The organism is Enterobacter cloacae complex sp. I1M, from assembly GCF_014982425.1.
In the GTDB taxonomy this organism is placed as follows: Bacteria; Pseudomonadota; Gammaproteobacteria; order Enterobacterales; family Enterobacteriaceae; genus Enterobacter; species Enterobacter intestinihominis.
In genome coordinates this window covers 56,589-114,259 of the sequence record NZ_JADCLG010000023.1, presented here as the reverse complement: position 1 = coordinate 114,259, position 57,671 = coordinate 56,589, and the positions used below count along the sequence as shown (strand labels likewise).

Sequence of the window (57,671 nt, the reverse complement as noted above, 5' to 3'; positions counted from 1 at the left end):
CGTTAACAATAATAACCAGCGAGCCAATCACCATCACTCCGGCGGAGATCGCAGCGTAATCCTGCTGGCGAATGGCGTTGATCATCCAGCGTCCAAGGCCCGGCCAGCTGAAAACCATCTCGGTGATCATCGCCAGCGTCAGCATGGTTGAGAATTGCAGCCCAAGCCGTGGGATTACCGGCGGCAACGCATTGTGCAGCACATGGCGACGTAGAATCGTCAGGCGAGACAGTCCGCGTGTGGCGGCGGCTTTCACATAGTTTTGATCGAAGACTTCGATAGTGCTGATGCGCATCAGGCGGATCACTTCGGTCGTCGGTGCGACGGCCAGCGTGAGCACTGGCAGCACCATATGGCGCAGGGCGCTCACGATCATTTCGTCGCGCCAGACTGAATCGGAAAGCCAGGCGTCAACGATGGCGAAGCCGCTCACCGTTTGCACGTTATATAGCAGGTCGAAACGGCCAGACACCGGAAGCCAGCCTAACGTCAGTGAGAAGAAGAGGGTAAGCAGCAGCGCCAGCCAGAAAACAGGGATGGAAAAGCCAATTAAGGCAAGCGCGCTGATGAATTTATCCTGCCATTTATTGCGATAAATTCCCGCCAGCATCCCCACCGGGATCCCCACCATGAGGGCAAAGCCAAAGGCGAGTATACACAGCTCCATGGTGGCCGGGAAAACCATCTTCAGCTGCTCAGAGATGAGCTGTCCGTTGATGCTGGACACGCCAAAATCCCAGTGCAACAGGCCGTTAAACCAGAACAGCCAGGCGTCCCAGAGGGATGAGCCCTGAAGCGGGGCGTGCGGCGTAAAGTAGCTAAGGCTAAAGCCGACAAAGGTCAGGAAGAACAGGGTGACCAGCAGTAATAGCAGCCGCCGCAAGGTAAATATAATCATGGTTTTTTCACCTCTTGTTCTTTCTCACGAGTCACGCCCGCGAAGGAGGCGTTACCAAACGGGCTGAGTACCAGCCCTTTTATATCGTAACGGTAGGCCTGAAGGCGCAGGGAAGAGGCAAGCGGCAACACGGGAAGCTCTCTGGCCAGAATATTTTGCGCTTCATCGTAGGCCTCAATGCGTGAAGCAAGCTGTTGAGATGAGAGGGCTTTTTGCAGCACAGCATCAAATTCCCGGTTACACCAGTGCGCGTAGTTGGTCTGGGAGTTGATCGCTGCACAGCTCAGCAGCGGACGGAAGAAGCTGTCCGGGTCGTTACTGTCGGTAGACCAGCCAGCCAGCGTTAAGTCGTGATTCATGTCCATCAGACGCGCCTCCTGGAAACGGCCTTCGACAGGAACGATGATCACCTTAACGCCCACCTGGGCCATATCTGCCTGCAACAGTTCGGCGGTTTTCAGCGGGCTGGGGTTCCACGCCTGAGAGCTGGTGGGTACCCACAGCTGAAGCGTCAGGTTTTCTGCCCCCAGTGCTTTAAGCTGTTCGCGCGCTTTCGCCGGATTATATTCCGTGATCTTCGCCTCGCCGTCATAGGCCCAGGAGGCGCGGGGCAGAATAGAGGCGGCGGTTTCCGCGGTGCCGTAATAAATCGACTGCATCAGACGCTGATTGTTGATCGCTAACGCCAGCGCATGGCGCACGGCCGGATTATTCAGCGGTGGCTTATCGGTGTTAAACGCCAGATAGGCGATGTTCATTCCCGGGCGCAGGGTCAGGCGCAGGCGGGGGTCGTCGCGCAAAATAGTCAACTGGCTGGCCGCAGGCCACGCAAGGACGTCGCACTCACCGGTCAGCAGTTTGGAGAGGCGGCCTGTTCCACCTGAACCCAGATCAACAATAACCTGCGGCATCAGCGGTTTGCCGCGCCAGAAATGATCGTGTCGTTGCAGGCGAATGTATTGTCCGGCGCGGTACTCAGCTAACTGGAAGGGTCCTGTGCCCACAGGCTCACGATCGAGACGTTCCTGACGATCCTTTTTCGTCAGCTGATCCGCGTATTCGGCTGACATGACGGACGCGTAGTGCGTCGCCAGGTGCCAGAGGAAGGAGGCGTCCGGGCGCGTCAGGCGAAACTCAACCGTGCGGTTATCCAGCTTACGAACGCTTTTGACCGTGTCCGCGAATTGCAGACTGTCGAAGTAGGGGAAGTTTCCGCCGTTGACGTTATGCCACGGATGGTTGCGGTTAAAGATGCGCTGGAAGGTGAAAACCACGTCATCCGCGTTGAGCTTGCGGGTTGGGGTAAACCACGGGGTGTGCTGAAAAGCCACATCATCGCGTAGACGGAAGCGGTACGTGGCGCCGTTATCAAGCACTTCCCAACTTTCAGCAAGCTCCGGAACCAGCCGATAGGTATAAGGATCGACGTCGAGCAGGCGATCGTAAATCTGTGCGGCCAGCGTATCAACAATCACGCCGCTCCCCGCTTTTTGCGGGTTAAAGGTATCAACTTGCCCGCTGACGCAATAGACGAAACCACTATCACGAATATCAGGAGGCGCAGTACGATCGGGCGCAGCAAAGGCCAGATTGCTGAACAGACCGAGTGCAAACAGGGATGATAAAACCAGGCGCATAGTTTTTAAGGTTTTTAGATTCGATCTGCAAAGTGTATCGCACTTACGCCTGCTTCGTAAAAATGTCTGGGGGTAAGTGCTGATAATGTCAGCGCATTTGATGTTTTTTGAGCAATGCCCTTAACTGATGGTAGGTCAGACCCAGCAGTTCAGCTGCCCGTTTCTGGTTATATTTCGCCTCTTTCAGGCTCCGTTCCAGCAGTTGCTGCTCCTGCTGATGCTGGAACTGGCGTAAATCGAGCGGCAACGCCGGATCATGCTGGCGCACCGCCGGAGCAAGGGGCTGTTTAACCTCGCGCCGAAACGGATCGAGAATAATGTTGTCCAGTTCGGTCTCGCTGCTGCCATGACGGTAAACAGACCGTTCCACCACGTTTTTCAGTTCACGGATATTCCCCGGCCAGTGGTAACCGAGCAGGGTCTCGGTGGCCTGTTCGCTGAAGCCCGGAAAGAGCAGCAGGCCCAGTTCCCGGCACATCTGAATGGCAAATTGATCGGCCAGCAGCATGATATCGCTGCGTCGCTCACGCAGCGGCGGCAACTGGACGACATCGAAAGCCAGCCGGTCCAGCAGGTCGGCGCGGAATTTATCTTCTGCAACCATCGCGGGCAGATCGGCGTTAGTGGCGCACACCAGGCGAACGTTTACCTGAAGCGGCTGACTTCCGCCAACGCGTTCCAGTTCGCCATACTCAATGACGCGCAGCAGCTTTTCCTGCACCAGCATTGGCGCGGTCGCCAGCTCGTCGAGAAAGAGCGTTCCGCCGTCGGCACGTTCAAAACGACCGGGGTGCCGTTTTTGTGCGCCAGTAAACGCGCCGGCTTCATGACCGAAAAGCTCCGTGTCGAGCAGATTTTCATTCAGCGCCGCGCAGTTAAGCGAAATAAAAGGCCCGTCCCAGCGGCCAGACAGAAAGTGCAGACGGTTAGCGATAAGTTCTTTACCCGTTCCGCGCTCACCGATAATGAGCACCGGTTTATTCAGCGGCGCCAGGCGCGATACCTGCTCAAGCACTTCCAGGAAGCTGTTTGCCTCGCCAAGCAAATTGTCTTTATATTCAGCCATGATGAAATTAACCACTCCTTAGTGATATTCACCAGGTGAGAATAGCCGCTGGATGGATAAATATCAATGACACCCAGTAAAATCAATAAGATAAAAAGTTGGCATGGGATTTGTATTAACTACTCAGCAGGGCATCGCCCGATAACAGAACTATGAGGATTGAATTATGGGTATTTTTTCTCGTTTTGCCGACATCGTGAACGCCAACATCAACTCGCTGCTGGAGAAAGCAGAAGATCCGCAGAAGCTGGTGCGCCTGATGATTCAGGAGATGGAAGACACGCTGGTTGAAGTACGCTCCACCTCCGCCCGCGCGCTGGCAGAGAAGAAGCAGTTAACGCGTCGTATCGAGCAGGCGACTGCCCAGCTTAACGAGTGGCAGGAAAAAGCTGAACTGGCGCTGCGCAAAGATAAAGAAGATCTGGCCCGCGCTGCGCTGATTGAGAAGCAGAAGCTGACCGACATGGTGGCCACGCTGGAACATGAAGTGACGCTGGTGGATGATACTCTGACGCGTATGAAGAAAGAGATTGGTGAGCTTGAAAATAAACTCAGCGAAACCCGTGCACGTCAACAGGCGCTGGCGCTGCGCCACCAGGCTGCAAGTTCGTCCCGCGACGTGCGTCGCCAGCTGGACAGCGGCAAACTGGATGAAGCGATGGCGCGTTTCGAATCGTTCGAACGTCGTATCGACCACATGGAAGCGGAAGCCGAAAGCCACAGCATCGGTAAGCAGAAAACCCTGGATCAGCAGTTTGCTGACCTGAAAGCCGATGATGAAATTAGCGAGCAGCTGGCGGCGCTGAAAGCCAAAATGAAGCAAGACCACCAATAATAAATCCTGCGGCACCTGAGCGTGCCGCATCGCAAGACAAGGAGTACACATGAGCGCGCTTTTTCTGGCAATACCCCTGACAATTTTCGTGCTGTTTGTTCTGCCCATCTGGTTATGGCTGCACTACAGCAACCGCTCTTCTCGCGGGGAGCTGTCGCAAAGCGAGCAACAGCGGCTGGCGCAGCTCTCTTCTGAGGCAAACAAAATGCGCGAACGTATTCAGGCGCTGGAAGCCATCCTGGATGCGGAACACCCGAACTGGAGGGAGCGTTAATGGCTGGACTAAATCTGAATAAAAAACTGTGGCGCATCCCGCAGCAGGGCATGGTTCGGGGCGTTTGCGCCGGGCTGGCACACTATCTGGATGTCCCGGTAAAACTGGTACGTGTGGTCACTGTATTGTCGATTTTCTTTGGCCTGGCCTTTATTACACTGGTGGCTTACATCATTCTGTCGTTTGTACTTGATCCGATGCCGGAGGGTGAGCTGGATGCGGAAAACACGCCAACCAGCAGCGATCTTCTTAACGCGGTGGATGAACAGCTGAGCGCAGGGGAGAAGCGATTGCGCGAGATGGAACGTTATGTCACCTCCGATACCTTTACGCTGAGAAGTCGTTTCCGTCAGCTTTAAGAGAGAACTTACATGAAACAAAACTGGCAACAGGCCGGTCAGAAGGTAAAACCCGGCCTGAAAATCGCAGGTAAACTGGTTCTGATGACGGCGTTACGTTATGGTCCGGCTGGTGTGGCGGGCTGGGCGATCAAGTCTGTTGCCCGTAAGCCGGTCAGAATGTTGCTGGCGGTCGCCCTGGAGCCGCTGTTACAAAAACTGGCAAAACGCGTTTCACGTCGCTACTTTTCACGCTAATCCCGCTCATATAAGCCCTTTCTCGCGCTGAGAGAGGGCATGAATTCCCCCTCTGCTTTTTCTCTTTCTTTGCGGCAGCTCACATTACTGCGTTGCGCTGCTTTGAGAATGCCTTTTTCAGCCCCCAGGTCCGTTGACAGATATTTTTCATGGGAGTAGATTGCCACTCCGTGGGACCGCTACCATGGAAAATAATGTGAACGCAAAAATTAAATACCTTATCAATCATATTTACGGTGAATCATTTTCAGATGCACACCTTGACGTGTTATTAACTAAGCTTCAACAGGCGGCGGTTAATATTACGGAGAAGCGTAAGTCAGGCTGGGATGAAAAAGATGTTGTTCTGATTACCTATGCCGATCAGATCTCCACGAAAGGGGAGAAAGCATTGCCGGTATTTACCCGGTTCTATAATGAGTGGCTTTCTCGTACTTTTTCTCATGTCCATCTTTTACCTTTCTATCCGTGGTCATCAGATGATGGTTTTTCCGTTATTGATTATCATACCGTTGCACCTGAAACGGGAAACTGGCGCGATGTCGCGGAATTAAAACAGTCAGCCAGCTTAATGTTTGATTTCGTTTGCAATCATATGTCAGCGAAAAGCGAATGGTTTGCTAATTATCTGGCGCAGAAGCCTGGTTATGAAGATTTCTTTATTTCTGTCGACCCGGAAACCGATTTATCCGCGGTGACGCGCCCACGCGCTTTACCGCTGTTGACGCCGTTTACGCTTAATGATGGCAGCGTTCGTCATTTATGGACTACATTCAGCGATGACCAGATCGATCTCAATTTCGCCTCGCCGCAGGTGCTGATTGCAATGGTTGACGTTCTGCTCCATTACCTCATGGAAGGGGCGCGTTATATTCGTCTGGATGCGGTCGGGTTTATGTGGAAAATCCCGGGAACAACCTGCATCCATCTGGAACAAACCCATTGCCTTATTCAGCTGTTCCGCGCCATTACGGACGCCGTGGCACCTGGAACTGTGATCATTACTGAGACAAATGTTCCGCACAAAGACAACATCTCTTACTTCGGTGATGGTGAAAACGAAGCCCAGATGGTCTATCAGTTTTCCTTACCTCCGCTGGTGCTGCATGCCGTTCATCGTCAGGATGTGAAAGCACTTTGCCAATGGGCGGGGTCGCTGGCACTGCCTTCTTCACACACTACATGGTTTAATTTCCTGGCCTCGCATGATGGTATCGGTTTGAATCCGCTGCGCGGCATTCTTCCGGAATCAGAGATCCTCTCGTTGGTCGAAAATCTTCAGCAGGAAGGCGCGCTGGTCAACTGGAAAAATAATCCTGACGGAACGCGAAGCCCTTATGAAATTAATGTCACCTATCTTGATGCGTTAAGTTTACAAGACAGTTCAGATGAGGAACGTATTGCACGGTTCCTCCTCGCGCATGCTGTGTTGTTAAGTTTCCCAGGCGTCCCGGCTGTTTATATTCAGAGCATTCTTGGTTCGCGGAACGATTATGAAGGCGTCGAACGCCTCGGATATAACCGCGCGATTAACCGGAAAAAATACACGGCGGGGCAGCTTGATAGCGAACTGAATAATAAGAAGAGTATTCGTTATCAAATTTATTCTCGTTTGAGTGAGTTTATCGCTATTCGTCGCGGCGAGAGGGCGTTCCATCCGGATAGTCAGGCTGCTTTCGACGCAGTGGGTAAACAAATTCTTAAAATTATTCGTGTTGCTGAAAATGGCGAGCGAATTACAGCATTATTTAATTTTAGCAATAAAATGCAGACCGTTTATGAACAAACGCTTTCTGGTAAGGAATTATTATCAGGACAGGATATTAGCGGTACGGAGCTGATCCTCAATCCATGGCAGGTAATGTGGATTAAAGAAAACTAAAAAGGACCCTAAAATGAAAATGCCAAAAATTGTGCTGTTATCAGCACTGGTTTCGTGCGCCCTGTTATCAGGCTGTAAGGACGATAAAGCATCTCAGGTCACCATTGAGTTTATGCACTCGTCGGTAGAACAGGAGCGTCAGGCCGTTATCACGAAATTGATTGAAAAATTCGAAAAAGAGAACCCGACTATAACGGTGAAACAGGTACCCGTTGAGGAAGATGCCTATAACACCAAGGTTATTACTCTGGCCCGTACCGGTGCGCTACCGGAGGTGATAGAGATCAGTCATGACTACGCTAAAGTCATGGATAAAGAGCAGTTGCTGGATCGTGACGCCATCGGCCGTGCCGTCAAGGCGGTGGGCGAGGAGACATTTTACGACGGTATTTTACGCGTTGTTCGCACGGAAGATGGCAGCGCATGGACCGGGGTGCCGGTTAGCGCCTGGCTGTCCGGCGTCTGGTATCACAAAGATGCGCTCGCGGCAGCGGGGATCGAGGAACCGCACAACTGGGAACAACTGCTGAAAGCCAGTCAGGCGCTCAACGATCCGGCGAAAAAACATTACGGTATCGCGCTTCCAACCGCAGAAAGCGTTATGACGGAGCAGGCTTTCTCGCAATTTGCTTTGTCAGGAGGGGCCAACGTCTTTGATGCAAACGGCAGCGTGAAAATCGATACCCCTGAGATGTCGAAAGCGCTGGAGTTTTATAGGGCACTGGCCGCGAACACCATGCCGGGCTCGAATGATGTCATGGAGATCAAAGACGCCTTCATGAACGGTTCTGCGCCTATGGCCGTTTACTCTACCTATATCCTGCCCGCGGTCTTCAAAGATGGCAATCCGGCCAACCTGGGGTTCGTGGTCCCGACGGAAAAATCATCAGCCGTGTACGGCATGATCACTTCGTTGACGATCACTACCGGCCAGACCGAAGAGGAAACGCAGGCCGCCGAGAAATTTGTCACCTGGATGGAGCAGGCTCAGAACGCCTCTGATTGGGTCATGATGTCTCCGGGCGCCGCGCTACCGGTCAATAAACTCGTAGTGGGCACAGATTCCTGGAAAAACAACGACGTTATCAAGGCCTTTGGTCAACTGCCTTACGAGCTGATTGCGCAGTTCCCGAACGTCCAGGTGTTTGGTGCCGTGGGCGACAAGAACTTTACCCGCATGGGAGATGTTACCGGGTCCGGCATTATTAGTTCCATGGTGCATAACGTGACGGTGGGACAAAAAGATCTCAGTGCGACGTTAAGCAACAGCCAGAAGAAGCTGACTGACCTGATATCACAACGATAGGAGCGCTTTGCGAAGGGAATTATGAAGACGTTGTTTTCTGGTCGTTCAGATATGCCTTTCGCCATGCTGCTGTTGGCCCCCAGCCTGATTTTGCTGGGGGGCCTGGTGGCCTGGCCAATGATTTCTAACATTGAAATCAGTTTTTTACGTTTACCGCTGAATCCGCGTATTGATGCGGTGTTCGTCGGTCTGGATAACTACATTCGCATCCTGGGCGATGCTGCGTTCTGGCACTCCCTGTGGATGACGTTCTGGTATACGGCGCTGGTGGTGATCGGCAGCACCGGACTGGGGCTGGCCGTAGCGATCTTCTTTAACCGTGAATTCCGCATGCGGAAAACGGCACGTTCACTGGTGATACTGTCCTATGTGACGCCGTCTATTTCACTGGTATTTGCCTGGAAATACATGTTCAACAACGGCTACGGAATTGTGAACTATCTTGGCGTTGATCTGCTGCATCTCTACGATCAGGCGCCGCTGTGGTTCGATAACCCTGGCAGCAGTTTTGTCCTGGTCGTGCTGTTCGCCATCTGGCGTTACTTCCCGTATGCCTTTATCTCGTTCCTCGCGATTCTACAGACCATTGATAAATCCTTGTACGAAGCGGCAGAGATGGACGGGGCGAATGCCTGGCAGCGTTTTCGTATCGTGACGTTGCCCGCCATCATGCCGGTGCTGGCCACGGTGGTCACGCTGCGCACCATCTGGATGTTCTACATGTTTGCGGATGTTTATCTGCTCACCACCAAGGTCGACATTCTGGGCGTATATCTCTACAAAACCGCCTTTGCGTTCAATGACCTGGGTAAAGCAGCCGCCATTTCCGTTGTGCTGTTTGTGATCATCTTCGCTGTCATTCTGCTGACCAGAAAAAGGGTAAACCTCAATGGCAACAAATAAACGCGTTCTGGGCCGTATCGGTTTTTATCTGGGACTGGCGGTATTCCTGATTATCACGCTGTTTCCGTTTTTTGTGATGCTGATGACATCGTTCAAAAGCGCGAAAGAGGCGATCTCACTGCACCCGACTATCCTGCCGCAGGAGTGGACGTTACAGCACTACATCGACATCTTTAACCCGCTGATTTTCCCGTTTGTGGATTATTTCCGTAACAGCATGGTGGTGTCACTGACCTCCTCTGTCATTGCGGTGTTTCTCGGTACGCTGGGCGCTTATGCATTATCCAAACTGCGCTTTAAAGGGCGCACGACGATCAATGCGAGCTTCTACACCGTCTATATGTTCTCCGGGATCCTGCTGGTAGTGCCGCTGTTCAAAATCATCACCGCGCTCGGCATTTATGACACCGAGCTGGCGCTGATCATCACCATGGTGACGCAGACGTTGCCGACTGCGGTCTTTATGCTGCGCAGCTATTTCGACACTATCCCGGACGAAATCGAAGAAGCCGCGATGATGGACGGCCTGAACCGCCTGCAAATCATCTTCCGCATCACCGTGCCGCTGGCGATCTCGGGTCTGGTGTCAGTCTTCGTTTACTGCTTCATGGTGGCGTGGAATGACTACCTGTTCGCCTCCATTTTCCTGTCCAGCGCCAGCAACTTCACGTTGCCGGTGGGGCTGAACACGCTCTTCAGTACGCCAGATTACATCTGGGGTCGCATGATGGCGGCATCGCTGGTGACGGCACTGCCCGTTGTCATTATGTATGCCCTGTCTGAACGTTTTATTAAAAGTGGTTTGACCGCCGGCGGCGTAAAGGGCTGAGGCGGCCGATTTTAACAAGGAGTGAGTCATGAAAAAATTAGTTGCGACAGCGCCTCGTGTAGCGGCGCTGGTGGAATACGAAGATCGTCCTGTTGCAGCACATGAAGTGAAGATTCGTGCCCGTTATGGCGCCCCGAAACACGGCACCGAAGTTGTGGATTTCCGCGCGGCAAGCCCGTTCATTGATGAAGAGTTTAACGCCGAGTGGCAGATGTTTACCCCACGTGAAGAGGGGGCAGCACGCGGCATCGAATTTGGTAAATTCCAGCTGGGAAACATGATCGTCGGCGACATCATCGAATGTGGTGCGGACGTAACGGAATACCAGATCGGCGACAGCGTTTGCTGCTACGGCCCATTGCAGGAAACGGTCATCGTCAACGCGGTGAACAACTATAAGCTGCGCAAAATGCCGCAGGGCGCATCCTGGAAAAACGCTGTTTGTTACGATCCGGCTCAGTTCGCCATGAGCGGCGTGCGTGATGCTAACGTCCGCGTAGGGGATTTCGTTGTAGTTGTCGGGCTGGGCGCTATTGGCCAGATTGCGATTCAGCTGGCGAAAAAAGCTGGCGCGTCAGTGGTTATTGGTGTCGATCCTATTGAACATCGCTGTGAGATCGCCCGCCGTCACGGTGCAGACCACTGCCTGAACCCAATCGGTACCGATGTCGGTCTTGAAATTAAGAAACTGACCGGCAAGCAGGGCGCGGATGTGATCATCGAAACCAGCGGCTTTGCAGATGCGCTGCAATCTGCGCTGCGCGGACTCGCCTACGGCGGCACGATCTCTTACGTGGCTTTCGCCAAACCTTTTGCGGCAGGCTTCAACCTGGGCCGCGAAGCACACTTCAACAACGCGAAGATTGTCTTCTCCCGCGCATGCAGTGAACCCAACCCGGATTATCCACGCTGGAGTCGCAAGCGTATTGAAGAGACCTGCTGGGAATTGCTGATGAACGGTTATCTCAATTGTGAAGATCTGATCGACCCGGTCGTCACCTTCACCACCAGCCCGGAAAGCTACATGAAGTATGTCGATCAGCACCCGGAACTCAGTATCAAAATGGGTGTTACTTTTTAAGCTAAGGACAGCAAATCATGAAAATCGCAACACAAAACCAGGCCTTTTTCCCGACCGCTATCATGGAAAAATTCAAATATATCAAAGCGATGGGATTTGATGGCTATGAAATTGATGGCCGGCTGCTGGTTGAACATCTCGACGAAGTGAAAGCCGCTATCAAAGCCACCGGTCTGCCGGTTACGACGGCGTGTGGCGGATACGATGGCTGGATCGGGGATTTCATCGAAGAACGCCGCCTGAACGGTCTCCAGCAGATTGAACGCATTCTGGAAGCGCTGGCAGAAGTGGGCGGCAAAGGGATTATCGTCCCGGCTGCCTGGGGGATGTTTACCTTCCGTCTGCCGCCAATGACTTCGCCACGTAGCCTGGATGGCGATCGCAAAGCGGTCAGCGCTTCCCTGCGCTGGCTGGATGAGGTAGCAGCGCACACCGGTACTACCGTCTACCTGGAGCCGCTGAACCGCTATCAGGATCATATGATCAACACCCTGGCCGACGCGCGTCGTTATATCGAAGAGAACGGCCTGAAGCACGTGCAGATCATCGGTGATTTCTACCACATGAACATTGAAGAAGACTCACTGACGGAAGCGCTGCATCACAACCGCGATCTGCTGGGTCATGTGCATATTGCTGATAACCACCGCTATCAGCCGGGCAGCGGCAGCCTTGATTTCGCCAGCCTGTTCGGTCAGCTGCGTGCTGATAACTATCAGGGTTATGTGGTGTACGAGTGCCGGGTTCGTGCCGACGATCCGGCTCAAGCCTATCAGGACTCACTCAATTACCTGCGTGAATGCTAAGGATGACGAGCGTGATGAGTGCTTCTACACCTTTGCCTCTGCGCGTCGCCATCATTGGCGCCGGGCAGGTTGCAGACAAAGTGCATGCCTCGTATTACGCCACGCGCAGTGATGTTCAAATGGTGGCTGTCATGGACAGCCGCCTTGAGCAGGCACAGGCGTTCGCGGAACGTTATGCCATTCCATCGGCATGGCAGGACGCTCACGAGATGTTGCAGAAAGTAAAACCGGATGTGGTGAGCGTCTGTTCGCCTAACCGGTTCCATTTTGAACATGTGATGGCGGCTCTCGAAGCGGGTTGCCATGTGATGTGTGAAAAGCCGCCGGCAATGACGCCGGAACAGGCCGACCAGATGCGCATCGCGGCGCGCAAGGCAGGAAAAGTCCTTGCGTATGATTTTCATCATCGCTTTGCCCTGGACACCCAGCTCCTGCGCGATGCGGTAATGAATGGCACACTCGGTGAAATTTACTTCACTTCCGCGCAGGCGCTGCGTCGCTGCGGTGTGCCGGGGTGGGGCGTTTTCACCAATAAATCGCTCCAGGGTGGCGGGCCGCTTATCGATATCGGCATTCATATGCTGGATGCTGCGATGTACGTGTTGGGCTTCCCGGCTGTGAAGCGGGTAACCGCACACAGCTTCCAGAGACTGGGGAACCGGAAACACACCGGTCAGTTTGGCGAATGGGATCCTACGCAGTTTACCGTGGAAGATGCCCTGTTTGGCACGATTGAATTCTGCAACGGCGGCGTTCTGCGTCTGGACACCTCCTTTGCGCTTAACATCCGCGAGCAGTCCATCATGAACGTCTCTTTCTGCGGTGATAAGGCAGGCGCAACGCTGTTCCCGGCGCATATCTATAACGACGAAGCCGGTGTTTTAGAAACCCTTATCCATCGTGAAGAGGCGGACGATCAGCGCCATCTGCGCAGTATGGATGCCTTCGTGCGTCATGTGCTGGGAGAGCACGTTATGATCGCTGACGCAGAACAGGGTCTGGTTATACAACAGCTTGTTGCCGCGCTTTATGAATCAGCAGAAACAGGGGAAAGCGTGACATTATGCTGAACGTGTCTGTATTAAACGATCCGGGCTTTTGTCCTCACAGCCTGAACAAATATGCCTCTGTCATGACATGCGGGAATGGCTACATGGGCATTCGCGCTACGCATGAAGAAGATTACACCCAGCAGACCAGAGGCATGTATCTCGCGGGGCTTTATCATTGCGCGGGTCGCAACGAGACTACTGAGCTGGTCAATCTGCCGGATATCACCGGTATTGATGTTGAGCTTGATGGCGTCAATTTCACGCTCCTGTCAGGCGAAATTCTTGAATGGCAGCGCGAGCTGGCCTTTGCTAACGGCGAACTGCATCGCAACGTTGTCTGGCGTGCACCCGACGGGAAACGTTATCGGCTGGAGAGCCGTCGTTTTGTTTCGCTGGACCAGTTGCCCTTAGTGGCAATGCAGTTCTCGATCACACCGCTTGATGGCGACGCTCAGGCCGTGCTGAAAACCGGCATAGATGCGACACAAACGAACAGCGGCAGACAGCATCTGGATGAAATCTCGGTCAGGATCTTTGACCAGCACTACATGCAGGGCGTGTATGAAACGCAGGACCGTGCATCTGAGGTTGTGGTTTCGGCGTATTGCCAGCTCACGACGAAAAGCGACAGCTGTTTCACCGCCAAAAACCGCCGTCTCAGCGTGCATCATTCGCTGACGATTGCTCGGGGTGACACTGTCACGCTTGAGAAGATCGTCTGGGTGGCTCATCGTAGCGAGAAAGCGCTGTCGCAGGAGTCATTCGCGCGCAACGCGCTGGCCGATCTTAAAGTCTGTGCGGCAAGAGGTTATGAGGCGTTGCTTGAAAGCTCAGCGTATGCCTGGAAAGATGTCTGGCGCGACGCACGTGTGGAAGTGACTTCCACAGAGCAACAGGATCAGCTGGCGCTGGATTACGCCGTCTGGCATCTGACGACAATGACGCCTGCTCATGATGAGCGAAGCAGTATTGCGGCGAAAGGGCTGACGGGTGAGGGGTACAAGGGGCACGTCTTCTGGGATACCGAAATTTTCCTGCTGCCGTTCCATCTGTTTACCCGCCCGCAGATTGCCCGCAGCCTGCTACGCTATCGTTGGCTTAATCTGGCAGGCGCACGGGAAAAAGCGCGCCGTAACGGTTGGCCGGGTGCATTGTTCCCGTGGGAAAGTGCGGCCAGCGGACAGGAAGAGACGCCAGAATTCGCGGCCATTAACATCCGCACCGGGGTTCGCCAGAAGGTGGCTTCCGCACTCGCTGAACATCACATCGTAGCTGATATCGCCTGGGCCGTGGTCGCTTACTGGCAGGCGACACACGACGATGCCTTTATGCGAAATGAGGGACTGACGCTACTGATGGAAACCGCTTCGTTCTGGATGGGACGCGCGACGGAAATCAATGGTCGTCTTGAGATCCATGACGTGATCGGACCGGATGAATACACCGAGCATGTCAACAACAACGCCTACACCAACTATCTGGCCTGGCACAACGTTGCCTGCGCGCGTCAGTTTATGGCGATGTTTGGCCGTGAAGATGCGCGTTTTACGGAGAATGCCGGGAAGTTCCTGGCGCGCCTGTGGCTGCCAGAGGCCGACGCAGACGGTGTGATCCCGCAGGATGATACCTTCATGGCAAAACCTGCCATCGATCTGAGCCGCTATAAAGCCAAAGCGGGTAAGCAAACCATTCTGCTTGATTACTCTCGCGCGGAAGTGAACGAGATGCAGATCCTGAAGCAGGCCGATGTGGTGATGCTTAACTACCTGCTGCCGGAACGGTTTACGCCGCAGCAATGTGCCGCCAATCTGGCGTTCTACGAGCCACGCACGATTCATGATTCATCCCTGAGTAAAGCCATTCACGGCATTGTGCTCGCACGCTGCGGTGACACCGAGGGGGCGTATGCCTTCTGGCGTGACGGTATCGCCATCGACCTGGGGGACGACCCACACAGCAGTGATGACGGTATTCATGCCGCCGCCACCGGTGCGATCTGGTTGGGCGCTATTCAGGGGTTTGCTGGCCTGCACATTAGCGAAGGGGAGCTGCATCTTGCACCGAAACTGCCTGTTCACTGGCATAAACTCGCCTTCCCGCTGCGGTGGCGGGACGCAACAATGCACATTACCTGTGAAAATGACCAGTTAACCATTGAGACTACCGCACCTGTCACGTTGACGCTGTGGGGTAAAACGCTGCACGTATCAGGGCGAAAAGTCTGCGCGCATAAGGACTTTCTTGCACCTGTTAATGGGACCGCTACCACGGAGGGGCGCCATGACGCTTAACGCTGTTGTATTCGATCTGGACGGGGTGATCACCGATACCGCGCATCTTCACTTTCTGGCCTGGCGCGCCGTGGCGGAGGAGATTGGTATTACCTTCGATGAAGTATTTAACGAACAGCTGAAGGGAATAAGCCGAATGGACTCCCTCCAGCGCATTCTGAAACATGGCGGGAAAGAGGGGATGTTCAGTGACGAGCAGCGCCTGGCGCTGGCGACGAAAAAAAACGCGCTTTACGTCCAGTCGCTGGCATCACTGACGCAGGATTCGCTGCTCCCGGGTATTCGCGACGTGCTGGCGGATATTCGCGCCGCGAAGGTCAAAATTGGGCTGGCATCCGTATCGCTTAATGCCCCTGGGATTTTGCACGCGTTGGGTATTCATCAGGCTTTCGATTTTTGCGCCGATGCTTCGCGCATTTGCCGCTCAAAGCCGGACCCGGAGATCTTCTTTGCAGCCTGTAAAGGACTGAACGTGCGTCCTGAAGAGGCCATTGGTATCGAAGATGCCGCCGCAGGGGTAGATGCGATCAACGCCGCAGGAATGCTGTCGGTCGGGATTGGGCCTGGCCTGAACCATGCGGGATTACAACTTCATTCAACGCAGGAACTGACCTGGGAACGCCTGACGGCGTTCTGGGCATCCCGGGCGTATTGATAAGGAATTAATAATGGCTCAACTGTCTCTGAAACACATTCAGAAAATCTATGATAACCAGGTCCACGTGGTTAAGGATTTCAATCTCGAGATTGAAGATAAAGAATTTATCGTCTTCGTCGGTCCATCGGGCTGTGGGAAATCCACGACGCTGCGAATGATTGCCGGCCTTGAGGAGATCAGCGCAGGTGAACTGATTATTGACGGGGTTTGTATGAATGATGTTCCCGCCAAGTCCCGTGATATCGCAATGGTCTTCCAGAACTATGCGCTCTATCCGCATATGACGGTCTACGACAACATGGCGTTTGGTCTGAAGATGCAAAAAATAGCACCTTCCATCATCGAAGAACGTGTTAGCTGGGCGGCCCAGATCCTGGGTTTACGCGACTATCTCCAGCGTAAACCTGGCGCATTGTCAGGTGGTCAGCGTCAGCGCGTGGCGTTAGGCAGGGCGATAGTGCGTGAAGCAGGGGTCTTCCTGATGGATGAACCGCTGTCAAACCTCGATGCCAAGCTTCGTGTACAGATGCGCGCTGAAATCAGCAAGCTGCACCAGAAGCTCAACACCACCATGATTTACGTGACGCACGATCAGACGGAAGCCATGACGATGGCGACCCGTATTGTGATTTTAAAAGACGGCATCATTCAGCAGGTGGGCGCGCCGAAGCAGGTTTACAACGAGCCGGCGAATATGTTCGTTGCAGGCTTTATTGGTTCACCTGCGATGAACTTCATTCGTGGCGCGATCGACGACAGATATTTCGTGACGGAAACGCTGCGTCTGGAGATCCCGGAGGAGAAGCTGGCCGTACTGAATGCGCAAGGTTACCAGCGCAAAGCGGTCGTCTTTGGGATCCGTCCGGAAGACATTCTCACGCTACAGCGCAGCGGTGAAAACATCGCGGCGAAGATCAGCGTCGCTGAGCTGACTGGGGCAGAATTTATGCTTTATGCCAACGTGGGCGGGCATGAACTGGTTGTCCGTGCGGGAGCGGCGGATGATTACGTTGCAGGAGATAATATCGGCATCCAGTTCGATATGAGTAAGTGCCATTTCTTCGATGCTGATACTGAAGCAGCTATTAGATAAGAAAGGTATTCGCCGGAAATGAAAGTTTCCGGTTTTTTTGTATGTTAATTATAAAGGAATATTTTAATGAGTACTCTACTAAGAAGTGCTGCGCTCGTTCTGTGCGCAGGGGTAAGCTGCGCGCAAGCAACAGAGTCAACCAAACAGTGGGAATTTAATATTGGTGCCATGTATGAAATTGAAAACGTCGAAGGTCAGGGCGACGATAAAGATGGATTATATGAACCTTCCGTGTGGTTTAACGCCACATATGATGCGTGGACAATTTCACTGGCGATGTATCAGGAAGGCCCGGTTGATTACAGCAGCATGACGCGCGGCACCTATTTCGATCGTCCTGAATTTGAATTACGGTATCGCTTCATGGGCACAGAGGATTTTACGCTGGGTCTTACGGGCGGTTTCCGTAATTATGGATATCATTTTAAAGATGAGCACGGTGCGAAAGACGGTAGTGCTAATATGCAGCGCTATAAAATTCAGCCTGACTGGGATGTGAAATTAACAGATGACTGGCGTTTTGGCGGTTGGTTTGCCATGTACCAGTTTGCGAATGACCTGGGAAAAACCGGTTATTCTGACAGCCGCGTCGAAACGGAAACCGGATTTACCTGGACAATAAACGAAACCGTCTCTGCAAAAGTTAACTACTATTTAGAGCGTGGCTTCAATATGGACAGTTCACGTAATAACGGTGAATTCTCCACCCAGGAGATTCGTGCCTACCTGCCTGTTTCATTAGGCCAGACAACGCTTACACCTTACACCCGTCTGGGGCTCGATCGCTGGTCAAACTGGGACTGGCAGAACGATCCAACTCGTGAAGGGCATGACTTCAATCGACTGGGTCTGCTCTATGCTTATGACTTTGCGAATGGCCTTTCAATGACGCTCGAGTATGCCTACGAATGGGAAAATCATGACGAAGGCGAGAGCGACCGCTTCCACTATGCGGGTGTCGGCGTCAATTACGCGTTCTGATGACGTTATACCAGGGGCGTTTGCCCCTGGTTTTTAGCGTAACGAAGCTGCATCTGAAAAATGTGTTTCAACCAATACCTTATGCGGCGCAGGTTTATCCGCAATGCACCTGAACAACAAATCGCAGCTCTCTTCGCCCAGCTTTTTCGTGGGGATATCAAAGCCGCCTGGTGCAGGGGTTAAAATGAGAGATAGCATCGGGTCGCTGTATCCTGCCATTGCGACCTGTTCCGGGATCGCCAGATTTAGCGCATCCGCAGCACGATAAAGACTCAGCAATTTCATGCTGTCAGTCGCAAAAACCGCATCGGGCGGGTTGTCTGAGGAGAGTAGCTGGCAGGCCGCCTGAAGCGCGCTTTCATGGGTATAGCCGCCATCGATAACCCAGGTCGGGTTAATTTCGATGCCGTGTTTCTCAAGGCTGAATTTATAACCCGCCAGGCGATCGATAGAGACGTGATAATCGAGCGGGGCATGCAGGCAGGCAATTTTGGTGCGGCCATGCGTGATAAACGAGTCTGTTAATATGGCGCTGTCGCGGAAATTATCCGTGTCGACAGAATAGATATTCTGGTAATTTCCTTCCACTTTACCAATGACGACCACAGGCACACCGTATTCATCCAGCGTCGAGAAAAACGACTCGTTCGCCGGCGAGCTTAGCATGATGATGCCTTTGATCATCTTCTGCTTTATTTTACCCACGCATTTTTGCAGATCATCTTCACTGCTTTTGGACGTTTGTAAAATAACATCAAAACCTTCTTCTTCTGCTTTTGCCGTAATGGCATGCAGTACATCTGAGAAAAAGGGATTTCCTGCAGTGGTCTTGGTTGAGCGGGTCGAAATAACCATAATGGCGTCGAAGCCAGAAGAGGTGAGTGCGCGGGCAAGTTTATTAGGTTGGTAATTTAACTCATCTATCGCCTTCAACACCTTTTCACGCGCTTCAGGAGAAATATTCGTTTGTTTATTCAGAACGCGTGACACGGTTGATTTCGAAACGCCAGCAACGCGGGCAATATCATAGATGGTGGGTGACATACACCTTACTCACTCCAGACGGACAGCAATTGCGTCCATCTTACTGGAGAGAAAACGGCAATAGCAATAATTAAGAATTGATAATCAACGATCTGCCCCAATTTACTGTATTCTGAAGTGACTTTGTTCAGGGTTCCAGACAATGAAGGACGGCGATGAAGCGACTTAAAAACGAATTCAATTCTCTGGTGAACCGTGGCGTTGATCGCCATCTGCGTCTTGCCGTTACCGGGCTGAGCCGCAGCGGTAAGACGGCATTCATTACGGCGATGGTCAATCAGCTGTTGAACCTGCATGCTGGGGCGCGCCTGCCACTGCTTAGCGCGGTTCGCGAGGAGCGATTGTTAGGCGTAAAACGCGTACCGCAACGTGATTTTGGCATCCCCCGTTTCACCTATGATGAAGGTCTGGCACAGTTATACGGGGAGCCTCCCGCCTGGCCCACCCCGACGCGTGGCGTGAGCGAAATTCGCCTTGCGCTTCGTTTTCGCTCGAATGAATCCCTGATGCGTCACTTTAAAGAAACGTCCACGCTGTATCTCGAAATTGTGGATTATCCGGGAGAATGGCTGCTCGATTTACCGATGCTGGCGCAGGATTACCTGAGCTGGTCCCGACAGATGACCGGTCTGTTGCAGGGGCAGCGGGCAGAGTGGTCGACCAAATGGCGCCAGCTTTGCGAAGGGCTGGATCCGCTGGCGCCGGCGGATGAAAACCGTCTGGCCGTCATAGCCCAGGCCTGGACGGATTACCTGCATCAGTGCAAGCAGGAGGGGCTGCATTTTATTCAGCCGGGCCGTTTTGTTCTGCCGGGAGATCTAGCCGGTGCTCCCGCGCTACAGTTTTTCCCGTGGCCGGACGTTGACCGCATCGGCGAATCGAAGCTGGCGCAGGCAGACAAGACCACCAACGCCGGTATGCTCCGCGAGCGATACAATTATTACTGTGAGAAGGTGGTTAAGGGTTTTTATAAAAATCATTTTTTACGCTTTGACCGCCAGATCGTGCTGGTGGACTGCCTGCAACCCCTCAACAGCGGGCCGCAGGCGTTCAATGATATGCGGCTGGCGCTGACGCAGCTGATGCAAAGTTTTCATTATGGCCAGCGTACGCTGTTTCGCCGTTTATTCTCGCCGGTCATCGACAAGCTGCTGTTTGCCGCCACAAAAGCTGATCATGTGACGGTCGATCAGCACGCCAACATGGTATCCCTGCTGCAACAGCTGGTGCAGGATGCCTGGCAGAACGCGGCGTTCGAAGGGATTAGTATGGATTGTCTGGGTCTGGCGTCCGTACAGGCTACACAGAGTGGGTTGATTGACGTGAATGGCGAGAAAATTCCGGCCCTGCGGGGCAACCGACTCAGCGACGGTGAGCCGCTCACGGTCTATCCGGGCGAAGTTCCCCCGCGTTTGCCGGGCCAGGCTTTCTGGCAAAGCCAGGGTTTTCAGTTCGAAGACTTCCGTCCGCAGAGCATGAACGTTGACCAGCCATTGCCGCATATCCGTCTGGATGCCGCGCTGGAGTTTTTAATTGGAGATAAATTGCGATGACGGAACCGTTAAAACCCCGCATTGATTTTACCGGCCAGCTTGAGCAGTCCCCGCATGAGGCGTTTAAAACAGCGCAAACCTTCAGCGGTCCGCAGGCCGACAACTTTGCTCCCGTGCTGGCAGAGGAGCCGTTGGTTGAAGAGGGGCAGGCGGAAGCGGTCGTTGATGCGGCACTGCGCCCGAAACGCAGCCTGTGGCGTAAGATGGTGACCGCCGGGTTAGCCCTTTTTGGTGTGAGCGTAATTGGTCAGGGCGTGCAGTGGGGCGTCAATGCCTGGCAAACCCAGGACTGGGTAGCGCTGGGGGGATGCGCCGCCGGGGCGTTGATCGTTGGTGCGGGCGTCGGCTCGGTCGTGACCGAGTGGCGTCGCCTCTGGCGTCTGCGTCAGCGTGCGCACGAACGCGATGAAGCGCGGGATCTGCTGCACAGCCACGGCACCGGAAAAGGGCGTGCTTTTTGTGAAAAGCTTGCGGCTCAGGCCGGGATAGATCACTCTCACCCGGCGCTTCAGCGCTGGTATGCGGCGATCCACGAAACCCAGAATGACCAGGAAGTGGTCACGCTCTATGCGCACATTGTTCAGCCGGTACTGGATGCGCAGGCTCGTCGTGAGATCAGCCGCTCGGCGGCGGAATCCACCCTGATGATTGCCGTCAGTCCGCTGGCGATGGTGGACATGGCCTTTATCGCCTGGCGCAACCTGCGCCTGATCAACCGCATCGCCAGGCTGTATGGCATTGAGCTTGGCTATTACAGCCGACTGCGCCTGTTCAAACTGGTGTTGCTGAATATCGCCTTCGCCGGGGCAAGCGAACTGGTGCGGGAGGTCGGGATGGACTGGATGTCGCAGGATCTTGCGGCGCGTCTCTCTGCCCGGGCGGCGCAGGGGATTGGTGCCGGTCTGCTGACGGCACGCTTAGGAATCAAAGCGATGGAGGTTTGTCGTCCACTCCCCTGGATCGATGGCGATAAGCCGCGGCTGGGGGATTTCCGTCGCGAATTGATTGGTCAGCTTAAAGAGACGCTCAATAAAAAACCTGCTCAGTGAGGTTTCGTTTACTAATCGTGCGGGCTGTCAATATTTGTTGACAGCCACCTTCCCGAATACCGTGATCTGACATATCATTTTACTGTTATTGGCTTAAACGGTGAATTTCCCATGCGTCTGGAAGTCTTTTGTGAGGACCGTCTCGGTCTGACCCGCGAGTTACTCGATCTTCTTGTTTTACGTAGCATTGATTTACGTGGCATAGAGATCGACCCTGTCGGGCGAATTTACCTCAATTTTGCCGAAATTGAATTTAATACCTTCAGTAGCCTGATGGCCGAAATCCGCCGTATCGCTGGCGTTACGGATGTACGCACCATCCCCTGGATGCCATCCGAGCGGGAACACCTTGCGCTGAGCGCACTGCTGGAAGCAATGCCGGAGCCGTTTCTCTCTCTCGATCTGAAAAACAAAGTCGAGCGCGTTAACCAGGCCAGTTGCCAGCTGTTTGCGCAGACTCAGGAAAAGCTTATCGGTCATTACGCCACGCAATTGATCCCAGGTTTTAATTTCCAGCGCTGGCTGGACAGCAACCCGCAAAATACCCATAGCGAGCACGTCGTCATCAATGGACAGAATTTCCTGATGGAGATCACGCCGGTCTACCTGAAAGGGGAAAATGCCGCGCGGGTGCTCACCGGCGCGGTAATCATGCTGCGCTCCACGGTGCGCATGGGACGCCAGTTACAGAACCTTTCCAGCCAGGACGTCGGCGCATTCAGCCAGATTATTGCGGTGAGCCCGAAGATGCGTCACGTGCTCGACCAGGCGCGCAAGCTGGCAAATCTTACGGCACCGCTGCTGATTACCGGGGATACCGGTACGGGGAAAGATCTGCTGGCGCATGCTGTGCATATGGCCAGCCCGCGTGCGGCAAAACCGTATCTGGCGCTGAACTGCGCGTCTATTCCTGAAGATGCGGTGGAAAGTGAACTGTTCGGGCATGCGCCGGAAGGCAAAAAAGGCTTCTTTGAACAGGCGAATGGCGGCTCGGTGTTGCTGGACGAGATTGGTGAAATGTCGCCACGCATGCAGGCGAAACTGCTGCGTTTTCTCAATGACGGCACGTTCCGCCGCGTGGGGGAAGATCATGAAGTGCACGTGGATGTTCGCGTCATCTGCGCCACCCAGAAAAACCTGGTGGAGCTGGTGCAGAAAGGGGTATTCCGCGAAGATCTCTACTATCGTCTCAACGTTCTGACGCTTAATATTCCGCCGCTGCGCGATTGCCCGCAGGACATCATGCCGTTGACGGAACTGTTCGTCGCCCGTTTTGCCGACGAGCAGGGCGTGCCGCGTCCGAAGCTCTCTGCCGACCTGGGTACCGTGCTGACGCGTTACGGCTGGCCGGGCAATATTCGTCAGCTAAAAAATGCGGTCTATCGCGCATTAACTCAGCTTGAAGGGTATGAACTGCGTCCTCAGGATATTCTCTTGCCGGATTACGATGCCGGGACGGTCTCGGTAGGCGAAGAGGCAATGGAAGGCTCGCTGGATGACATCACCAGCCGTTTCGAGCGTTCGGTGTTAACGCAGCTTTATCGCAGCTATCCGAGCACGCGCAAGCTGGCTAAACGTCTTGGGGTGTCACATACCGCGATTGCGAATAAGCTGCGCGAGTATGGGTTAAATCAGAAGAAGGGTGACGAATAAATAAAAAAGCCTCTTTGCAGAGGCTTTTTTACGTTTAGGCTTTAAGCGCCTCAAGTGCAGCGGTGTAATCCGGTTCGGTAGTGATTTCGTTAACCAGCTCACTGAAAACAACGTTGTCGTTTTCGTCGATCACCAGCACCGCACGAGCAGCCAGACCCTTCAGCGCGCCTTCGGAAATGGCAACACCGTATTTTTCCAGGAAATCCGGGCTGCGCAGAGTGGAAAGGGTGATGACGTTGCTCAGGCCTTCAGCGCCGCAGAAGCGGGACTGGGCAAACGGCAGGTCAGCAGAAATGCACAGCACTACGGTGTTATCCATTTCGGTCGCCAGCTGGTTGAATTTACGCACTGATGCAGCACAAACGCCAGTATCGATGCTTGGGAAAATGTTCAGGACTTTACGTTTGCCAGCAAACTGGCTCAGCGTGACGTCAGACAGATCTTTAGCCACCAGAGTAAAAGGCTGTGCTTTGCTGCCAGACTGTGGGATGGAACCTGCAACAGCAACCGGGTTGCCCTGGAAATGAACGAGTTGTGACATAGATATCTTCCTGTTTACAAATAGTTAACGTCGTGGCTAGTGTATGTCATCCGCAGTTAGCACGGCAAACCAATTTTCTGCCTTTCCGGCCTGCAAGGAGTCAGTGATGAGAAGCGTTAAGGTCTATGAAGAAGCCTGGCCATTGCACACCCCGTTTGTGATCTCGCGTGGCAGCCGTAATGAGGCCTGTGTGGTCGTGGTTGAATGTGAAGAGGACGGCGTAAAAGGCGTCGGGGAATGTACCCCTTATCCTCGCTACGGAGAAAGCCTGGCGTCAGTCATGGCGCAAATTATGACGGTGGTGCCCGAGTTGCAGGCGGGCCTGACGCGTGAGGCTCTTCAGCAGAGGTTGCCGGCCGGAGCGGCACGTAACGCGATTGACTGCGCACTCTGGAGTCTGGAAGCGGCGAAACAACAAAAACCGCTACCTTCGCTGCTGGACGTTACGCTGCCGCAATCGATCGTCACCGCGCAAACGGTGGTCATTGGTGAACCAGAGCAAATGGCCGCCAGCGCTCAGGCGTTGTATGCCACCGGTGCAACCTTATTAAAGTTGAAGCTCGACGATCGTCTGATTAGCGAACGCATGGTCGCCATTCGTGCGGCGGTACCTGATGCCACCCTTATCGTCGATGCGAACGAATCATGGCACAGCGAAGGGCTGGCAGCCCGTTGTCAGCTACTTGCCGATCTGGGCGTTGCCATGCTGGAGCAGCCTCTCCCGGCAGAAGACGATGCCGCGCTGGCGAATTTTATTCATCCGCTTCCCGTCTGTGCAGACGAAAGCTGTCATACCCGTGAGAGCCTGTCAGCCCTCAAGGGCCGCTACGAGATGGTGAACATCAAGCTGGATAAAACGGGTGGGTTAACCGAGGCCCTGTCACTGGCAAAGGATGCGCAGGCGCAAGGCTTTTCCCTGATGCTGGGCTGTATGTTGTGCACGTCCAGAGCGATCGGTGCTGCACTCCCGCTGGTGAACAGCGTGCGTTTTGCCGATCTGGATGGCCCAACCTGGCTGGCGGTTGACGTTTCACCCGCCCTGAGTTTTACCTCCGGCGTACTTCATCTTTGAGGCTGCCAGCGCAAAAGATCTGTCATCGCTCTGAGGTATTTTTCACTCGCTTCATCCGAGGAAATAGGCGGAAACTCTGCAGTGATACAGTGAAGACTGAGGTCCGCGCACCAGCTGCCAAACGACCCGGGCGTTTCATACCCGACGCTGGTTACCAGAGGTAGAGCAAACGCATCCGCCAGCCACTGCCCGAGCGCTGTATGACGAGGATCTTCAATACAGGCGAGGGGATCGTGGAAAGAGACAACCCAGGCCGGGTGGATCTTATGAATAAGCTGGCACAGAGCCTGGGTTTCGGGCTCGGAACCCGGTTTTTCTCCCGTAAGCAGGACCACATCTCGTTCCTGCGCCGAACTGTTCCAGCGATACACCGTTTCACCGGCACGCCAGTTTGCTGCCGGAAAGTTCCTGTTAAGGTCAACGCCTCGTGCATTCGCCCGTAATCCAAGCTGGCATCCGTCCGGGTTGACGGTCAAAATCACATGATGTCGTCGTAAATCGGGGGCCAGCGTACGTAGCGCGCACGAAAGCGTCACGATGGACGAGTTTTCATCGCCATGTGTGCCCGCAATGATTAAGCCGCTAGTGCGATCGGGCTCGGGAGCCGGAAACCAGATCAGTGGGGCGCCTAAAAATGAGCGGCCATAATGTTCAGTCCCGGGCGGGAAGGCGCCGCGTTCCGTTCTTGGTCGGGTGGTTGCCATAATAAACCCTGATGATGAAGTCGCTTCTGGCAGTGTTGTGCAAAACCCGCGCTTAATCAAATAGTTTCCGTCTGTGTGTAAAATTGCCTGACATCAACTTTCCTGAGGAAGCATTTGCATTTCTCCGTTTCGAAACAAATAATTACGCATCTGCCTGTTACCTGACATCATTAAGGGGATCGTATGAAGCATCCTGTTTCGCTTCTTTGTACTGCGCTGTGGCTGTGCGGGTTTTCTTCACTTTCATATGCCGCGGAGGTTCCCAGGGGAACGGAGCTGGCGCAAAAGCAGGAGCTGGTTCGACACATTAAAGATGAACCCGCCTCGCTCGATCCGGCAAAAGCGGTGGGTTTACCCGAGATACAGGTGATCCGCGACCTTTATGAAGGGCTGGTGAATCAGAACGAAAAAGGGGAGCTGGTTCCCGGCGTGGCGACGCGCTGGCAGAGCAACGATAACCGTGTCTGGACGTTTACGTTGCGGGATAACGCGAAGTGGTCTGACGGTACCCCTGTGACGGCACAAGATTTTGTCTACAGCTGGCGTCGTCTGGTTGATCCTAAAACTACGTCACCTTTCGCCTGGTTTGCAGCGCTGGCGGGTATTAATAATGCGCAGGCCATTATCGATGGTAAAGCTGCACCGGAAACGCTCGGCGTGACGGCAGTCGATGCTAAAACGCTGCGCGTGCAGCTGGATAAACCGCTGCCATGGTTCAGCAACCTCACGGCTAGCTTTGCGTTCTATCCTGTTCAAAAGGCAAACGTGGAAAGCGGTAAAGAATGGACGCGCCCTGGCGCGCTCATCGGCAACGGTGCGTATGTGCTGAAAGATCGCGTGGTGAATGAAAAACTGGTGGTTGAGCCGAATACTCACTACTGGGATAACGCCAACACGGTGCTTAAAAAAGTCACCTTTGTGCCAATCAACCAGGAGTCCTCAGCGACCAAACGCTACCTGGCGGGCGACATTGATATTACGGAATCATTTCCGAAAAACATGTACCAGAAGCTGCTTAAAGATATTCCGGGACAGGTTTATACACCGCCACAGCTTGGGACCTATTACTACGCGTTTAACACACAAAAAGGCCCAACTGCGGATGCCCGCGTACGTCTGGCGCTCAGCATGACTATCGACAGACGTATTATGGCGGAAAAAGTCCTGGGAACCGGTGAGAAACCGGCCTGGCATTTCACTCCCGATGTCACTGCCGGTTTTACACCGGAAATCTCGCCATTTGAGCAGATGTCGCAGCAGGAGCTAAACGCTCAGGCGAAAACGTTATTACAGGCAGCAGGCTATGGTCCCCAGCGCCCGCTGAAATTAACGCTGCTGTACAACACGTCTGAAAACCACCAGAAAATCGCCATTGCCGTCGCATCTATGTGGAAGAAAAATCTGGGTGTTGACGTTAAGTTGCAGAATCAGGAATGGAAGACCTACATCGACAGCCGCAATACCGGGAATTTCGACGTGATCCGTGCGTCGTGGGTAGGGGATTACAATGAGCCGTCGACATTCCTGTCGCTGCTGACGTCCTCTCACACCGGCAACATCTCACGGTTCAACGACCCTGCTTACGATAAGATTATTCATCAGGCGACGCTCGAAACCACTGAAAAAGCGCGTAATGCAGACTACAACATGGCCGAGAAGATCCTCGCCGAGAAAGCGCCGATAGCCCCTATTTATCAATACACCAATGGCCGCCTCATTAAGCCCTGGGTTAAAGGGTATCCGATAAATAACCCAGAGGATGTTGCGTACAGTCGTACAATGTATATTGAAAAGCATTAAAAAAACAGGAAAGGCGCTTAAGTGGTTTTGGCAAATAGCTATACATCGCTTAAGCGCCTGAACACACGGTTCATGGTACCTACAGGCTAGTTATTATCAAAATTCCTTTCATAAAAAATCATTTATTCTTTTGATGAATGCTTCGAGCGACATCTCTTTTCCAGTTTATTGAAAAGCGTGCAAGCATTTATACATCCTCCATGTAATAGCTTGATTCCTGCTATTTAAAACCTGACTTTTGTCCGATATAGGATTTTTCCATATTCAGGAGGTTTATTGAATAAGATGATATGTCTCTGCGATTTTGCAGCTGATGCTTAGATCAGCATTGATATAAATCAATTATTCAACGACAGGTGGCAATGAATTCAATATTCTCTATCAAGGCAGACGTTCCTGCTAATCTATTGTGAATAAATGGTTAATACTTTCTGCGTGCCACTTATATCTGGAATTTATAAATACTAGTGATTAGTGGAAAATTCTTAAGAAAAATCCATATGCAGATCTTTGATCTGAAAAGTTGATCATGAATGGGCTTTTGCTCTAATATGGTTTTGTAAAGACCCGTCACTCACTTAACTCGTATTTCTTGCAAAGAAAGGGACTGCTATGGCCGATTCATTTCAGAATGAGGTGCCCAAGGCACGCATAAATTTAAAGCTGGCGCTGCATACAGGCGGCGCGCAGAAGAAAGTCGAACTGCCGCTTAAACTTCTCACTGTCGGCGATTTCAGTAATGGAAAAGAGAATCGTCCATTGTCCGAAAGGAAGAAAATCAACGTCAACAAAAATAACTTTAATAGCGTACTTTCGGAATTTAACCCGGAGGTTAATCTGACGGTGCCTAACACCATGGCTGTCGATGGTTCGGAGGAAAGTATAAAACTGAATTTCTCCGATATTAAGGATTTCGAACCTGAACAGGTTGCCCGCCAGATCCCCCAGCTCCGCGCCATGCTGGCCATGCGTAATTTATTACGCGACCTCAAATCCAATCTTCTTGATAACGCCACTTTCAGAAAAGAACTCGAGAAAATTCTTAAGGACCCGGCGCTGTCTCAGGAATTACGCGACGAAATGAGTGCACTGGCCCCGAAATAAGCGGCATGTGTAATTTAATGGATTAACCGGGAATATGCTGATGTCTGTGAATAGTGAAACCGCCTCCGCGCAGGGGCAGACCATCGTACTGGAAAAAGAGGGCGTTTACGCCTCCCTGTTTGAAAAAATCAACCTGACTCCGGCCTCGAGCCTGGGTGATATCAATGCGTTTCTGGATGATGCCGCGCTTTCTGACGCGCCGGCGGGTGAACGCCTGACGGCGGCGATGCAGGTGTTTATGGACTGCATCCGCAAATCCGGTCAGCCCGTGGAGAAGCTCGACAAAACGCTGATTGACCACCATATCGCCGAACTGGATTTCCAGATTAGCCGTCAGCTGGATGCCGTAATGCATCACCAGGCGTTCCAGAAAGTGGAATCCCTCTGGCGCGGCCTGAAGCAGCTGGTGGACAACACCGACTACCGCCAGAATGTGAAAACCGAGATTCTGGACGTCTCCAAGGACGACCTGCGCCAGGATTTTGAGGATGCACCGGAACTGATCCAGAGCGGCCTCTACTGGCACACCTATACCGCCGAATACGACACCCCGGGCGGCGAGCCGATTGGTTCCGTGATTTCATCCTATGAATTTGACGCCAGCCCGCAGGATGTGGCGCTGCTGCGCAACATCTCGAAAGTGTCTGCCGCCGCACACATGCCGTTTATTGGCTCTGTCGGCCCGAAATTCTTCCTGAAAGACTCTATGGAAGAGGTCGCTGCAATTAAGGACATCGGCAACTACTTCGACCGCGCTGAATACATCAAGTGGAAATCCTTCCGCGACACTGACGACGCCCGCTACATCGGCCTCGTGATGCCGCGCGTGCTGGGGCGTCTGCCGTATGGCCCGGACACCGTACCGGTGCGCAGCTTTAACTACGTTGAGCAGGTGAAAGGCCCGGATCACGAGAAATACCTGTGGACCAGCGCGTCGTTCTCCTTCGCGTCAAACATGGTGAAGAGCTTCATCAATAACGGCTGGTGCGTGCAGATCCGTGGCCCGCAGGCGGGCGGAGCGGTGAAAGATTTGCCTATTCATCTGTACGATTTGGGTACCGGCAACCAGGTGAAAATCCCGTCTGAGGTGATGATCCCGGAGACCCGCGAGTTTGAGTTTGCCAACCTCGGCTTTATTCCGCTCTCGTATTACAAAAACCGCGACTATGCCTGCTTCTTCTCGGCGAACTCCGCGCAGAAACCGGCGCTGTACGACACCGCAGATGCCACAGCCAACAGCCGCATCAATGCCCGTCTGCCGTACATCTTCCTGCTGTCGCGTATTGCGCACTATCTGAAGCTCATCCAGCGCGAGAACATCGGCACCACCAAGGACCGCCGTCTGCTGGAGCTGGAGCTGAATACCTGGGTGCGTAGTCTGGTGACGGAAATGACCGATCCGGGCGATGAGTTGCAGGCTTCTCATCCGCTGCGTGACGCGAAGGTGGTGGTGGAAGATATCGAAGACAACCCGGGCTTCTTCCGCGTGAAGCTGTTTGCGGTGCCGCACTTCCAGGTGGAAGGCATGGATGTGAACCTGTCTCTGGTGAGCCAGATGCCGAAAGCGAAAGCGTAACGTAAGGCAGGAAGCATGAAAACGGAACAACCGTTATGGGGCAGGGGCCAGATGGTCTCTCCCCAGCACTTCCAGCAACAGGCCGCGTATACGGCCTGGTCTGCGGAATGTATCGCCCGACTGGGTCTTTCCCATCCCTGGGGGGTGATTAATGCCTCTTTCGAACCGGATGTATTGAAGTTGGGCCGTCTACAGGCCCGTCATCTGCACCTCCGGTTCCCTGACGGGACATTAATCGATACGGATAATACTGACGACCTGCCACCGGTGCTGGCGCTTGAGAGTGAAACACAGGACGTGGTGGTGGTTCTGGCTCTTCCGCTGCTGCGCGCGAATGGTGGCAACTGTCTTAAGCCCGATGAGGTAGCCGGGCGTCCTGTTCGCTATCGCCAGCGTTGGCAGGATATCCGCAATACCTTCGGGGACGATACCCGCCAGATTGCGGTAATGCGTCCTGAGCTGACGCTGCGGTTTGCACATCAGAACAACAGCGATTACCTGACCTGTCCGGTTGCCCGCCTGCAGCAGGATCTGCAGGGGGCGTGGCAGCCTGATGAGACGTTTCTCCCCCCGCTCCTGGCCATCGAGGGCAGCCGCTGGCTGTTAACCCAGCTCGAACAGCTGATGATCCAGCTACGTGTACGCCTGAGCCGACTGATGGCCATGCGACGGGAAAGTAATGAGCGCATGGCAGACTTTGCCGTGGCCGACGTGTCGCTGTTCTGGTTGCTGAATGCCCTCAACAGCGCTGAGCCCGTGCTGGGGCAGTTTCAGCGCCATCCGCAAAGTCCGCCTGAACGCCTGTATCCGGAGCTGGCCCGCCTGGCGGGCAGCCTGCTGACCTTCTCGCTGGAGCACCAGGTGAGTGCGATCCCGGTCTGGCAGCACGAGCAACTGAATAACGTATTTCCGCCGCTGTTTGATTTACTGGGGGACCTTCTGGAAGCCAGTCTGCCATCGCGGGTGGTGGCGATTGAGCTTGAGCACGATGCCCGGCTGCACTTCTGGCAGGCCCGTCTGCATGATCCGCGTCTGCGTGAAGGGGCGGATTACTACCTCTCCGTGCGTTCAATGGTGCCGGTGGCTCAGCTGCAGGAGCAGTTCCCGCGCCAGTGCAAGGTTGGCAGCCCCGATCATGTCAGAAGTATCGTCAATTCATCGCGGGTGGGCGTGCCGCTGACCCCGCTGCGCCATGTGCCGGCAGCCATTCCGTTACGTCTGGAAAATCAGTATTTCAGTCTTGATGTCTCTCATCCTCAGGCCACTGAAATGCTCCAGGGCGGCACCTGCATGTTTTACGTTCCGGGCATGCTCGGCGAGCCTGAACTCGAACTCTTTGCGGTGCTGAGAACATGAGTGAGCGTAAACGCGGCGCTGCCGCGGCCATTGATATTGATGCCCTGCTGCAGGATACCTGGCTGCAGGTGATCAGCCTGCGTCACGGTCCGAAATTTCAGGATGGAGAAGGGCGCACGCTGTGGGAGCGTTGCATTGCTAATGTCGAACGTGTGCAGCGTGAGCTGAAAGCGGGCGAACTTGATGAAGCCAGCTGCCGGCATATTCTCACCGCACAATGTGCGCTGCTGGATGAGGCGGTTAAGAGTCGCGGTGTGGAGGATGATGCCTGCGTGCAGTGGTATGACATTCCCCTGCAGGGGCACTTCCTTGGCACCATGGACGCCGGTGACACGCTGTGCGATCGGATGCGCGATGTGCTGCGTGAACCGGCTCCTGACCACGCTGTCGTGACCTGCTTCCAGCGGGTCATGATGCTCGGATTCCTCGGCAACTTCCGCTCCCTGAACGATCCTGAGCGGCAGAAACTCATGAATGCACTTAATGAACATGTTGCGCCGTTCAGCTATTCACAACCCCATCCCGTTCTGGCGGAAAGCCATGCCGGACGGGGGATAGGGGGTTGGCTTGCATCATGGCCCATGCGCATTGGCCTGAGTGTGGTGGTGGTCACCGCATTATGGTGGGGACTGGATTGCTGGCTGGATCAGACACTGCTTACCCTGCTGCCGGGAGCCGTGAAATGAGCCCTGCACAACAGCGCGGGCTTGCGCTCTGGGCTGCCCTGCTGAGTGCAGTGGTCTGCCTGTGGTTTCTGCCAGCATCCCGGCTGGTTTCCGTTCTCGTCCTGCTGGCGGTACTGGGGCTAATCATGGCGTTCTGGGCTGTCGCCTGCCGTCGCGTGCAGCACGATTTCACCCTGTGTCTGGAGGACCTGCCTGAAACCAGTTATTGCCAGCCCGTGGTACTGGTCTGTGGCGATCTGCCGCTTGCCTGGCCGCATCAGTCACCGGTACTTACTGTCACGCAGGGCTGCTGGATCCGTGTGGAGGATCATCTGGAACTGGAGCAGGCCGCCCGTCAGGTACTGTGGTTGCGCCCCGACTGGGGACGTCAGCTGTCAGTGATGGTCAGTGTTTGTCCGCAGCAGCACCCTGACAGTGAACGCCTTACCAGTCGTTTGCTTGCCCTGCGCTGGCAGATTAGTCGGTTGCGTAAAGCAACCGGCCATTCTGTGCCACTGGTTCTGAATGGACAGGTCGGCAGTGCGATGATGAATGACATGCTCTGGCAGACGGCGATCCTGGGGGAAGGGGTAAAGGTCTGGAGTGGGACTTCAGCGCCTGGCTCAGTTGCTGAATGGGTTAATACTGGCGGAACGCCTGCGATGCATCAACAGGTGCTTATGAACAGCCTGATGAGCTGGTTCCAACAGCACGTCCACGCTGTCCTTATGGATGAAAACCCCGATATTCCTGTCATTGAACCTGTTGCGGTTCTGTGGGGATTGGGCCCGATCCTGGCCGGAAGCATGGCCACCTCTGTCTGGACAGCGTGGTTGTCCCGCCATACTGCGATGCAGCAGGTGTCTGGCTGGCAGCCGGCGGGAACGGACAGTACGGTTATTTCCCTGTTCCCGAATTTTGTCCTCCCTTTACTGCCAGAAGGACGAGGCCTGACACCGCATGGACGAACCTGGCGCGGTGCGCTCGGAATCTTCACGTTGGCGACCATTGCTGCACTGCTCAGCAGTGGCTGGAACAACCGCCAGCTGCTGCAACGCGTTAGCTTCGATATTGTCCGTTACAACAGCATCGCCATGGATGATTACGGTCCTAAAGCCAGCGCCGTACAGGTGCTGCGCGAGGATGCGGCGCTGCTGGATGAGCATGCACGCAATGGTGTACCGGCCCGGCTGGGTCTGGGGCTTTATCGGGGGGAACGTCTGCGAATACCGGTGCTGGAAGCGATCCGCTCATATGTGCCACCACCTCCTCCACCAAAGCCTGTGGAAAAGGTCGCGCCGAAAATCATCCGCCTCGACAGCATGTCGCTGTTCGATACCGGCAAATGGGCGCTGAAACCCGCCTCAACAAAGCTGCTGGTGAACTCACTGGTGGGGATCAAGGCGAAGCCCGGCTGGCTGATTGTGGTCGCGGGCCATACCGACAGCACCGGGGATGACCAGTCCAACCAGGTGCTGTCCCTGAAGCGTGCGGAGTCGGTGCGCGACTGGATGCGGGACACCGGCGATGTGCCGGAGAGCTGTTTTGCGGTGCAGGGCTACGGTGAAAGCCGACCTGTCGCCACCAACGACACGGCGGAAGGCCGGGCGCTGAACCGCCGTGTCGAAATCAGTCTGGTGCCGCAGGCGAACGCCTGCCAGCTGCCGGGCAACACCCCCGCGTCATCGCAGGATGATGGCGCTGATAACAACTTAACGGAGTAATTAACATGGCAATTCCAGTCTATCTGTGGCTGAAGGACGACGGCGGCGCGGACATCAAAGGGTCTGTGGACGTTCAGGATCGTGAAGGCAGCATCGAGGTGGTGGCCCAGGAGCATAACCTGTACATCCCGACCGACAATAACACCGGCAAGCTGACCGGTACCCGTATCCACACCCCGTTCCTGTTCACCAAGGAAATCGACTCCTCCAGCCCGTACCTGTACAAGGCGGTGACCACCGGCCAGACCCTGAAGTCTGCGGAATTTAAGTGGTACAGAATCAATGACGCGGGCCAGGAAGTGGAGTACTTCAACACGAAGCTTGAGAACGTGAAGCTGGTGAAAGTGAATCCGAAGATGCACGACATCAAGGACCCGGCGTTCGAGAAGCACAACCACCTCGAGCAGATTGAACTGCGCTACGAAAAAATCACCTGGACCTACAAGGACGGCAACATCATTCATTCCGATTCCTGGAACGAACGCGCCACCGCGTAAGTCGCATGCGGACAGGGCCCTGTCCGCAGTTTTTTGCACAGCGTCTGTATGCACGGACGCTGTGCAAAGAAAAACACAATCTGCCTGCCCGACCTGATGCGCTTTGGGTTCCTGAATAACAGGGAACAGCGACGGGCGGTAGCGTGTCCGGAACTGATAAAGAGAGAGTCTCATGGAAAATCCCGCCATCCTGTTACGCCGTCTTAACCCTTACTGTGCCCGCGCGATGGAAGGGGCCGCTTCCCTGTGCCAGACCCGCGCCCATGCGGAAATCCTGCCCGAGCACTGGTTGCTGAAGCTGCTGGAGCAGGGTGAGGGCGACCTGACGGTGCTGGCGCGGCGCTACGAATGGGATATGGATACGATATGGCAGGATATGCTGGGTTTTCTGGACAGCCTGCCACGTTCGGTGCGCAGCCGTCCGCAGCTGTCGGACAGTGTCCGGGCTCTGATGCAGGAGGCCTGGCTGCACGCCTCGCTGTCGGGGGAAGAGCACATCCGCAGCATTCACCTCCTGATGGCCCTGGTGGACAAACCGAAACTGGTGCGCTGCGACGGCCTGTGGCCGCTGCTGACGCTGGCGCAGAGCCAGCTTGAGCGCCTGCGGGGGCTTCTGGATGCGCAGTCGGATGAACGCCCGGAGGTGCAGCAGGAAGCGGAGCTTACGCAGGGCGATGAGGTGGAGTTTGTCGGCCGTCCGGTGAATGCGGATATAAAAGGAGAGCTGAACCCGGCGTTACAGAATGCGCTGGACAGGTTCACCCTCGACGTCACCGCCCGCGCCCGTGAGGGCAGAATCGACCCGGTCTATGGCCGCGACAATGAAATCCGCCAGATGGTGGACATTCTTTCCCGGCGCCGCAAGAACAACCCGATTCTGGTGGGCGAACCGGGAGTCGGCAAGACCGCGCTCGTGGAAGGACTGGCGCTGCGCATCGCCGAAGGCAATGTGCCGGACGCGCTGAAGCCGGTCTCGGTACGCACCCTTGACCTCGGCCTGTTACAGGCGGGTGCAGGCGTGAAGGGTGAGTTTGAACAGCGCCTGAAAAACATCATCGACGCGGTGCAGCAGTCACCCCTGCCGGTTCTGCTCTTCATTGACGAGGCGCACACCATTATCGGTGCGGGCAACCAGGCGGGGGGCGCCGATGCGGCCAACCTGCTGAAACCGGCGCTCGCCCGCGGTGAGCTCAGAACCATCGCCGCCACCACCTGGAGCGAATACAAGCAGTACTTTGAGCGCGACGCCGCGCTGGAGCGTCGTTTCCAGATGGTGAAAGTTGACGAGCCGGACGACGACACCGCGTGCCTGATGCTGCGGGGACTCAAGCCACGTTACGCGCAGCACCACGGTGTGCATATTACCGATGAGGCGGTCAGGGCGGCCGTCACGCTCTCCAGACGCTATCTGACCGGACGCCAGCTGCCGGACAAGGCGGTTGACCTGCTGGACACCGCTTCGGCCCGTGTCCGCATGAGCCTCGATACGGTGCCGGAGCCACTGACCAGGATGAAGGCGCAGCTCACGGCACTTGCCATGGAGAAACAGGCGCTGCTGGAGGATATCGCGGTGGGCAATACCGCCCACGGCGAACGTCTGGCCGCCATCGGAGAGGAAGAAGTCGGCATCATTTTGCAGCTCGATGAACGGGAAACCCGGTACGGCCAGGAGCTGAAACTCACGGAAGAACTGCTTGCCTGCCGCACGGATATCTCCCGCCAGGGAGAGATTGCGGACCTTCAGATGCAGCTTACTGCCGTGCAGCAGAATACCCCGCTGCTGGGGCTGGATGTGGACGCGCGTACCGTCGCCACCGTTATCGCCGACTGGACGGGCGTACCGCTCTCTTCCCTGATGAAGGACGAGCAGACGGAACTGCTGAGCCTTGAACACAGTCTGGCGAAACGCGTTGTCGGCCAGGACAGCGCACTGAATGCCATTGCGCAGCGCCTGCGCGCCAGCAAAACCGGTCTGGCGCCGGAGAACGGCCCGCAGGGCGTGTTCCTGCTTGTGGGGCCGAGCGGCACAGGCAAGACCGAAACCGCCCTGGCGCTGGCCGATGAACTGTTCGGCGGCGAGAAGTCCCTTATCACCATCAACCTCTCGGAATACCAGGAGCCACACACCGTCTCGCAGCTCAAGGGCTCACCGCCGGGCTACGTGGGTTACGGTCAGGGCGGCATTCTGACCGAAGCCGTCCGTAAGCGTCCGTACAGCGTGGTGTTGCTGGATGAAGTGGAAAAGGCACACCGGGACGTGATGAACCTGTTCTACCAGGTGTTTGACCGGGGCTTCATGCGCGACGGCGAGGGGCGGGAAATTGACTTCCGTAACACGGTGATTCTGATGACCTCGAACCTCGGCAGCGACCTCATCATGCAGATGCTGGAGGAACAACCGGAGGCGACAGAGCCGGACCTGCATGAACTGCTGCGTCCTGTCCTGCGGGACCACTTCCAGCCCGCACTGCTGGCGCGCTTCCAGACGGTGATTTACCGTCCGCTGGCACAGGCAGCGATGCGTACCATTGTGGGGATGAAGCTGAATCAGGTGAGCAGACGCCTCAACCGTCACTACGGAATAACTACCCATATCAGCGAAAGCCTGTACGACGCGCTGACCGATGCCTGCCTGCTGCCGGACACCGGGGCTCGCAATGTTGACAGCCTGCTGAACCAGCAGATTTTGCCGGTCCTGAGCCAGCAGCTGCTGAGCCAGATGGCTGCGGGGCATAAGCCGCATACCCTGACGCTTGGCTGGGATGAGGAAGAGGGCATGGTGCTCGAGTTTGACCGGACAGAAGGTGAGCATGCATGAGCAGTAATCTTCCCTTACGATTCAGCCACAGCCATCACCTGCTTTCGGTGAAGGGCTGCGATGCAGGGCTTGATGTGCTGGCATTTGAGGGCGATGAAGCCCTGAGCACGCCGTTCAGCTACCGTACTGAATTCACCAGCGCGGACCATGCCATCAGCAAAGAGATGATGCTGATGAAGCCCGGTTCACTGACGCTACAGGCCCCGGTAGACCAGGGTTACGGTATCAAAATACAGCAGCCGGTGCGGGTGATTCAGGGCGTGGTGACCGGTTTTGAACGCCTCAGCACGTCAAAAGATGAAACCCGCTACGCCCTGACGCTTGAGCCGCGTCTGGCGCTGCTCGACCGCTCGCACCAGAACGCGATTTACCAGGACATGTCGGTTCCGCAAATCGTGGAAAAAATCCTGCGCGAACGTCACGGCATGCGCGGCCAGGACTTCCTGTTCTCACTGAGTAAAGAGTATCCACGCCGTGAGCAGGTGATGCAGTACGCTGAGGACGACCTGCACTTTATTACCCGCCTGCTGGGTGAGGTCGGTATCTGGTTCCGCTTCACCACCGACACGCGCCTCAACATTGACGTGGTGGAGTTTTACGACAGCCAGCAGGGGTATGAGAAAGGCCTGACGCTGCCGTCGGTACCGCCGTCAGGGCAGCACTCGCAGGGTGTGGACGCGGTGTGGGATATGGAGAGCCGTCATAAGGTGGTCCAGAAGGAGGTCAGCACCCGCGATTACAACTACCGTCAGGCCACGGAGGACATGAACAACCGGGTTGACGCGACCGGCGGGGATACCACCACGTACGGTGATGCCTACCACTGGGCGGATAACTACCTGACGCCGGGCAGCGCGTATGACCGCAACCCGGCAGCGGAGTCCGGGGCGTTTTACGCCCGCATCCGTCATGAGCGCTACCTGAATGGCCAGACGCAGACCGTTGCTTTCACCAGCTGCCCGGCCCTTTCACCGGGTATGCGGCTGAAAGTCACCGGCGGGTACGAAGTGGCGGAGGTGTTTACCCAGGGCGTGGTGGTCACGGCGATGCACAGCCATGCCCGGCGTGATGCAGACTTTTGCGTCAGGTTTGACGGTATCCCGGACAGTGCGGACTTTTGCTTCCGCCCGGCGCCAGGCCGCCGCCCGTTGATGGCCGGCACCTTACCGGCCCGCGTCACCAGCACCACCGAAAATGACACCTACGGGCATATCGACAAGGACGGTCGCTACCGCGTCAATATGCTGTTTGACCGTGAGAACTGGGAGACGGGGTTCGAGAGCCTGTGGGTCCGTCAGTCCCGCCCGTATGCGGGGGACACCTACGGCCTGCACCTGCCGCTGCTGGCAGGCACCGAGGTGGCGATTGGTTTTGAGGACGGCAACCCGGACCGGCCGTACATTGCCGGTGTGCTGCACGACTCGGCGCACGGCGACCACGTTACCATCCGGAACTACAAACGCAACGTCCTGCGGACCCCGGCGAACAACAAAATTCGCCTGGATGATGAACGCGGAAAAGAGCATATCAAGGTCAGCACAGAGTACGGCGGCAAGAGCCAGCTGAACCTCGGCCATCTGGTCGACAGCGAAAAACAACAGCGGGGGGAGGGTTTTGAACTCAGAACCGACAGCTGGGGTGCCATCCGGGCGCAGAAAGGACTATTCATCTCGGCGGACGGGCAGGCGAAAGCGCAAGGACTGCAGCGTGAAATGCAAGCTGCGCTCAAAGAACTTGACGCTGCCAGAGAGGTGACTTCTGGATTACGTCACGCTGCTCAAGCAGCCCAGGCGGAATTAGCCGATCTTGAGAAACAAACAACATTAATGAATCAGACGCTTAGCGATCTTAAGCAGCAAGCATTACTTCTGTCTGCCCCTTCAGGAATTGCGCAGGTCACCCCCGCGAGCGTACAAGTTTCGGCGGGGGAAAATCTAATTGTTACTGCTGGTCAACATGCAGACATTAGCATTGCCAAAAAATTAACTCTGGCGGTGGGCGATATTCTGAGCTTATTTGCACACAAACTGGGAATAAAAATGTATGCCTCGGAGGGCAAAGTAGATATTCAGGCACAGTCGGACGCGCTGAATTTATTTGCTAAAGAAAAGCTTTCGGTCGCCAGTTCAGACAACAGCGTTGTCATATCAGCCAAAAAAGAAATCCTTTTGGTTTGTGGGGGGACATTTATACGGTTAAGTGATGCGGGGGTTGAAGTTGGTACTGGCAAAAACGTCACGTTGAAATGTATTGCGGTTCAACAGCAGTCTGCGGCGACGTTAAATTCAACGCTTTCGCTACCTTCTGGCTGCAAACCTGGGGTAATTTCTGCAGCCCAACAGCAAGGGGCTGTGGTGATGCTTAGCTAATACTTGAGGAAAAAGATGACTACAAAATTAGCCGTTTTAGGTGACAGGACGAGTAATGGGAAAATAATTTCTGCAACTGCGAATTATTTTAGTGATGGAAAACAGGTGGCACAAAATAATGACAAAGCCATCTGTACTGTCTGTAAGGGAACATTTCCCATCCTGGCCACTGCAATTGGTATCGTCAGTAATGGCATACTTCTGGTACAGGATCAGGACCGTGTGCTTTGTCTATGTCCCGGCCATAAAGTGATCGCAGGCTCTAATTTTTTCACTGGCTAAATAAGAATTTTTTATTTACAGGCTTAATTAAAAAAAGGATGTGAATATGGCATGCCAGGGGTTATGCACAACGAAAGGCCTGACAGTACTGCCCGTGCGCTATGCTGTTGTGCCAGAAAATATTAATGCCAGTTTACCGGGATGGGCGAATGATGCGCGCATAACAGGGGTAACGCTCGCCAGTAATGAAAAGTACACACTCCGCGCGCTTCGCCAGGGCTACCTTTACGTTTTTTATGAAAAAGGAAAACATGGCATCAATTACTGGCAGTGCTACAGCGTTGCGCCAGACGGCTCACTGTGGCTGCAACAGGTGGCGTCTAATCCTGTACCGGTGGATAAAGCGCTGTGCGAAACGGGCGAGCATATCGCGCAAAACGTCGAGTTCATGAGCATTGAATCCCCGGATAAGTGCGGCAATGTGTGGTTTGCGTTCAGTCAGTATCCGTGGGAGCAGGAAACGCTCGATCGGTATCGCATCAGGCCAGAAGAGCGCAGTGAGAGAATGCAGAAAGTGATGCCTTCGGTGGCGGGAGCTCAGCGCACAAAAACAGGGACCGACGTTACCGGGGCAAGCCTGAATCAGGTACTGGACTATAAGGTGCCTTCTGTTTCTGGTCTTCTGCCTGGTCCGGATGAGGCGAAAGTGGTAAACATCAGCCGTGCATCGTCACTCTGGGATCCGACAGTGGATGATCCCTGGCGGGTCAATAATGATGTGGTGAAACTGCAGTCCAGTCTGTATCCGTGGGCAAAAAACCGCAGTGGCATGGCAGCCGCGACGGTCACGGCCATGGAAAACCGAAGTGAGGGGATGACGCCGTTGCTGCTTCCACTCTGGGATCCGGTGGGGATTGTTCATGAGCTTAACGGCTGGAGCCAAGATGTGCTGGGGCGCCAGGCGCAGTTCCTGCAGGAGCGTGAGCTTGAGTTCGCCACCAAAACAAACCTCGATGCAGTCAGAACGCTGCTGGAAAGCAATGCCGAATCTCTGGAGGACGCGATGCGGAGACGAAGAACTGATGGTCCCATGCTGACAGACGAATATCTGGATTCGCGTCTGCAGGCGCTTGAGAAAAGGTATCAGGGTAAGCCTGATGTGCTGGCACAAATCAGGGCTGATGACAGGTTAGTGAGAAATTGGCATGCGCAGAACGTGACGGCATCATACCCGGAGAGTGTGCTGATGAGTCCACCCGAACCGCTGGCTGCTCACCAGCGACGGGTTGCCGCGATACAGGCTCAGGTCGATAAGGAACTGGCGTTAAATCTGCCTGAACCCTCGCAGGATTTCAGTGGAGTCCGGGCCCGGAGCTGGGCTCCCTATCAGAAAAAGCTCAACGCAACCCGACAGGCGAACTTTGATACCTGCTACACGAGCCTGGTTGATTCGGTTAATGCTATCTTCCAGAAGCGTATCGTCAGCGTGGTGAACTGGCTCAGTGCACCGGTACTGCTGGCAACGCTGGATGATTTCCACTGCGAGGCACAGCGGGCAGGGCTGTTCTACCAGTCAGCGGTGGGGATGTCCATGCACGGGATCAACAGCTGTCCGGCAGGGGCGGCAAAGATAGACGGCTGGTGGAATGAGTACAGCACTAAAAATCGCGGGAATCTGCTGTGGCGGCATGTGGCGGCCAATAACCCGCAGCTAATCAGTGAGCTGGAGCCGTATCTGGCGACGGTGAAAGGGAAAAAGGACGAGGACGTGACGCCTCTGACGGCGACCGCCATGACGGCAGCCCTGATGCAGCAGGTCAGCAATATGAAAAAGCTGGAGGGATATTACCAGAAATCGATGAACAGTGTCGTGAAGGGGCTGAGGGAAAATGCCAGCAAACTGGAAGTACAGCTCTTCAACACGGATGCGTTTATCGTCACGGTGGGAGACAGGGTAAGCCGAATTCTGCGGGTGGATAAGACAGGCGAGAAGCTGGCGACCACGGCGTTCAGGCTGATATTTATGATAAGGGCGGGAATACCTTCAGAAAAAGTTCACTCGTTAGTGAATGCGTATCTGAAAGATGCCCCGGTGTTACGTCAGACGGTGCTGGCAGGTATACGGCGCAGCGGACGTTTTATGGCGAGCGGGAATGAAGTCGCCGAGATTAAACAGAGAATGAGCAGCAGGCTGGAAGAGCACTTTGCATCAGAAAAGGGCAAGGCCGAATATCGGCTGGCGGGAATAAACAGTCTGTTGCTGGTGCTGAATGCGATGGATTTTATCTACCTGTGCGGACAGGTAAGGGATGAGAAGAAGCCGCTGGCGAGCCTGCTGGCCAGCGGGCTGGCGATGGTGAGTCAGGGGACGTCGGTTATTTTGCCGGCAATAGAAAAAGGTCTGGAAGCGCGTGAGCTTACGGTGGCCTGGGTCAAGGGGGTTGGGGCGGCAGCGGGTGGAACTGCGTCTTTAATTTCGGTGTTTGCTGATGGTGCAAGTACTTACGAAGAGTTGCAAAGCAATCGTTTTTTACTTTCCTCTGTATTGCTTATTAAAACAACAGTTGATGTCCTGGCAGTCACAAAATCAGTCGGTCTTCTGCTGGAACAGTTTAGTCAACCGATAGTTAAAAAAGTAGCTGGGAAAATTACAGGTTTTTTGGCTTGGGAAATTTTAGGGATCCGAATACTTGCAGTACTGATGACCTGGGAAGTGATGGTAGCGATAACTTTGTTACAGGTGGTTGTGACCTGGATATCGGACGATGAGCTTCAGATATGGTGCAGGAAATGTGTATTTGGAACAGCACCGTTCAACCGCAGTGTGGCAGACCAGAATAAAGCCTTGGAAGGGGCGATAAAGGATATTTCATGAATTCAAAAGAGCAGCATCAGATATGCTCCCGTTTTGTTGAGCCAGAAAAATTAGCAGACCTGCGTACAAAGCGAGAGATTGAGATGATGAACGGCAGGCCGTGGACACGTGAGCTTCCGCCGCCGCCGGTATTGCCGCCTTATGGTCCTCTGGAGAAAAAATCAGGGAAACTGCAGTCTTTCCGTAGCGAATATTTTCGGGAGTATTTTGATGCAGTTGCCTACCGGACCAGCACGTTGCCGGAGATATCAGATGGCCAGCGCGGAGCTGCCGCCGCTGCAGCGATAGTTGCAGGGAGCCCGGGTGTCGGGGCTGTAATGATGGCTGAAAGCGAGTCTTCGAATGATTCGGCGGAATATGTGCAGGGGATGATTAATGGCCAGCCGTTTCGCGGCTGGGTGGGTGTCACCCGGCTTCAGACTGGCGATGATGTGGACATGATTGTTGAGTGGCAGCATGACCATTATGAGGTCTATGCCATTGCGTTACCGGAAGAGCGGATAGTGTCAGTATGTCCGAAATGTGATATGGGGCATATTGCGCATATGCTGTGGCGCATTAAAAATATGTTCATTCTAATCACCATATTGATGGTGGCTTTTGTTTCTGTATGTGTATTTATCTCTATCTCAAAAGGAAATCCAAATGGTGTCTCTTTATTTGAGAGGTTTTATCTTTTCCTGGTAATGGCTTTTGTGGTGTCCTCTGTAATTTCGGGGTTGATTGCATTCTTTGCATATAAAGCCTGTGCGCCAACACGCTGCAAACTGGCGGAGGAGATATTTCAGTTGCTGCGGATGAGGCGTGTTGCAACAATCAATCTCAATAAAATAACAAAAAAACGTGAGCAACAACTAAAAGATAATGGGAAGTGGTATGAGCCGAGTGATAAAAGCAAACCTGCCTGTCCCAGCGGGAGATTCATTTATTCAGATGAAGGCTGGTTTTACTACTAAATCGGCAGTGAAACAAGCTACTTTCGCTAGTGTTATTAGTCGTGGAATGCTTCTGGTGTGGAATTAATTGCTGAAAAATAAACGGTGGAAATATATTTTGGAGTCAGATCTCTGGCGATTTTGCTGGCCTGGGCAGTGATGGTGGCGATAACTTTGTTACAGGTGGTTGTGACCTGGATATCGGACGACGAGCTTCAGATATGGTGCAGGAAATGCGTATCTGGAACAGCACCGTTCAACCGCAGTGTGGCAGACCAGAATAAAGCCCTAGAAGGGGCGATAAAGGATATTTCATGAATTCAGAAGAGCAATATCAGATATGTTCCCGTTTTGTTAAGCCAGAAAAATTAGCAGACCTGCGTACAAAGCGAGAGATTGAGGTGATGAACGGCAGGCCGTGGACACGTGAGCTTCCGCCGCCGCCGGTATTGCCGCCTTATGGTCCTCTGGAGAAAATATCAGGGAAACTGCAGTCTTTCCGTAGCGATTATTTTCGGGAGTATTTTGATGCAGATGCCTACCGGACCAGCACGTTGCCGGAGATATCAGATGGCCAGCGCGGAGCTGCCGCCGCCGCCGCGATAGTCGCAGGGAGTCCTGGCGTCGGGGCTGCCATTATGGCTGAGAGCGAATCATCAAATGATTCGGCGGAATATGTGCAGGGAGATATTAATGGCAGACCATTTCGCGGCTGGGTGGGCATCACCCGACTTCAGACTGGCGATAATGTGGACATGATTGTTGAGTGGCAGCATGATCATTATGAAGTCTATGCCATTGCGTTACCGGAAGAGCGGATAGTGTCTGTATGTCCGAAATGTGATATGGGGCATATTGCGCATATGCTGTGGCGGATTAAAAACATGTTTATTCTCACGGGGATTTTTTTCTTCTCGGTGCTTTTTGCGGGAGTTCTGAGTGAAGTGATTGAAGATACCTGGAAGGGCCTTGAGTCATTTATCACCACATACTTTTGGTTGTATGTTATAGCATTGTTGGGGGGAGTGGGTCTTTCAGGATTAATTGCATTCTTTGCTTATAAAGCCTGTGCTCCAACACGCTGCAAACTGGCGGAGGAGATATTTCAGTTGCTGGGGATGAGAAGAGTTGCAACAATCAATCTCAATAAAATTACAAAAAAAAGTGAGCAACAACTAAAAGATAATGGGAAGTGGTATGAGCCGGGTGATAAAAGTAAACCTGCCTGTCCCAGTGGGAAATTCATTTATTCAGATGAAGGCTGGTTTTACTACTAGACAGAAAAAGACAGTGTTATTTTGGTTACCCCCGACAGGAAACAAGGTAAGCCAGCATGCCCAAGTTTGAAATTTACCTATTCAGGAGAAAATTGTTATCGCTACTGAGAGGGGGAGCGGCTAAATATGAATAAGATAATGATGTTTTATGAAAATCATAAATACAAATTAATTGAAATGTGTTTCTAATATTATTCTGGCAGGGTTGATTATGGATGATAAATTTTTTAACGATATACATGAAGAAATTACCAATGCTGCTTTTGGGAAAAATGGGAAATGTTTTCTGCTGATAGATGCATCTTTAGAACAGTATCATTCAGAACTTTTTTTGCCCGGTATTCTTAGAGAATATAAATCTTATCCTGTTACATTCCGCCAGGAAGAACTTCAGGGGGCTTTACCACTTTACCTTTTCCCTCTTAGTGCCTCCAGCGAGAGAGATGGTCAATTGTTTAAGAATAGTATTTACCATTCATTGAATGAGTTGAAAATAGAAAAACTTGAGTCCGGGGAAGGGCGCAGCGTCTGTGCGTGGATTTCGACGGATTTAACTGGGGAGCAGCTTGCTGAACAGGTCGCTTTGTCCGCCGTACAGTCGATTCAATCAGTTGGTAATATATTACTTCGCTATTACGACCCATCAGTATTTGGTTTGTTAATGTATGCGCTAGATAAATGGCAAAAACAACAGCTATTAAGCAATATTAATACATGGTCTTATATTGATGGAGGCGGAATAGCTCAGGTGGTGAATGGTGATGGTAAATGCAAAAAAAAATTAAACTACTCACTTGGATTAACAGAGCAAAATGCATTAGAAATGGGCCGAATTTTAGTTGTTAATTATATTTTGCGAGCATATCGGAAAATGAGAATGCCGCATAAATTTAGTGAGCGTGATGTTATGGGATTATTGCTTCCTGCGCTGGATTATTATTATTCAACTTTCTCAACATCCGATAAGGATGTTATTGATTTTGGGCTTGATGTGTTGAGCGCGCAGCGGCTATTTTATCAGGATGAGGTATTTAAGAAGGTCTTATTTAGTAATCGCAGTAAAGACCTTCAGTCATACTCAGATATTAAATCCATAATTGACAGTATGGCATGTTAAGAAGTTTTTTCTCTTAAAGAAAATGTGCTGTTAACAATGATGGAGAATGATATGAATTGGCCTGTGCAAATAATCCCTCCAGTCGATAAAATTCCTGGAATTAAATGGAGTAAATGGTTTTTTTCTTTCATAAGTATTTTGTTGATTGTGGTGGTTAGTTGGGTTGGGGCTAAAATTATTTTGCCTGCTGAAGATGAAGAGCTTTTGAAATTGCTTACCCTGTTGTTTTTTTCGGTGCCCCTAGCTTTTTCTGTCATAATTTCCGTTAGAATCTATTACCATGGTTTGTGTTTGTCGGCATTCGAAGCAAGAGAGCGCGAAGCAGCATTGGTCAGGAAAGACTGGACTGAATGGGCAAGTAAAAAGTTTTATGTTTCCGCTTATAAACTATTTCTCCCTTCTGCAATATCGCAAACCGATATAGCAATGTCTCATTCGGTTGAAATATATAATAACCAGCGATTGAAACTACGGGGCCATAACGATGATTTATATACTGAAGAACAATTGATTTACGAACTGTTGTCGTCTGTCAGAACAAGGCTGTTACGGTTGAGTGAATCATGTATATTTGATGTTATATTTACCTATGATAGTAATTATATTACTTTCTCAATATTTCAAGAGTGTTGGGCTGCGATCGGGTTTGATGAAAATTGCTTGCGTAATTATTACTGTTGGAGTAAAGCATTAGGACAGGGATTTGATACATTATCCAACATCTCAAAAAATCGGGTGTCAATAATAATATCTGCAAACATTGAAACTTTTGTAAAATACCCCCCTGACTCAACAGAGTTCGCTTCAATATTGCTGGTGACTCATCAAGGGCAACCACCTGAAAAAGACAATAATGGTGTGGCTTTGCGACCAATGGTATGCAACAAAAATCTCACCAAACAAGAGGTCATCCACATGATGACTTACCAGTCAGATATTCTTAAAACGACAAGAGTACTTTTTAGCAATATGAGTGCAGAGGAAGCTTCAGAAGTTTCGGGGATATTAAGACTCTCATCTTTATCTATGAATGTTGAATGGGAGTGTGAGATAATGCATTTAAATTTGATGCTGGGTAATTTAAATGAGCACCATTTTTGGTTGGTGTTTACTCTGGCACTTTTCATATCAGAAAAAAATAATGAGCCGGTTTTAATGGTCACTGGCGTTGGTGATGAATACCTTTTAAATGTCATTAAGCCATTTGATAATAGCAAGGAGCATTAAATTGAACACCTCGGCAAAATGGAGAGTGATTGGCCTTGTATCCTGTCTCATTATCTTTGGTGTGCTGACTTTTATAGGATGTTACTACTATGGGGATATCTTTGGATGGGTATCCTCAAAAGAAAAAGTGAGCCTTTGGTTCTTATGCATGTTTTTAATTTCTGTGTTCCTGATGTTGATGAACTTCGGTGTGTGGTTCCATCAAAAAGAGTATCGCTTTCAGCATATCGCGGGAGGGAAGTCCGTCACAGCTAATGTTCTTAATAACTATAAAAAGTCCAGTAAAAAGGATCCTGTAAAAGCTCATTTACGCCGACGCTATAGCTTCTTGTGGCAAAACAAGATCCGCCTGCTGTTGATCACCGGCGATGAAGCCGCGATTGAGCAACTGGTACCTGGCCTGCAACAGCAGCAGTGGCTTGAAGGCAACCGCACAGTGCTGATTTACGGTGGCAGCCTGGCATCGGAGCCTGACCGCGAAAAATACATCGCGCTGCGTAAACTGCGCCGCGGGCGTCCGCTGGACGGGATTGTCCGTGTACTGCCTGAGTCACTTAATCTGACCCCACAAATCAGTGACAACGATTTACGCGGCCTGGAAAAAATCAGCGAACTGCTGCGTTATTCCGCTCCGGTCTGGCTGTGGCAACTGTGCAGCAGTCACTGGTCGCAGGGTACGCGTCCTGAGCAGGCGGTAGGCGCAAGCTTTCCACCACGCGCAAAAGAAGATGATGTGATCCGCCAGCTGGAACTGATGCTGCTGGCCCTGCGGGCGCAGGGGATGAGTCAGGTCGCGGAAAACAGCAGCCACGACTTCCTGCTGCGCCTGAGCCAGCACCTGAACGACGGTGCTATTGCCCGCTGGGCTCAGCAGTTGCAGCCATGGTTCTTTGTTTCTCAGCAGCGCGTCCCGCTGCGTGGTCTGATGTTCAGCCTGTCGGAGAAGAAACCTGCCGGAATGTCAGCGGGAACAGCCGATGCTGAGAATTATGGATCACAGCGTCATGCCCTGACTCTGCCAGCAACCTGGCAGGGTATTGTTGACGACTGTACCCGCGTACGTGGCCGTCGTGTCGGTATGCCGTGGGAACGAGCGCTGGCCTGGGCACTGATGGCCATCATCAGTGTCTGGGGGGGAGGGATGCTGCTGTCGTTTGCGGTCAACCGGTCACAAATAGTTTCTGTTGCACAGCAGGCTCATGCTCTGGTTGAGCACCCTTCTGTATCGGATTACCAGCTGACGGCCCTGCATGCTTTGCGTAATGATGCCGGTCGCCTGCTGCACCATATTCAGGACGGCGCGCCATGGTATCAGCGCTTTGGTCTTAACCATGATCAGCAATTGCTTGACGCAATGCTGCCCTGGTACGGGGTGGCGAACAACCGTCTGATACGTGATCCGGCAAATGAAGCGCTTAAGCAGAAGCTCATTGCGCTGGTCAATTCGGCACCCAACAGCGACCAGCGGACACAGATGGCGAAACCGGGTTATGACCAGCTGAAAGCCTGGCTAATGATGTCCCGTCCGGATAAAGCTGATGGTGCATTCTACGCGCAAACCATGAAAACCGTGCAGCCGACGCGTTTAGGTATCTCAGCTGGCCTGTGGCAAAGCCTGTCACCGGATTTGTGGGCCTTCTACATCACCGAACTGCCAGCGCAGCCACAGTGGAAAATCACGCCGGATGCGCAACTGGTCAGCCAGAGCCGCCAGGTGTTGTTGCAGCAGATAGGACGGCGCAACGCGGAAAGTACGCTGTACGAGAACATGCTCAAATCCGTACGTCGTAACTTTGCCGATGTGTCTCTGGAGGACATGACTGGCGGTACCGATGCCCGTCGCCTGTTTACCACCGATGAGGTGGTGCCGGGCATGTTCACCCGTCAGGCCTGGGAGGGAGGGATTCAGCAGGCCATTGAGAAAGCGGCAAACTCCCGCCGCGATGAAATCGACTGGGTACTGAGCGACAGCCGGAAAACCGTTTCCTCAGACCTGTCGCCGGAAGCACTGAAAGCACGTCTGACGGAACGCTACTTCACCGACTTTGCCGGTAGCTGGCTGAGCTTCCTCAACAGCCTGCAACTTAATCCGGCAAACAATATTGCAGACGTCACTGACCAGCTGACGCTGATGAGTGATGTTCGCCAGTCACCGCTGATTGCCCTGATGAACACCCTCGCCTGGCAGGGGCAGGCCGGCCAGAAGAGTGAAGGCCTGTCGGACTCCATCATCAAATCGGCTAAAGACCTGGTAGGCGGGAAGGACAAACCGGTAATTGACCAGTCAGCCTCAGGCCCGCAGGGCCCACTGGATGAAACCTTTGGACCGTTGCTAACACTTATGGGTAAAAACAACGGCAGCAACGTTATGTCGGCTGACAATTCACTGAGCCTGCAAACGTATCTTACCCGTATCACCCGTGTGCGTCTGCGTCTGCAACAGGTCGCCAGCGCCTCTGACCCTCAGGAAATGATGCAGAGCCTGGCGCAGACCGTATTCCAGGGCAAAAGCGTGGACCTGACCGACACCCAGCAGTACGGCAGCCTGATTGCTGCAAGCCTGGGCGAAGAGTGGAGTGGTTTTGGCAGCACCATGTTTGTGCAGCCGCTGACCCAGGCCTGGGAAACTGTGCTTCAGCCATCGGCAGCGAGCCTGAATGATAAATGGAGTCGTTCCGTGGTGGCGAACTGGCATACGGCATTTGACGGACGTTTCCCATTTGCTGTCAGCATGAGTGATTCCTCTCTGCCAATGCTGGCTGAGTTTGTGCGTAAGGACAGCGGACGCATTGAGCGCTTCCTGACCACGGAACTCGGCGGTGTGCTGCACAAGGAGGGCAGCCAGTGGGTAACTGATAAAGTCAACAGCCAGGGACTGAACTTTAACCCAGCCTTCCTGCGGGCGATTAATCAGCTCAGCCAGCTGTCGGATATCTTATTTACCGACGGCAGTCAGGGCATCAGCTTTGAACTACAGGCGCGTCCGGTACCGCAGGTGGTAGAAACGCAACTGACTATTGATGGACAAAAGCTGCACTACTTCAACCAGATGGCAGACTGGCAGAGCTTCCGCTGGCCTGGTGACACCTACAAGCCCGGAACCATGCTGACATGGACCACCGTCAATGCGGGTGCACGTCTGTTTGGTGATTACAGCGGAACCTGGGGCTTTATTCGCTGGCTGGATGAGAGTAAACGAGAGCAGCTTGACCGCAGTCAGTGGATGATGAGTTTTACCGCGCCGGATGGTCGTACCCTACAGTGGGTACTGCGTTCACAACTGGGCAGTGGGCCGCTGGCGTTACTGGCACTGCGGGGCTTCACGCTGCCAGATCAAATATTTAGCGTAGATAGCGCGGCTATGGCGCAGGCGCTGATGACCAATACAGAAAACAGTGACATGGACGGAGTCGAATAATGGACGCTTTGCAGAATCTGGTTGTTGCCTGCCAGGCAGATGAAACCCTGCTGCGACAGCAGGCGCAGTCACATTCCGAAAGCTGGCAGCGCTGGCTTACCCCGATCAGTGAGAACAGTCCTACAGGAGAAGACCCGGGTTATGACGATGATTTCCAGCGTATCCGGGAGGAGGTCAATAAACTTTCCAGTATTGATACCGGGCTGATTTGCCAACTGGCTGAAAAGGTGTTGAACACTGTGGCCAAAGATGTCCGGGTTGCTACTTACTATTGTTGGGCGCGCTTGCACCAGGACGGTGAAACCGGGTTTGCTGAAGGGCTTGAGCTACTGGCGGGATTACTAACCCAATATGGAACACAGCTCCATCCTCAGCGTGAGCGAAGCCGTAAACCGGCGCTGGAGTGGCTCGCAGGCTCTCGTCTACTTGACAGCCTGTTACTCTGGCCAGAAGTGGTACGCGACGATGCCCAGCGTACGACCGGAGCGTTGCTTCTCATCCGAGACAGTCTTGAAACTGAGCCTGAAGCGTCACGTCCAGATCTGAATGCCCTGTACAGCGCGCTGGGTTCCCGCCTGATGAAAGCCGGTGGCGTGGATGCGGTAATACCCCAGAACGCCAGCAGTAAAACACGCGCGCAGTGGGCATCTCACGCGGCAGAGCAGGACGCGCCAGTGCTGAGCCACATCACGTCAGGTCAGGATTTGCTGGCTCAGGCCCGAACCCTGACGGGATATCTACGTGAGCAACCCGATGGCTGGCTTGCCGCACACCGACTGATGAAAAGTCTGCGTCACGACACGCTGAGAGCGATCCCGGCACCGGATGCCGAAGGGAAAACGCGCATCGAACCGCCGCGGGCTGACCAGCGGGCAATGCTCAAACGGCTGTATTTGCAACAGAGCTGGCTGGAGATATTGGAACAAGCGGACAGTACTTTCTCGCGTGGCGCCAATCATCTCTGGCTGGATTTGCAGTGGTACATCCATCAGGCCCTGATTAAATCAGGCCAGGATGTGCTGGCCGATATCATTATCGCTGACCTGAAAGGGCTGCTGCGGCGCCTTCCCGGACTTGAAACGCTGGCCTTCAATGACGGCACACCCTTTGCTGATGAGGTCACGCTGAACTGGATACACCAGAACGTGCTGGACGAGATGTCCGGCTGGCGGGATGAGCCGGTCACTGCTGTCAGTGAGACGGACAACGATATTCTGGCCCTCGAGCCGGAAGCGCTGGAGAAAGCGGACACGGATGGTCTGGATGCCACACTCCACTGGCTGCAAACGCGCCCGGGCACCGACACCACAAAAGACAAATGGTTGGTGCGTCTGCTGATGGCACGTGTGGCGGAGCAGAAGGGTAAGAATGAACTGGCGCTGCATCTGCTGGGTGAGCTTGACGGTGCAGCACAGGCCATCACCCTCACTCAGTGGACGCCAGCGCTGTTGTTTGAAGTGAAATCACGCCGCCTCCGACTGCTGCGCATGAAAGCCGCCCGCAGTGAAACCGATAAGTCACGGCTTCAGCCAGAGATGGACCAGCTTCTGGCGGGCCTGATTGCGCTTGACCCGGCAGGCTGTGCGGTGCTTTGCGGGTAAAGCGACTGACATACCTTTAAAACACATTTATTCAGGTTCTTATGGATGATTTAACCCTGCGTTATTACGACGCTGAAATGCGCTACCTGCTGGAAGCCGGCGAAGAATTTGCCCGCGCTCACCCTGAGCAGGCAGCAATGCTCAATCTCGATAAGGCGGGCGCGCGCGACCCGTACGTGGAGCGCCTGTTCGAGGGCTTTGCCTTCCTGATGGGCCGCCTGCGCGAGAAGCTTGACGACGACCTGCCGGAACTGACCGAAGGGCTGGTCAGCCTGTTGTGGCCGCATTACCTGCGCACCATTCCCTCGATGTCGGTGGTGGAGTTCACTCCTGTCTGGCGTGAGATGAAAGAACCGATGCGTATTGCCAGAGGTTTCGAGGTCAATTCGCGGCCGATCGGTGAAAAAGGCACGCGTTGTCGCTACACCACAACTAAAGAGATAACCCTTCAGCCACTGGCGTTGGAGCATGCCCGCCTGTCGACTGATCCTGACGGGCGCTCTGTCATCAGCCTGCGCTTCAGCTGTAGCCATCTTGCTGACTGGAGCCGTGTCGATCTCAGCCAGATCCCGTTCTATTTCAATGCTGACGCACCGCTGGCCTGCGCTATGCATGAAGCTTTTACCATGAATACGGCGCGTCTGTGGCTGCGCATGCCAGGTGACGTAGACAGAAGGCCGATGGACGGGTATTTCACCGCACTGGGGTTTGGTGATGATGACAGGCTGTGGCCGAAGGGGGACAGCAGTTTCAGCGGTTACCAGTTGCTGCTGGAGTACTTCACCTTCCGCGAGAAATTTATGTTCATGGGGCTGCGCGGGCTGGAGGCCGTGATCTTTCCTTCTGAGCTTCCTTGGTTTGAAATCGACGTGGTGCTGGCGGAACGCTGGGAGCATGACTTCAGCTTTACCGAAAAGCACCTGCGCCTGAATTGCGTGCCGGTCATTAACCTGTTTCCGCTGGAATCCGATCCGCTGACGCTCAATTCTCTGCAAACCGAATACATGCTGCGCCCGATGCGCGTGCAGGATGGCCATACCGAGATATATACCGTGGATTCGGTGATGTCGTCGAGTCAGCATACCTACGTGCCGTTTTCGAGCTTCCGTCATAAGGGAGGAATGATGCGTCATGAAGCACCGGAATATTACTACCACACCCGCGTGCGCCGCGGTCCGTCCGGCCTGCATAACACCTGGCTCATTCTTGGCGGCGAAGCATTTAATAATCATACCGTCCCGGAAGACGAAAGCCTGTCGCTGACGCTCACCGGCACAAACGGTCAACTGCCACGACGTGCGCTGCAAAGCACCGTGCTTGATACGGTGATGAAAACCACTTCGGTCAGCATTGCCGTGCGCAACCTGTGCGCGCCGACGCTACCTTGTTACCCACCGGCGCAGGACCGTTTCCACTGGCGCGTGCTGAGTCACCTTGGCAGCGGATTTCTGTCGATGATGGATAATGCCGACGTGCTGCGCGGTACCCTGGCGCTGTATGAATGGACCGACAGCGAGATGAACCGTCGCCGCCTGGAAGCCATCATTGACGTGAAGCACAGTGAAACCGAACGCTTTGAGCAGGGCTATCTGGTGCGCGGCGTGCAGATTGAGGTGACCCTGGACAGCCATGGCTTTGCCGGGCGCGGTGACATCTGCCTGTTTGGCGAGATGCTGAGTCGTTTCTTTGCGCTCTACACCGACATTTATCTGTTTAACCGACTGATTATCATCCTGCAACCTACCGGAGAGCGCCTGGAATGGGAAGAGAAGCACAATCGCCGTATTCCCGGCTGAGCCCACGGCTGGAAGCCGACCTGCATCGCATTAACTTTTACCGTTTATGCCAGTTACTGGAGAAGCGTAACCCGGGCAGGCCGCTGATGGGCTCGACCAGTCACCCGGGGGATGATCCGGTACGCTTTGCCCCACATCCGGGGATGGGATTTCCGGCCAGTGAGATGAAAGCCGTGGAATATGATGAGGAGGATGACAGCCGGCCACCACTCATCCGCACGACCTTTATGGGAATGTACGGTGTCGACTCACCCTTGCCGACGGCGTATCTCGATGACATCGCTCAGCGTCGGGAAGGGCATTATGCACTACAGGGTTTTCTGGATATCTTCAGCCATCGCATTCTGACGCAGTTTTACCGTATCTGGCGTAAATACTCTTATCCTGCCACCTTTGAACCCGGTGGTACAGACAGCATCTCGCAGTCACTGCTGGGTCTGGTGGGGCTGGGTATTCCCGGCACAGCAGACCACATTGCCACACCGGTATCCCGTTTTCTGGCTTTGCTGGGTGTCCTACAGCAACCGGGCAAAACTCAGGAGGGGATGCAGGCGCTGGTGACTTTGCTGGCCCCGGAAACCACCGTTAAGGTTAGCCCGTACTGCCTGCGGCCGGTGGAAATTGGTCAGCCACTGGGCTTTTACGGTGATGACGATTTTCTGTTGGACGGCAACACACCACTGGGTGACGAAGCGATGGATGCGGGTAGCCAACTGCTGGTTGCGCTTAGGACGGATAATGAACAGGAGGCACAGGGCTGGAAGCCGGACGGTCTGCTGTATCAGGACTTTATGGTGATGATTCGTGTCTGGCTCGGTTGGCGTTTTAAGGCAAAACTCACCCTGACCACCCGGACCCGACTTCTTGCCGTTCCGCCGCTTGGTGAAGGCCCTTTCTGGCTCGGGATGAACGGCGTGCTGGGGGCTGATGAGGGGGAGTTTACAGACGATATCCCACCGACCTTTACGACGGAACTGGGCTATTACACCGGCCTGAAGCCGGCAATATCACAACAAGGAAACCGACGTGTTACGTACAAGTTCAATTAAACACGCGAGCTTGCTGCCTGCTCTGCTGGCATTCAGCCTGACGGGGTGCGGGGTGACGCAGGGCATCACTGATGGCACCAAATCGGCATTTAACTCCGTGTTCTACAAAAAAATTAAGATGCTGCACCTGGATTTCACGGCGCGTGAAGCGTTAAACACCGATTCCCGCGAAAATAACTCACTCTCCGAGCCGGTGGTAGTCCGCGTCTATCAACTGAAAGACCGTAAAATCTTCGATAAAACGGTTTACCAGCAACTCCTGAAAGATGGCGAAACCATCCTGAAAGCCGACCTGCTGACGACCCGAGATGTGGTCGTAAAACCGGGTGGTGATACAAATCTTGATATGCCAATGGAAGAAGAAACGCAGTTTGTCGCGGTAGTCGGCCTGTTTCGTCACCCGGACCTGGACAACAATACCTGGAAGCAGGTTCTAAAACGTGAAGATCTCGATCCGGATAAGCCGCGCATTCTGGAGGCCGGGAATAACCACCTGACGTTACAGCCATTGAAGGATGACTTATGCCAAAGGGACATAATACGCCATCGCTGTATGAAATGCTGAGCGGCAATTTCTCAGGTGGCCTGAACCTCAACCAGGTCAGCGAACAGAATCAGGTGATTTTATCAGTACTCGATAATATGCAGCGCATCCTCAACTGCCGCGCTGGTACGCTGGCTCACCTGCCGGACTACGGCCTGCCGGATATGACAAAAATCCTCCAGGGGATGCCCGGAACCGCCCATCAGCTGATCACCACACTGTCGGCCGTGTTGCTGAAATATGAGCCGCGCCTGAATCGAATTAACGTGGTGATGCAGGAACAGATTCAGGCCGGTGAGCTTCGCTACGCCATTGACGCGGAGCTGAAGGGGGTCGGGTTAGTTCGATATGGTACGGAATTTATGCCGGAGGGCAGGGTATTAATCCGTCATCTGAAACAACAGCAATACCTCGATGCACGTGCCGCCATCTAGTTATTACTCAGGTTAAAACAGTTATGACAATAAATTCTGAACGCCAACTTAAAACCGGCGGGGATCCGCGCACGCTTGCGGGTTACGCTGCCTTGCGCGAAGAAATGAACAAGCTCACCCATCCGGCACGCCCGGATGTGAACTGGCAACACGCGGAAACGCTCTGTCTGTCACTGTTCGGGCATAACGGTGTGGAGCTACAAACGGCTGCCTGGTATACGCTCGCCCGTACGCATCTGGCCGGATTGTACGGTATGAATGAGGGGCTTGCGTTACTTGCTGCACTGGTAGCCCGCCAGTGGGGAAACCTCTGGCCACAGCCTGTCCATGCGCGAATCGAAATCCTCAGTGCACTCAGCAAGCGCCTGCAACAGGTAGTACGAACGCTATCGCTGACGTACGCCGACTTAGGGCAGCTGTATCAGTCTGAAGAGCATCTGAACGCTTTGGGGGACGTCTTGCAGCGTCTGGAACTCAAGCATGCTACTCAGCTTGATGCTCTGCGCACGATGATGCAGAACGCAGCAGTGCGTCTGGAAAAGAGCGAAAATACGGACATGAGTCTGCACGGTGACGCATTGGGTGCTACGGAAATTCACCTCGTCGAACCGACTGAGCGTAGTAAATGGGTTTATGTGGTTGAGCCCGAGCCGGTGCTGAACGTTGGGGTGGTTAAAGAACCTCCGGTGTCGATGAAACTCTGGAAGCCATTTGCTGCTGGTATGTTGACCATGCTGGTGGCAGCCAGTGTCGTCGCAGGAGGATGGCAGATGTTGCATGCGCCAGATTCGGCACAAGCGCAGCTAGCCGCGGCTCTGGCTCCTCTACCTCAAGGGCTATCTACAGGGCAATTAGAGGCGCTGCAACAAACGTCACCGTCACCGGAACCGGGGATTGGCAAGACACAACAGCTGTTAGCGCAGCTTTTACAGTTGAAACCAGACTGGGCAGTGAGCTTCGGCGACCGTCTGGTGCAGCAGGCGCTGACGCTGTGGCCGGAAGAAGCCAAACCCCTGGCGCAATATTGGCAGAAACAGATGAGTATCGCTGCGCTAGCAGATTTAGATCTGAATGGATGGCATCAGGGTATGGCGCAGTTGCAGCAGTTGACGAACAAGCTGAACGCACTGGATGAACAGAAGGGGAAGTACATGACGGTGAGTGAACTGAAATCAGACGTGTTTGCCATGTCGCAGTCATTTAGCCAAACCATACCGCTTGAGGAGCAGCTTCGTCTGCTTTCCACTCTACCTGCCGGGCAACCCCGGTCAGCAGCGCAGCAAAACAAGGTCGAACAACATCTTCAGCAGTTGATTGTTAGCTACGCCCTGCTGAAGCACAAAAAAGAACAATAAGACTGGCGAAAAACACGGAGTTAACATGTCAGTAAGAGAGCGTTTTTTTAAGAAAGTGCAGCAGAATAACGTAAATAAACCGATTCATATTAATTCGGCTGAAGCCGA

Annotated in this window: 48 protein-coding genes (2 of these 48 cut by a window edge); 42 read left to right on the top strand and 6 right to left on the bottom strand. The window is 53.8% G+C overall.

Annotation, left to right across the window (positions count from 1 at the left end; translation table 11 throughout):
- The 3 genes from sapB to pspF all read right to left on the bottom strand — a co-directional run.
- Positions 1-898, bottom strand: partial view of a putrescine export ABC transporter permease SapB gene (gene sapB, locus INF86_RS14785; protein ID WP_022648308.1) — the 5' portion only. The gene continues 68 nt to the left of window position 1, outside the view; only the first 898 of its 966 coding nucleotides appear in the window; the start codon lies at positions 896-898; its stop codon lies off the left edge, out of view.
- A complete protein-coding gene (gene sapA / locus INF86_RS14780) occupies positions 895-2,535 on the bottom strand; it encodes an ABC transporter substrate-binding protein SapA (RefSeq protein WP_022648307.1) in 1,641 nt (546 codons plus the stop codon). The genes sapB and sapA overlap by 4 nt, the downstream gene beginning before the upstream one ends.
- Before the next feature lie 88 nt (positions 2,536-2,623).
- Positions 2,624-3,616 (bottom strand): phage shock protein operon transcriptional activator, encoded by a 993-nt coding sequence (gene pspF / locus INF86_RS14775; RefSeq protein ID WP_193543663.1) that lies wholly within the window; start codon positions 3,614-3,616, stop codon positions 2,624-2,626.
- 151 nt (positions 3,617-3,767) lie between these two features.
- Between pspF and pspA the strand changes: the two genes are divergently transcribed.
- The 15 genes from pspA to INF86_RS14700 all read left to right on the top strand — a co-directional run bounded on the left by pspA (position 3,768) and on the right by INF86_RS14700 (position 18,188).
- A complete protein-coding gene (pspA, locus tag INF86_RS14770) occupies positions 3,768-4,436 on the top strand; it encodes a phage shock protein PspA (protein ID WP_022648305.1) in 669 nt (222 codons plus the stop codon).
- Between the two features lie 49 nt (positions 4,437-4,485).
- Positions 4,486-4,710, top strand: coding sequence for an envelope stress response membrane protein PspB (gene pspB / locus INF86_RS14765; protein ID WP_022648304.1), 225 nt, complete (start codon positions 4,486-4,488; stop codon positions 4,708-4,710).
- The gene (gene pspC, locus INF86_RS14760; protein ID WP_006810819.1) at positions 4,710-5,069 is read left to right on the top strand and encodes an envelope stress response membrane protein PspC; all 360 of its coding nucleotides are present in this window, start codon (positions 4,710-4,712) and stop codon (positions 5,067-5,069) included. Before pspB ends, pspC begins: the two co-directional genes overlap by 1 nt.
- A 12-nt stretch (positions 5,070-5,081) precedes the next feature.
- Positions 5,082-5,306 (top strand): phage shock protein PspD, encoded by a 225-nt coding sequence (gene pspD, locus INF86_RS14755; RefSeq protein ID WP_006810818.1) that lies wholly within the window; start codon positions 5,082-5,084, stop codon positions 5,304-5,306.
- Between the two features lie 184 nt (positions 5,307-5,490).
- Positions 5,491-7,188, top strand: a complete 1,698-nt coding sequence (locus tag INF86_RS14750; protein ID WP_193543662.1) for a sugar phosphorylase — start codon at positions 5,491-5,493, stop codon at positions 7,186-7,188.
- Between the two features lie 13 nt (positions 7,189-7,201).
- Positions 7,202-8,494, top strand: coding sequence for an ABC transporter substrate-binding protein (locus INF86_RS14745; RefSeq protein ID WP_022648301.1), 1,293 nt, complete (start codon positions 7,202-7,204; stop codon positions 8,492-8,494).
- 21 nt (positions 8,495-8,515) lie between these two features.
- Positions 8,516-9,397 (top strand): carbohydrate ABC transporter permease, encoded by an 882-nt coding sequence (locus INF86_RS14740; protein ID WP_022648300.1) that lies wholly within the window; start codon positions 8,516-8,518, stop codon positions 9,395-9,397.
- Positions 9,384-10,226, top strand: coding sequence for a carbohydrate ABC transporter permease (locus INF86_RS14735; RefSeq protein WP_003856865.1), 843 nt, complete (start codon positions 9,384-9,386; stop codon positions 10,224-10,226). The genes INF86_RS14740 and INF86_RS14735 overlap by 14 nt, the downstream gene beginning before the upstream one ends.
- Positions 10,227-10,254: 28 nt before the next feature.
- On the top strand, positions 10,255-11,307 hold the full coding sequence (locus tag INF86_RS14730) for a zinc-binding alcohol dehydrogenase (protein ID WP_015570403.1): 1,053 nt from the start codon (positions 10,255-10,257) through the stop codon (positions 11,305-11,307).
- A gap of 17 nt (positions 11,308-11,324) precedes the next feature.
- The gene (locus INF86_RS14725) at positions 11,325-12,113 is read left to right on the top strand and encodes a sugar phosphate isomerase/epimerase (RefSeq protein ID WP_193543661.1); all 789 of its coding nucleotides are present in this window, start codon (positions 11,325-11,327) and stop codon (positions 12,111-12,113) included.
- 11 nt (positions 12,114-12,124) lie between these two features.
- Entirely contained in the window at positions 12,125-13,183 is a 1,059-nt protein-coding gene (locus tag INF86_RS14720; protein ID WP_088581801.1) for a Gfo/Idh/MocA family protein, read from the top strand.
- Complete coding sequence (locus INF86_RS14715) at positions 13,177-15,456, top strand: glycoside hydrolase family 65 protein (RefSeq protein WP_193543660.1); 2,280 nt, start codon at positions 13,177-13,179, stop codon at positions 15,454-15,456. Before INF86_RS14720 ends, INF86_RS14715 begins: the two co-directional genes overlap by 7 nt.
- The gene (gene pgmB, locus INF86_RS14710) at positions 15,446-16,111 is read left to right on the top strand and encodes a beta-phosphoglucomutase (protein ID WP_038416151.1); all 666 of its coding nucleotides are present in this window, start codon (positions 15,446-15,448) and stop codon (positions 16,109-16,111) included. The genes INF86_RS14715 and pgmB overlap by 11 nt, the downstream gene beginning before the upstream one ends.
- A gap of 13 nt (positions 16,112-16,124) precedes the next feature.
- On the top strand, positions 16,125-17,207 hold the full coding sequence (locus tag INF86_RS14705; RefSeq protein ID WP_022648294.1) for an ABC transporter ATP-binding protein: 1,083 nt from the start codon (positions 16,125-16,127) through the stop codon (positions 17,205-17,207).
- Between the two features lie 66 nt (positions 17,208-17,273).
- Positions 17,274-18,188 carry an OmpG family monomeric porin gene (locus INF86_RS14700; protein WP_193543659.1) on the top strand — a complete coding sequence of 305 codons (915 nt, stop codon included), beginning with the start codon at positions 17,274-17,276 and terminating at the stop codon, positions 18,186-18,188.
- Positions 18,189-18,221: 33 nt separating this feature from the next.
- Here INF86_RS14700 and INF86_RS14695 read toward each other — a convergent pair whose 3' ends face one another.
- The gene (locus INF86_RS14695) at positions 18,222-19,232 is read right to left on the bottom strand and encodes a LacI family DNA-binding transcriptional regulator (RefSeq protein ID WP_022648292.1); all 1,011 of its coding nucleotides are present in this window, start codon (positions 19,230-19,232) and stop codon (positions 18,222-18,224) included.
- A 155-nt stretch (positions 19,233-19,387) separates the two neighbouring features.
- Between INF86_RS14695 and INF86_RS14690 the strand changes: the two genes are divergently transcribed.
- The 3 genes from INF86_RS14690 to tyrR all read left to right on the top strand — a co-directional run bounded on the left by INF86_RS14690 (position 19,388) and on the right by tyrR (position 23,487).
- A complete protein-coding gene (locus tag INF86_RS14690) occupies positions 19,388-20,785 on the top strand; it encodes a YcjX family protein (RefSeq protein ID WP_022648291.1) in 1,398 nt (465 codons plus the stop codon).
- A complete protein-coding gene (locus INF86_RS14685; protein WP_023306373.1) occupies positions 20,782-21,834 on the top strand; it encodes a YcjF family protein in 1,053 nt (350 codons plus the stop codon). Before INF86_RS14690 ends, INF86_RS14685 begins: the two co-directional genes overlap by 4 nt.
- 111 nt (positions 21,835-21,945) lie before the next feature.
- Positions 21,946-23,487 carry a transcriptional regulator TyrR gene (gene tyrR, locus INF86_RS14680; protein ID WP_022648289.1) on the top strand — a complete coding sequence of 514 codons (1,542 nt, stop codon included), beginning with the start codon at positions 21,946-21,948 and terminating at the stop codon, positions 23,485-23,487.
- A 34-nt stretch (positions 23,488-23,521) separates the two neighbouring features.
- On the opposite strand, the gene tpx is transcribed toward tyrR, so the two are convergent.
- Entirely contained in the window at positions 23,522-24,028 is a 507-nt protein-coding gene (gene tpx / locus INF86_RS14675; RefSeq protein WP_003856889.1) for a thiol peroxidase, read from the bottom strand.
- A gap of 106 nt (positions 24,029-24,134) precedes the next feature.
- Here tpx and ycjG point away from each other — a divergent pair, with 106 nt between their 5' ends.
- Positions 24,135-25,100, top strand: a complete 966-nt coding sequence (ycjG, locus tag INF86_RS14670; protein WP_032624144.1) for an L-Ala-D/L-Glu epimerase — start codon at positions 24,135-24,137, stop codon at positions 25,098-25,100.
- Here ycjG and mpaA read toward each other — a convergent pair.
- Positions 25,091-25,804: a murein tripeptide amidase MpaA gene (gene mpaA / locus INF86_RS14665; RefSeq protein ID WP_022648287.1), complete on the bottom strand. Its 714-nt coding sequence runs from the start codon at positions 25,802-25,804 to the stop codon at positions 25,091-25,093. The two genes, ycjG and mpaA, sit on opposite strands and share 10 nt — an antisense overlap.
- 183 nt (positions 25,805-25,987) lie before the next feature.
- Here mpaA and INF86_RS14660 point away from each other — a divergent pair, with 183 nt between their 5' ends.
- The 23 genes from INF86_RS14660 to INF86_RS14550 all read left to right on the top strand — a co-directional run.
- Entirely contained in the window at positions 25,988-27,604 is a 1,617-nt protein-coding gene (locus INF86_RS14660) for an ABC transporter substrate-binding protein (RefSeq protein ID WP_022648286.1), read from the top strand.
- A 612-nt stretch (positions 27,605-28,216) separates the two neighbouring features.
- Entirely contained in the window at positions 28,217-28,708 is a 492-nt protein-coding gene (gene tssB, locus INF86_RS14655; protein ID WP_023300236.1) for a type VI secretion system contractile sheath small subunit, read from the top strand.
- 34 nt (positions 28,709-28,742) lie between these two features.
- Complete coding sequence (gene tssC, locus INF86_RS14650) at positions 28,743-30,284, top strand: type VI secretion system contractile sheath large subunit (protein ID WP_072202206.1); 1,542 nt, start codon at positions 28,743-28,745, stop codon at positions 30,282-30,284.
- Positions 30,285-30,299: 15 nt separating this feature from the next.
- Entirely contained in the window at positions 30,300-31,640 is a 1,341-nt protein-coding gene (gene tssK / locus INF86_RS14645) for a type VI secretion system baseplate subunit TssK (RefSeq protein WP_193543658.1), read from the top strand.
- Complete coding sequence (gene tssL / locus INF86_RS14640; protein WP_032624148.1) at positions 31,637-32,326, top strand: type VI secretion system protein TssL, short form; 690 nt, start codon at positions 31,637-31,639, stop codon at positions 32,324-32,326. The genes tssK and tssL overlap by 4 nt, the downstream gene beginning before the upstream one ends.
- On the top strand, positions 32,323-34,029 hold the full coding sequence (locus tag INF86_RS14635; RefSeq protein ID WP_038416146.1) for an OmpA family protein: 1,707 nt from the start codon (positions 32,323-32,325) through the stop codon (positions 34,027-34,029). Before tssL ends, INF86_RS14635 begins: the two co-directional genes overlap by 4 nt.
- A 5-nt stretch (positions 34,030-34,034) precedes the next feature.
- Positions 34,035-34,526, top strand: coding sequence for a type VI secretion system effector Hcp (gene hcp / locus INF86_RS14630; protein ID WP_009653685.1), 492 nt, complete (start codon positions 34,035-34,037; stop codon positions 34,524-34,526).
- Positions 34,527-34,698: 172 nt separating this feature from the next.
- Positions 34,699-37,344 carry a type VI secretion system ATPase TssH gene (tssH, locus tag INF86_RS14625; protein WP_193543657.1) on the top strand — a complete coding sequence of 882 codons (2,646 nt, stop codon included), beginning with the start codon at positions 34,699-34,701 and terminating at the stop codon, positions 37,342-37,344.
- Positions 37,341-39,713, top strand: coding sequence for a type VI secretion system Vgr family protein (locus tag INF86_RS14620; protein ID WP_154051327.1), 2,373 nt, complete (start codon positions 37,341-37,343; stop codon positions 39,711-39,713). The genes tssH and INF86_RS14620 overlap by 4 nt, the downstream gene beginning before the upstream one ends.
- 15 nt (positions 39,714-39,728) lie before the next feature.
- A complete protein-coding gene (locus INF86_RS14615) occupies positions 39,729-39,995 on the top strand; it encodes a PAAR domain-containing protein (RefSeq protein ID WP_022648278.1) in 267 nt (88 codons plus the stop codon).
- A 46-nt stretch (positions 39,996-40,041) separates the two neighbouring features.
- A complete protein-coding gene (locus INF86_RS14610; RefSeq protein ID WP_193543656.1) occupies positions 40,042-42,810 on the top strand; it encodes a T6SS effector BTH_I2691 family protein in 2,769 nt (922 codons plus the stop codon).
- Positions 42,807-43,766 (top strand): putative type VI secretion system effector, encoded by a 960-nt coding sequence (locus INF86_RS14605; protein WP_193543655.1) that lies wholly within the window; start codon positions 42,807-42,809, stop codon positions 43,764-43,766. The genes INF86_RS14610 and INF86_RS14605 overlap by 4 nt, the downstream gene beginning before the upstream one ends.
- A 293-nt stretch (positions 43,767-44,059) precedes the next feature.
- On the top strand, positions 44,060-45,022 hold the full coding sequence (locus tag INF86_RS14600; RefSeq protein WP_063147258.1) for a putative type VI secretion system effector: 963 nt from the start codon (positions 44,060-44,062) through the stop codon (positions 45,020-45,022).
- Between the two features lie 211 nt (positions 45,023-45,233).
- Positions 45,234-46,139 (top strand): DUF4123 domain-containing protein, encoded by a 906-nt coding sequence (locus tag INF86_RS14595; protein ID WP_063147259.1) that lies wholly within the window; start codon positions 45,234-45,236, stop codon positions 46,137-46,139.
- 51 nt (positions 46,140-46,190) lie between these two features.
- Complete coding sequence (locus INF86_RS14590) at positions 46,191-47,366, top strand: hypothetical protein (RefSeq protein ID WP_063147260.1); 1,176 nt, start codon at positions 46,191-46,193, stop codon at positions 47,364-47,366.
- Entirely contained in the window at positions 47,329-50,784 is a 3,456-nt protein-coding gene (locus INF86_RS14585) for an ImcF-related family protein (RefSeq protein ID WP_311017562.1), read from the top strand. Before INF86_RS14590 ends, INF86_RS14585 begins: the two co-directional genes overlap by 38 nt.
- Positions 50,784-52,385 carry a type VI secretion system protein TssA gene (tssA, locus tag INF86_RS14580; RefSeq protein WP_063147262.1) on the top strand — a complete coding sequence of 534 codons (1,602 nt, stop codon included), beginning with the start codon at positions 50,784-50,786 and terminating at the stop codon, positions 52,383-52,385. The genes INF86_RS14585 and tssA overlap by 1 nt, the downstream gene beginning before the upstream one ends.
- Before the next feature lie 41 nt (positions 52,386-52,426).
- On the top strand, positions 52,427-54,181 hold the full coding sequence (tssF, locus tag INF86_RS14575) for a type VI secretion system baseplate subunit TssF (RefSeq protein WP_154051323.1): 1,755 nt from the start codon (positions 52,427-52,429) through the stop codon (positions 54,179-54,181).
- The gene (gene tssG / locus INF86_RS14570; RefSeq protein WP_193543654.1) at positions 54,145-55,230 is read left to right on the top strand and encodes a type VI secretion system baseplate subunit TssG; all 1,086 of its coding nucleotides are present in this window, start codon (positions 54,145-54,147) and stop codon (positions 55,228-55,230) included. Before tssF ends, tssG begins: the two co-directional genes overlap by 37 nt.
- Positions 55,208-55,795: a type VI secretion system lipoprotein TssJ gene (tssJ, locus tag INF86_RS14565; protein WP_193543653.1), complete on the top strand. Its 588-nt coding sequence runs from the start codon at positions 55,208-55,210 to the stop codon at positions 55,793-55,795. Before tssG ends, tssJ begins: the two co-directional genes overlap by 23 nt.
- On the top strand, positions 55,753-56,208 hold the full coding sequence (gene tssE, locus INF86_RS14560; RefSeq protein WP_022648267.1) for a type VI secretion system baseplate subunit TssE: 456 nt from the start codon (positions 55,753-55,755) through the stop codon (positions 56,206-56,208). The genes tssJ and tssE overlap by 43 nt, the downstream gene beginning before the upstream one ends.
- A 23-nt stretch (positions 56,209-56,231) precedes the next feature.
- Complete coding sequence (locus INF86_RS14555; protein WP_193543652.1) at positions 56,232-57,563, top strand: VasL domain-containing protein; 1,332 nt, start codon at positions 56,232-56,234, stop codon at positions 57,561-57,563.
- 25 nt (positions 57,564-57,588) lie between these two features.
- Positions 57,589-57,671 carry the start of a hypothetical protein gene (locus tag INF86_RS14550; protein ID WP_193131950.1) on the top strand. It continues 406 nt past the right edge of the window, so only the first 83 of its 489 coding nucleotides appear in the window; the start codon lies at positions 57,589-57,591; its stop codon lies beyond the right edge, outside the window.

Coding starts and splice junctions, on each gene's coding strand:
- sapA (WP_022648307.1), bottom strand. CDS start 2,535: ATGCGCCTGGTTTTATCATCCCTGTTTGCACTCGGTCTGTTCAGCAAT.
- pspA (WP_022648305.1), top strand. CDS start 3,768: ATGGGTATTTTTTCTCGTTTTGCCGACATCGTGAACGCCAACATCAAC.
- pspB (WP_022648304.1), top strand. CDS start 4,486: ATGAGCGCGCTTTTTCTGGCAATACCCCTGACAATTTTCGTGCTGTTT.
- pspC (WP_006810819.1), top strand. CDS start 4,710: ATGGCTGGACTAAATCTGAATAAAAAACTGTGGCGCATCCCGCAGCAG.
- pspD (WP_006810818.1), top strand. CDS start 5,082: ATGAAACAAAACTGGCAACAGGCCGGTCAGAAGGTAAAACCCGGCCTG.
- INF86_RS14750 (WP_193543662.1), top strand. CDS start 5,491: ATGGAAAATAATGTGAACGCAAAAATTAAATACCTTATCAATCATATT.
- INF86_RS14745 (WP_022648301.1), top strand. CDS start 7,202: ATGAAAATGCCAAAAATTGTGCTGTTATCAGCACTGGTTTCGTGCGCC.
- INF86_RS14740 (WP_022648300.1), top strand. CDS start 8,516: ATGAAGACGTTGTTTTCTGGTCGTTCAGATATGCCTTTCGCCATGCTG.
- INF86_RS14735 (WP_003856865.1), top strand. CDS start 9,384: ATGGCAACAAATAAACGCGTTCTGGGCCGTATCGGTTTTTATCTGGGA.
- INF86_RS14730 (WP_015570403.1), top strand. CDS start 10,255: ATGAAAAAATTAGTTGCGACAGCGCCTCGTGTAGCGGCGCTGGTGGAA.
- INF86_RS14725 (WP_193543661.1), top strand. CDS start 11,325: ATGAAAATCGCAACACAAAACCAGGCCTTTTTCCCGACCGCTATCATG.
- INF86_RS14715 (WP_193543660.1), top strand. CDS start 13,177: ATGCTGAACGTGTCTGTATTAAACGATCCGGGCTTTTGTCCTCACAGC.
- pgmB (WP_038416151.1), top strand. CDS start 15,446: ATGACGCTTAACGCTGTTGTATTCGATCTGGACGGGGTGATCACCGAT.
- INF86_RS14705 (WP_022648294.1), top strand. CDS start 16,125: ATGGCTCAACTGTCTCTGAAACACATTCAGAAAATCTATGATAACCAG.
- INF86_RS14700 (WP_193543659.1), top strand. CDS start 17,274: ATGAGTACTCTACTAAGAAGTGCTGCGCTCGTTCTGTGCGCAGGGGTA.
- INF86_RS14695 (WP_022648292.1), bottom strand. CDS start 19,232: ATGTCACCCACCATCTATGATATTGCCCGCGTTGCTGGCGTTTCGAAA.
- INF86_RS14690 (WP_022648291.1), top strand. CDS start 19,388: ATGAAGCGACTTAAAAACGAATTCAATTCTCTGGTGAACCGTGGCGTT.
- INF86_RS14685 (WP_023306373.1), top strand. CDS start 20,782: ATGACGGAACCGTTAAAACCCCGCATTGATTTTACCGGCCAGCTTGAG.
- tyrR (WP_022648289.1), top strand. CDS start 21,946: ATGCGTCTGGAAGTCTTTTGTGAGGACCGTCTCGGTCTGACCCGCGAG.
- tpx (WP_003856889.1), bottom strand. CDS start 24,028: ATGTCACAACTCGTTCATTTCCAGGGCAACCCGGTTGCTGTTGCAGGT.
- ycjG (WP_032624144.1), top strand. CDS start 24,135: ATGAGAAGCGTTAAGGTCTATGAAGAAGCCTGGCCATTGCACACCCCG.
- mpaA (WP_022648287.1), bottom strand. CDS start 25,804: ATGGCAACCACCCGACCAAGAACGGAACGCGGCGCCTTCCCGCCCGGG.
- INF86_RS14660 (WP_022648286.1), top strand. CDS start 25,988: ATGAAGCATCCTGTTTCGCTTCTTTGTACTGCGCTGTGGCTGTGCGGG.
- tssB (WP_023300236.1), top strand. CDS start 28,217: ATGGCCGATTCATTTCAGAATGAGGTGCCCAAGGCACGCATAAATTTA.
- tssC (WP_072202206.1), top strand. CDS start 28,743: ATGCTGATGTCTGTGAATAGTGAAACCGCCTCCGCGCAGGGGCAGACC.
- tssK (WP_193543658.1), top strand. CDS start 30,300: ATGAAAACGGAACAACCGTTATGGGGCAGGGGCCAGATGGTCTCTCCC.
- tssL (WP_032624148.1), top strand. CDS start 31,637: ATGAGTGAGCGTAAACGCGGCGCTGCCGCGGCCATTGATATTGATGCC.
- INF86_RS14635 (WP_038416146.1), top strand. CDS start 32,323: ATGAGCCCTGCACAACAGCGCGGGCTTGCGCTCTGGGCTGCCCTGCTG.
- hcp (WP_009653685.1), top strand. CDS start 34,035: ATGGCAATTCCAGTCTATCTGTGGCTGAAGGACGACGGCGGCGCGGAC.
- tssH (WP_193543657.1), top strand. CDS start 34,699: ATGGAAAATCCCGCCATCCTGTTACGCCGTCTTAACCCTTACTGTGCC.
- INF86_RS14620 (WP_154051327.1), top strand. CDS start 37,341: ATGAGCAGTAATCTTCCCTTACGATTCAGCCACAGCCATCACCTGCTT.
- INF86_RS14615 (WP_022648278.1), top strand. CDS start 39,729: ATGACTACAAAATTAGCCGTTTTAGGTGACAGGACGAGTAATGGGAAA.
- INF86_RS14610 (WP_193543656.1), top strand. CDS start 40,042: ATGGCATGCCAGGGGTTATGCACAACGAAAGGCCTGACAGTACTGCCC.
- INF86_RS14605 (WP_193543655.1), top strand. CDS start 42,807: ATGAATTCAAAAGAGCAGCATCAGATATGCTCCCGTTTTGTTGAGCCA.
- INF86_RS14600 (WP_063147258.1), top strand. CDS start 44,060: ATGAATTCAGAAGAGCAATATCAGATATGTTCCCGTTTTGTTAAGCCA.
- INF86_RS14595 (WP_063147259.1), top strand. CDS start 45,234: ATGGATGATAAATTTTTTAACGATATACATGAAGAAATTACCAATGCT.
- INF86_RS14590 (WP_063147260.1), top strand. CDS start 46,191: ATGAATTGGCCTGTGCAAATAATCCCTCCAGTCGATAAAATTCCTGGA.
- INF86_RS14585 (WP_311017562.1), top strand. CDS start 47,329: ATGTCATTAAGCCATTTGATAATAGCAAGGAGCATTAAATTGAACACC.
- tssA (WP_063147262.1), top strand. CDS start 50,784: ATGGACGCTTTGCAGAATCTGGTTGTTGCCTGCCAGGCAGATGAAACC.
- tssF (WP_154051323.1), top strand. CDS start 52,427: ATGGATGATTTAACCCTGCGTTATTACGACGCTGAAATGCGCTACCTG.
- tssG (WP_193543654.1), top strand. CDS start 54,145: ATGGGAAGAGAAGCACAATCGCCGTATTCCCGGCTGAGCCCACGGCTG.
- tssE (WP_022648267.1), top strand. CDS start 55,753: ATGCCAAAGGGACATAATACGCCATCGCTGTATGAAATGCTGAGCGGC.
- INF86_RS14555 (WP_193543652.1), top strand. CDS start 56,232: ATGACAATAAATTCTGAACGCCAACTTAAAACCGGCGGGGATCCGCGC.